This window comes from Ruminococcus sp. AF17-1AC, from assembly GCF_003461385.1.
GTDB lineage: Bacteria > Bacillota > Clostridia > Oscillospirales > Ruminococcaceae > Hominimerdicola > Hominimerdicola aceti.
In genome coordinates this window covers 57,672-110,889 of the sequence record NZ_QTWZ01000006.1, presented here as the reverse complement: position 1 = coordinate 110,889, position 53,218 = coordinate 57,672, and the positions used below count along the sequence as shown (strand labels likewise).

Sequence of the window (53,218 nt, the reverse complement as noted above, 5' to 3'; positions counted from 1 at the left end):
TTGACAAAATGGCATAAAAGTGATAAAATAAACAAGTCGCCTCGAGAGAGAGCGATAAAGAAAGAAGCGAAACGAAGGTAAAAGGTTCGGGAGAACAGAAGAGACCTGAGGAGTAGCACAAAAAGAACTTCATAAAAAGTTCACAAAGAAAAGTCTTGACAAAGCTTAGCTAATATGATATAATAGATAAGCTGATTTAAGACAGCACATTAGAAAACACAAAAAAATCGGAAGTCAAAAAACTTTTTTGAAAAAACTTCAGAAAAGGGGTTGACAAAAGATAAAAAGTGTGATATAATGTAAAAGTTGCACGACACAAAAGAGTGTAACGAAACAGCATCTTGAAAATTGAACAAAGACGAATAGTACGAAACCCTTGAGAGATTCTTTTGAGAAAAAGAATTAAAGGTCTAACATAAAGACGTAAAAGAAATGTACGTTCAGTGAAGTGAACTGAAACAGGATAACAAGAGCAGAAATGCTTTTGATATACAACTTTAATTAAGAGTTTGATCCTGGCTCAGGACGAACGCTGGCGGCACGCTTAACACATGCAAGTCGAACGAGAGAAGAGAAGCTTGCTTTTCTGATCTAGTGGCGGACGGGTGAGTAACACGTGAGCAATCTGCCTTTCAGAGGGGGATACCGATTGGAAACGATCGTTAATACCGCATAATATAATTGAACCGCATGATTTGATTATCAAAGATTTATCGCTGAAAGATGAGCTCGCGTCTGATTAGCTAGTTGGTAAGGTAACGGCTTACCAAGGCGACGATCAGTAGCCGGACTGAGAGGTTGATCGGCCACATTGGGACTGAGACACGGCCCAGACTCCTACGGGAGGCAGCAGTGGGGAATATTGCACAATGGAGGAAACTCTGATGCAGCGATGCCGCGTGAGGGAAGAAGGTTTTAGGATTGTAAACCTCTGTCTTCAGGGACGAAAAAAGACGGTACCTGAGGAGGAAGCTCCGGCTAACTACGTGCCAGCAGCCGCGGTAATACGTAGGGAGCGAGCGTTGTCCGGAATTACTGGGTGTAAAGGGAGCGTAGGCGGGATCGCAAGTCAGATGTGAAAACTATGGGCTTAACCCATAAACTGCATTTGAAACTGTGGTTCTTGAGTGAAGTAGAGGTAAGCGGAATTCCTAGTGTAGCGGTGAAATGCGTAGATATTAGGAGGAACATCAGTGGCGAAGGCGGCTTACTGGGCTTTAACTGACGCTGAGGCTCGAAAGCGTGGGGAGCAAACAGGATTAGATACCCTGGTAGTCCACGCCGTAAACGATGATTACTAGGTGTGGGGGGACTGACCCCTTCCGTGCCGCAGCAAACGCAATAAGTAATCCACCTGGGGAGTACGACCGCAAGGTTGAAACTCAAAGGAATTGACGGGGGCCCGCACAAGCAGTGGAGTATGTGGATTAATTCGAAGCAACGCGAAGAACCTTACCAGGTCTTGACATCGTATGCATAGCTCAGAGATGAGTGAAATCTCTTCGGAGACATATAGACAGGTGGTGCATGGTTGTCGTCAGCTCGTGTCGTGAGATGTTGGGTTAAGTCCCGCAACGAGCGCAACCCTTACTGTTAGTTGCTACGCAAGAGCACTCTAGCAGGACTGCCGTTGACAAAACGGAGGAAGGTGGGGATGACGTCAAATCATCATGCCCCTTATGACCTGGGCCTCACACGTACTACAATGGCTGTAAACAGAGGGATGCAAAGCCGCGAGGTGGAGCGAACCCCTAAAAGCAGTCTTAGTTCGGATTGTAGGCTGCAACCCGCCTACATGAAGTCGGAATTGCTAGTAATCGCAGATCAGCATGCTGCGGTGAATACGTTCCCGGGCCTTGTACACACCGCCCGTCACGCCATGGGAGTCGGTAACACCCGAAGCCTGTAGTCTAACCGCAAGGAGGACGCAGTCGAAGGTGGGATTGATGACTGGGGTGAAGTCGTAACAAGGTAGCCGTATCGGAAGGTGCGGCTGGATCACCTCCTTTCTATGGAGAACAGAGAAGGAAAAGAAAACTTCTCATAAAACAATTCTCCGGTCAGCAAAGGTTTAAGAAAGTAGTTTTTGTTCAATTTTGAGGATGCTGGAAACAGTATCTTTAAAACAGCACAATGGAGTACCTAGTCCCTGCATATGGGGGTGTAGCTCAGCTGGGAGAGCACCTGCTTTGCAAGCAGGGGGTCAGGAGTTCGATTCTCCTCATCTCCACCAAGGGACGAAGGAAGACGAACAGCTTGAGTGCCGTTATGTAAAGCATAATGGGCGCATAGCTCAGGTGGTTAGAGCGCACGCCTGATAAGCGTGAGGTCGGTGGTTCGAGTCCACTTGTGCCCACCAGCAAGAGAGATTTTGCAAGGAACGAAACTTGAAAATTGAATAATGAAAAGCAAAAGTAATGCAAATGAGGAAAAATGAACGACAATAACGAAAGTTAAAGTCGGGTAAAAAACCTGCAATTAGCATAAAAATTAAGAGGATTAGACATAATTCAAAAATGGTTAAGCTAAGAAGAGCGTAGGGAGAATGCCTTGGCATTAGGAGCCGACGAAGGACGTGATAAGCTGCGATAAGCTGCGGGGATCAGCAAGTATGAATTGATCCGCAGATTTCCGAATGGAGCAATCCGTATGTGTATGCACATACATCATATACTGAATCAAATAGGTATATGAGGGGAACCGCCTGAACTGAAACATCTAAGTAGGGCGAGGAAGAGAAATCAACCGAGATTCTGTGAGTAGTGGCGAGCGAAAGCGGAAGAGGCTAAACCATAGGTAGCAATACTTATGGGGTTTCGGACAGCATTTAGCATTGATAATTTCTAGTTGAAACGTGTGGGAAAACGTACCGAAGAGTGTGAGAGTCACGTAAGCGAAAGAGAGAATCAGCGAGCTGTATCCAAAGTACCGCGGGACACGTGAAACCCCGTGGGAAGATGGGGGGACCATCCTCCAAGCCTAAATACTACCTAATGACCGATAGCGAATAGTACTGTGAAGGAACGGTGAAAAGAACCCCGGGAGGGGAGTGAAAAAGAACCTGAAACCCTATGCTTACAAGCACCGAGAGCACGTCAAAGTGTGATCGGGTACCTTTTGTAGAATGGTCCGGCGAGTTATTGTATGCGGCAAGGTTAAGTGCTTAAGGCACGGAGCCGAAGCGAGAGCAAGTCTGAATAGGGCGAAAAAGTCGTATGCAATAGACCCGAAACCGAGTGACCTATCCATGTCCAGGCTGAAGTGGAGGTAAAACTCCATGGAGGGCCGAACACACGTCCGTTGAAAAGGCCGGTGATGAGGTGTGGATAGCGGAGAAATTCCAATCGAACTCGGATATAGCTGGTTCTCTCCGAAATAGCTTTAGGGCTAGCCTCGTGAAAGATTACTGGAGGTAAAGCACTGAATGGGCTAGGGGTCGAAAGATTACTGAACCCTATCAAACTAAGAATGCCAGATAATTGATTCACGGGAGTCAGACAATGTGAGATAAGTCTCATTGTCAAAAGGGAAACAGCCCAGACCCACAGCTAAGGTCCCTAAACATTGTTAAGTGGAAAAGGATGTGGGGTTGCATAAACAACCAGGATGTTGGCTTAGAAGCAGCCACTCATTAAAAGAGTGCGTAATAGCTCACTGGTCGAGTGACCCTGCGCCGAAAATTCAACGGGGCTAAACAATGTACCGAAGCTTGGGATTCTAAAGTAATTTAGAGTGGTAGGAGAGCGTCGAATAAGGGGTGAAGTCAGAGCGGAAGCGCTGGTGGACTTTATTCGAGTGAGAATGCCGGAATGAGTAGCGAGAATTATGTGAGAATCATAATGGCCGAAAATCTAAGGTTTCCTGAGGAAGGTTCGTCCGCTCAGGGTAAGCCGGGGGCTAAGGCGAGGCGGAGACGCGTAGCCGATGCACATACGGTTGAAATTCCGTAGCCACCGAAAGATTTAAGTACAGGGACGCTTTAGAAGTGATGTTGCCGGGCGATGGTTGACCCGGTCGTAAGGGATCGAAAATGAGTAGAGAAGTCATCATGGAAAGAGACAAGAAAAGCTGTATGGATATCTTAGGTGCCCGTACCGCAAACCGACACAGGTAGATAGGAAGAAGATTCTAAGGCCAACGGGAGAAGGGTTGTTAAGGAACTCGGCAAGTTGACCCCGTAACTTAGGGATAAGGGGTGCTCAAGTGATTGAGCCGCAGAGAATAGGCCCAGGCGACTGTTTAGCAAAAACACAGGTCTCTGCTAAATCGAAAGATGACGTATAGGGGCTGACACCTGCCCGGTGCCGGAAGGTTAAGAGGAGATGTGAGAGCATTGAATTGAAGCCCCGGTAAACGGCGGCCGTAACTATAACGGTCCTAAGGTAGCGAAATTCCTTGTCAGGTAAGTTCTGACCCGCACGAAAGGTGTAACGATCTGGGCACTGTCTCAACAACCCGCCCGGCGAAATTGTAGTACCGGTGAAGATGCCGGTTACCCGCGACTAGACGGAAAGACCCCATGGAGCTTTACTGTAGCCTAATATTGGATTTCGGTATTTCACGTACAGGATAGGTGGGAGACTGGGAAGCACAGGCGTCAGCTTGTGTGGAGTCGACCTTGGGATACCACTCTTGGAGTGCTGGAATTCTAACCTGCGGCTTTGAAGCAAGTCGGGGGACATTGTTAGGTGGGCAGTTTGACTGGGGCGGTCGCCTCCTAAAGAGTAACGGAGGCGCTCAAAGGTTCGCTCTGCATGGATGGAAACCATGCGTCAGAGTGTAAACGCAAAAGCGAGCCTAACTGCGAGAATGACGGTTCGAGCAGTAACGAAAGTTGGAGTTAGTGATCCGGCGGTATGTGAATGGAAATGCCGTCGCTCAACGGATAAAAGCTACCCTGGGGATAACAGGCTGATCTCCCCCAAGAGTCCACATCGACGGGGAGGTTTGGCACCTCGATGTCGGCTCATCGCATCCTGGGGCTGAATTCGGTCCCAAGGGTTTGGCTGTTCGCCAATTAAAGCGGTACGCGAGCTGGGTTCAGAACGTCGTGAGACAGTTCGGTCCCTATCTGTCGTGGGCGTAGGATATTTGCAAGGAGCTGTCCCTAGTACGAGAGGACCGGGATGGACGCACCTCTGGTGCACCAGTTGTCACGCCAGTGGCACAGCTGGGCAGCTATGTGCGGAACGGATAAACGCTGAAGGCATCTAAGCGTGAAGCCGCCCTTAAGATAAGATATCCCTTCTGTTTACAGAGTAAGACCCCTTGAAGACTACAAGGTTGATAGGCTCAAAGTGTAAGCACGGTGACGTGTTTAGCTAGCGAGTACTAATCGGTCGAGGGCTTAACCTTATTGGTTATGACTACTCCTTTTAACCAACAGCTTTTTCATTATTCAATTTTGAGGATTCGTTCCTCTTCACTTAGTCGGTGGCGTTTGAGTTGAGGTCACACCTGTTCCCATGCCGAACACAGTAGTTAAGCTCTTCTTCGCCGAAAATACTTGGATGGTAACGTCCCGGTAAGATAGGGTGCTGCCGACACCTTACTAAACAGAGAAGATAATATTCTTCTCTGTTTAGTCATATTCCTCCTTAGCTCAGTCGGTAGAGCATTCGGCTGTTAACCGAAGGGTCGTTGGTTCGAGTCCAACAGGGGGAGCCAGAGAGCTGTAGCTTTTGCTATGGCTCTTTTTTGTATATATGGTTTTGTATTGCAGTTTGTAAATGTAATGTATGGAAACAGTGCTTTCGTATGCTTACGTTAATGTAGGTGTGCGGAAGCACTGTTTGTCTAAAAAAAATCACAGCACACGTCATGAGTGCTGTGATGAGGGAGCTGTTCGATAAATGGGAAACTATTTATGGATTGTCTTTGATTTCAATTTCTACTGAATAATCAACATTTTTTGAGTTGAGGTCTGTAAGCAGAATAGTATTATTATCAAAAGGAACTATTTCAATGTTGCCTTTTCTTTTGCATTTATCAATAAGTAAAAATTTCTTTCCATTTTGGTCTGTACAAACAGCATATAACAGCTTAGGCACTTTGAGTACATAAACTAAATTCGTAATATACGGCTGTACCCATTCTTCATTTCTTTCAGAAATTCTGATACGTAATTCTTTTGATTCATCACTGATGCGTTGTTCAAAATTCTGCTGCATATATATTTTTTTGAATTTTTTGTTGTTATAATAATCCATAATCAATACATATGGCAGGAGCCACAAACCATAATCAATGAAGCCCAGAAAAGCTAACCATTTAATAGGAGAGAAGAGAAATGCAACAGCAAGAATAAACCCACCGAAAAATGGAAATCCAGATATGTGTTTTTGGCTTTTTTTGCTTTGATATAATGCGGCATATGTAACAGCTATCAAAAATGCTCCGATTATTCCAAGCGTTATAGTCATGAGCCATTCTTGCATAACATTTTTTCCTTTCTGAAAAATTCAAATAATAGTGCTGTGATTATGAACTGCCCGATAAATTGAAATATGTATCAGCGATTATACGAATTTTTTCGATGTTATATATAATAAGCCATATTTACCTCATGGCAGTCTTGCTCGTCCACCACATCGGTTTCCTCAAACCCCATTTTCTCATATATATGCTTCGCATGGTCATTACCGTAAATATATGTGGTTGTTATAACTTTTGCATCATAACGAATTCGCATAAGGTCAATAAATTTTTTTAGTGCGGCTGTGCCTTTGTGTTTATTTTGGTGGCTTATGTCTATGGCGTATTCCCACAAAAAATATTTATGCTCTTCAAAACGATTAACCAGAATAAAACCAATCAGATCATTTTCGTCAAATATATCAAAAGCCAGAACCGTATCAGGATTATCCCTGATAATCGTCTTAATTGTTTCCTTTGTTGAAAGCATCCCCTCCTGATCGGGAGCAAGTGAGATCTTCATTTCTGTAGACTTAACGAAATCAATCATAACGTACAATGCCTCTTTCTTTTATAAATCCCGATTTGTCGGGCAGTTTACCCTACTGATTATAAAACCATTATACCACAGCTAATCAGCGGTTCGTCCTTTGTTTGTTGTATTATTTCTTAGCCAGATCTTTAATAACTTCGCCTGCCACGATAAGTCCCACAACTGACGGCACAAATGCCGTTGAGCCTGGAATATCACGGCGCACTGTGCATTTTCTTGCCGTACCAGGAGGACAAATGCAGTCCTGACGGCATGAAATAGCCATATCTTCTATCGGTCTGATAGGCTGTTCCTCTGAGTAAACAACTTTAAGCGACTTTATGCCTGCCTTTTTAAGCTCTCGTCGCATGACTTTTGCAAGTGGGCAGACCTTTGTCTGATAAATGTCCGCCACACGGAATGCTGTAGGGTCAAGCTTGTTGCCTGCACCCATTGAGGATATAACAGGTACTCCTGCGACGTCTGCTCGCTTTATTATCTCCAGCTTGCCTGTAACAGTGTCAATGGCGTCGATAATGTAATCATACTGAGTAAAATCAAACTGATCCGCTGTGTCAGGCATATAAAAACACTTGTATGTGTTTACTTTTATGTCAGGACAGATGTCGTGAACACGCTCCTCCGCCACGTCGACCTTGTATTTTCCTACTGTTTTTCTTGTGGCAATTATCTGACGATTGATGTTGGTCAGACACACTTTGTCATCATCTATAAGGTCAAGCTCGCCTACACCGCTTCGTGCAAGGGCTTCAACTGCATATCCGCCTACACCGCCTATGCCGAAAATCGCAACCCTGCTGTTGCTGAGCTTTTCCATTGCTTCTTTGCCGAATAAAAGCTCGGTTCTTGAAAATTGATTTAGCATATAAACACTCCTGAATACTGTTTTATTCTTTTATGATAACATATCCAAGCCCTTTTTTCAAGTGCATTTTTGCCTGCTTTTATTAATTATCTGATAGATCCTATATGTATTATATAATATCTTTGTTACAGTTTTCGACCGCATTTTCGTTGCGTTTTTATCGAAAATGTGATATAATATTATATGTGATAATTCGCAAAAAGTAATAAAAAGGATTGGTAAAAACATGGACATTAACAAGACCCTTGCGGAAGAATTTAAGCTCAGACAGGAGCAGATAGACAACACTGTTGCACTCCTTGATGACGATAAAACTATACCGTTTATTGCACGATATAGAAAGGAGCTTACAGGCTCGTTGGACGATCAGGTGCTTAGAGAGATCGCTGACAGACTCACATATCTTAGAAATCTCGAAAAACGTAAAGGCGAGATAATTTCTTCTATAACTGAGCAGGAGAAAATGACAGACGAGATAATGTCTGCTATCGAAAATGCAAAGACCCTTGTGGAGGTGGAGGATATCTACAGACCTTTCAAGCCGAAGCGTAAAACAAGGGCTTCGGTGGCAAGAGAAAAGGGGCTTGAACCATTGGCTGAACTTATCTTGACCCAGGATAAGAAATGCGACCCGCAGGTCGAGGGGTCAAAATTTATCAACGAGGACAAGGGCGTAAAGTCTGCGGACGAAGCTTTGCAGGGTGCAATGGATATAATTGCAGAGGATATCTCTGACGACGCTGACCTTAGAAAATACATAAGAACGCTGTTTTCGCAGATAGGCGTGATAAGCTCAAAAGCGTCTGACGAGAATGCCGAGTCGGTGTATGAGAACTATTACGACTATGCCGAGGCTGTGGGAAAGATAGCAGGTCACAGAGTTTTGGCTTTGGACAGAGGCGAAAAAGAGGGCGTTCTGAAAGTATCAGTGAATGTCCCAGAGGGCGCAGGGGAGAGAGCCTGCGTTTCAAAATATGTAAAAAACAAGTCAGAGTGCGGACAGCTTGTTACGGCTGCTTGTGAGGACGGCTATAAAAGACTTATTTATCCGTCCATAGAGCGTGAGATAAGGGCGGAGCTTTCGGCAAACGCTCAGGAGGGGGCAATAAAGGTGTTCTCTTCAAATCTCAGACAGCTTCTTATGCAGCCGCCTGTTAAAGACACTGTTACCCTTGGTCTTGACCCGGGATATGCTCACGGTTGTAAGACCGCTGTAGTGGACGCTACGGGCAAGGTGCTTGACACTGCGATAATCTACATTACTCCGCCAAAGAAGGATACAGAGCGTGCTAAGCGTATTCTGACGGGCTTTATAAAGAAATATGGTGTTACGACCATCTCCATAGGAAACGGCACTGCTTCAAGAGAAACGGAGCAGTTTACAGCAGAGCTTATCAAAGAAATTCCGCAGAAAGTTTCTTACATGGTGGTGTCTGAGGCAGGCGCTTCCGTTTACTCCGCTTCCAAGCTTGCGGCTGAGGAGTTTCCTGAGTATGACGTTTCACTGCGTTCAGCAGTATCAATAGCACGCCGTTTGCAGGACCCTCTTGCAGAGCTTGTAAAGATAGACCCAAAGGCAATAGGCGTTGGACAGTATCAGCATGATATGCCAAAGGCGAGAATGGACGAGGCTTTAAAGGGCGTTGTTGAGGACTGCGTAAACTCAGTAGGCGTTGACCTTAATACGGCTTCATACTCATTGTTGTCATACATATCGGGCATAAATATGACAGTTGCAAAGAATATTGTTTCCTACCGTGAGGAAAACGGAGCTTTCACCGAAAGAAAGCAGCTTATGAAAGTTCCGAAGCTTGGCGCAAAGGCTTTTGAGCAGTGCGCAGGCTTTTTGAGAGTGCGTGGCGGAAAAAATCCGCTGGATAACACGGCTGTTCACCCTGAGTCATACAAGGCAGCACAGGCGCTTATTGACAGGTGCGGGCTGAGCCTTGCGGACATGGGTGACGTAAAGCAGATAGCTGAGAAAGTCAATGCAATGGGCATGAAGAAGCTTGCCACAGATATTGGCATTGGTGCACCGACGTTAAAGGACATAGTAGGGGAGCTTGAAAAGCCTGGTCGTGACCCTCGTGACGAGCTGCCTCCACCGCTTATGAGAAGCGGCGACATTATGGAGCTTAAAGACTTGAAGCCGGGCATGGAGCTTATGGGCACAGTGAGAAACGTTATAGACTTCGGAGCGTTCGTTGATATCGGTGTTCACGAGGACGGACTTGTACATATTTCTCAGATGTGCGACAGATATATAAAGCACCCTCTTGAGGTCGTAAAGGTCGGGGAGGTAGTTAAGGTTTGGGTACTTAACGTTGACCTGAAGAAAAAGCGTATTTCGCTTACTATGAAAAAGCCTAAGGGGTAGGGGGCTTGGCATAGGTTAGATAAGAACAAAAGGGCTGTGTGGACAGCCCTTTTGTTGTTTTACAAATATGTGATTGTAATTCAATATCGTATCACAATGCAAATTGAGTGCTTCGTATTTTACACCTATGCGTAAGTTGCAACGAACAAACGATAATGTCAGACGATTTTCTGGACCTCGTATTTTACACCTATGCGTAAGTTGCAACACGGACAAGGATAACATTATCCTGACTTCTGATCTCGTATTTTACACCTATGCGTAAGTTGCAACTTTTGAGGAAAACACAACAACAGTAACATTCACCTCGTATTTTACACCTATGCGTAAGTTGCAACTGCAAAATTGCACAAAAGTGTAACCCTGTTGCACGGATTATTATGTGCACGTTAAAACCTTACCGAGAGTATTTACCGTATTTTGTTAAAAACTTATGTACACTTTCTCGATTTTAGGACGCCGAGTCGCCCTGAAATTGTGTGAACCTTCTACTTGTTTTCGTTCACTTGGACTTCGCTTTCTTGCTTTTGCAAATCTTTTTCTATTATCTTATCAATGTTTTTAATTCCGATATTCTGACTTGCATTATAATCTGCATTACTTTCAAAATCGCATTCAAGACATCTAAATTTCGCCTGATTTGGTCTGTTATCCTTGTGGATATATCCGCATTTGCTACATCTCTGACTTGTATATTTAGGGGCGATATAGACGACATTTATCCCTACTTCTTTCGCCTTGTTTTCTATCTTTGTCTGGAGGTCATAATAAGTCCAGTCTTTTAGAAAACGATCAGATTTAGATGTAATACCCGTCAGCTTTTCCATTTGGATAGTTCCGCAGCCCTTTTTTACAGCATATTCTATCAAAGCTCTGCTGTATTTGTGGTTTGTTGTATCACGAAATCTTGCTATCTTGTCGCCTATATTTAGGGCAGGCTCAGTGCGTTTTTTTCTGCCGTGACCAATTCTTCCGTCACCGCAGTATTTTGTTTGCTCGAGCATTGAACGTCTGCGAGCTTCCACGCTTTTTCTGAATTTTTCAATTTCGCCGCCCTTGATTATGAATCGGTCACGATCGCCGAAAACCGAAGCGACTAAAGGACAGTTAACGCCTACATCAACACCAAGGATCTTTTCTTTGTCAAGTTCAGAAATGTTTTTATTGTCGAAACTATAAGACAGATTAAGCTTCCACTTCTTTTTCTTTTGGTCATATAAAAGTTTGCTGGCATTTATTTTGTATACTTCGTCAAAACAGCGTTCAAGAATAGTTTTGGTAGAATTATCTTTCACCTGCATTTTAAAACGAAAACCGTCTTTAAAACCATACTTTGCAAATTCAGCTTTTTTTAATAAAGCGAGCCTAACATAAAATTCGTTGTTTTCATATATCAGCTTTATAGAGTCTTTGTGCAGATCAAGAGGTTGGTCTGATTTGTACGAAGGAACTGATCGTTTGCCTTTCCATACCTCTTTTTTATATGTATTAAAATTTTTACATACGTCCATTGTGGTAGTGGAAAGATTACTTGAATTTAAAGCGAGTTTTGTTCTTAATTCTTTGTTTGCTTGTCCATGCACACTTGAGTAGCCAAATATGTCTTTTGCTTTAGGATATATGCCACTCGCCTTAACATAATCGCTTGAAAAATTGTTCCATTCCCAAAGAAGCTGAACAGTTTTATTCTTTGCTTCTCGTGTCTGCTTTTGCAATTCCCACAGTATTTTATTGACTTCTTCATAATCTATCCGGTTGCCTGCTTTGTCAAATTGCTCACTAATTAGATGGATTTTTACGACTTTGACCAGTAATGTCACCCCATTTCACACGATCAATATACTTTACTCTATTATTGTAACACATAAGTATATTTTTGTAAATTGGCAAAAGGGACAAATATGAGGTGTGGTTTTTGGAACAAAGTTCCTCGATTTTGGCACAACATGACAATTCTTGACGCTAGGTGCTTATTGCTGGTTTTATGGCTTGACCTTACGGTATAATTATGGTAATATAAAATCGTACACAGACTATGTTATAAAAGGACGTGAAAAAATGCGGATCGCAGTTTGTGATGATAATGCTGTTTTTCTTCAGTTTTTTAAATCTATGCTGGCAAATGAACTTGAATCAAGGTCGGTCAAGGCTGAAATAGAAACGTTTACCAAAGCTGAGAGCTTTTTTTACTGCCATGGTAAAAAGCCTTTTTCGGCTATATTTCTTGACCTTGATATGCCTGAAATGACCGGTTTTGAAGTCGCACGGCAGCTAGGTCAGAATGGTAATTGCTTCGTGATCTTTGTGACAAGTCATCAGGAGCTGGTTTATGACAGCTTTAATTTCAGACCGCTGAATTTTATATGCAAAGATCCTGACGCTGATGTTATGAAGGATAGGCTCCATATGGTAGCAGGACAGTTGACGGACGCATTGAAGCAGGAAAAGACAGTGGTTTTGGAGACCAGGGAGCAGGGAAGGATCTCTGTAAAGCTTCGGGATGTAACTTATATAGAGAGCAATAGCCACAGCATCATATATCATTTTGCAAATAATAAGGATACTATTGCAGTCAGAGATAGCATTGGCGAGATAGAAGAAGCTTATCGTAAATTTGATTTTATACGGGTGCATAAAAAATATATCGTCAATCTGAAATATGTTTTTAACATAAGCCGTTCAAATGAAACAGTGATCTTCAAAAGCGGTTCAGAGCTTCCCATGAGCCGAGGATATAAGAATGCAGTTGACGACGCTTTGACTGAATATCTGAGGAGAAAGTGATGACTATTATATTGTGGACGATATTTGAGATCTTGATAAACTTTTATCAGGGCGGTCTGGAAACATGGTTTATATATAGATTTCTTACGCCAAGATCTCATGAAAGGGCTAAGATATGGGCTGTTATATTTGCCGTTTGTGAAGGCTGTCTGGTCACTGCTTTTAATTATTTCACTGTATTTGAGGGCTTTGGAAGTGCTTTGTACTGGGCAAGTCTGCTTGTTTTTGCGTTTTGCTTTTTTAGTGACAATGCTGTAAAGAAATTTCTTTCCATATCCCTCTCGCAGGTTGCGATCTTGTTGATAACGTCATTGGAACTAAATGTTGTATCGTCATTTTTTAAAATATCCCTCAGGGAGCTTGTGGTCGAACAAAGCTTGCTTAGATTTGTGACGCTTATAATGATCCAGATCTCTATATTCATTGTATTTAGATTAATACTGATGGCCTTTAAACACACATATGATTATACGGCTTCAGATTGGGTGACGATAATTGCAGTGCTTATTATTTCGTTTTCTCTCGTTATGGTAATACATGAACTGTCCCTTTCGGCAGACGATGGCCATAGACTGTATATAAATCTGTCATATATGCTTGTCTTTGTTCTTAATATACTTATATTCTGGATAATAAATTCTTTGATAAAAAAGAATCGGAAGCTCAAGGAAATGGAGATAGTCAAACTAAGAGAGCAGTATCTTGAGCAGTTTATCGGAAACGCCGAGTCGCAATATGACGCCATGAGAAAACTAAGGCATGATATAAAAGACAAATATGAAACGGTCAATGAACTGTTGAAAGTACAAAAAATAGATGAAACGAGAAAATTTATCTCAGAAAGCTTTGACCTTATCGAGAAGTCGGAGTCCTATGTTAAAACGAAAAATAATATTGTAAATGCTATCGTTAACGCAAAGCTTACGATGGCTTCTTCCTTGGGGATAAAAATATCATGCATAACAGTTTCAGATTTTGAGGGAATAAAGGGAACTGACCTTTGCGACCTGTTGAGCAACACGTTGGAGAATGCTATAACGGCATGCAAGGAAATAGCCGACGACGCAAATAAATTTCTGTATCTGAAGATCGACCGAGAAACGGATACATATACGTTTTTGATAAAAAATTCAATAGATCATTCTGTTATGGATAGTAATCCAAGGCTTACGACCACAAAGGCTGATAAAAAACAGCATGGTCTGGGGACCTCCATAATCAGAGAGATAGCAAGAAAATATAATGGCAGATGCGATTTCTATGAGTCGGAGGGAATGTTTTGCTGTCAGGTAACATTGATGGCAGATACAACGGTCCTGAACTGATCGTTCGGGGCCGTTGCTGCATTTCGTGACAAAAACCTGCAACTCATTCCAAAAAGCTTGACATATTGCTGTTATTCTAGTAAAATTCAAATTAGGGTAAGACAAAAGCGAGGCGGTAGTTTATGGATCTTGTTGTATCGGGTATACTTAATTTTTTGACCGAGCAGGAAGCTATCGGCAAAGCAGATGAGGTACAGGATTTTTATCGGTATGGCATAGAAATAACTATCTCATCAATGTTAAACATTGTGCTTGTATTGCTTATGGGAGCATTGACAGGGCATTTGCTGGAAAGCGTAATATATTTGGCAGTGTTTATTGCTGTCAGGGTTATTACCGGAGGGTATCATGCAGATACATATTTCAGATGCAATCTGCTCATGTGTTCGACATTTATTGCCACAGCTTTTCTTAATGACAAGGTATGCGGATATATAAATATATGGGTGATCGCTGCCTTGGTTGTGTTTGAAGAGATAATAGCTTTTGTATTCTGCCCTGTGGAGAACAAAAATAAGCCTATAGAAAAAGAAAAAAAGCCAAAGTTCAAAGCGATGGGAATGATAGTTTTTCTGTTGCTTGATCTGTTTGGCGGGGCGATCATCAATAGATATCAGACGGTTGGATCTATGATCCTGTTAACAAATCTATTAATTGCAGTTTTAATAATATCAGCGAAGATCAAAGAAAAGAGGTGTGATAAGAATGAGATCATTTAAGAAATTGCTTGCCAGCCTTATTGCCAGAGCAACTAAGAGAATGGGTATAGCTGCCTGCGGATGTGCATCAATGTATGGTGGCTATCAATCTAAAGAGCCAAAAAACATTTACAAGAATTAAGCGTAAAGCTACAAGAATTACGATAAGCATTACAAAGTCTTTATCATTTCCCCTTTAAATCTTGTGATACTTGTAAATGAGGTAACATTAGCAGGAAGATAACTTCCTGCTGGTGTTACCGTTTTTTTTTATTTGTAGTGAGTTCAAGCTTTTGACAGTGAGTAAATTTGCTTTTAGGCAAAAAAAATTACGCCCTACAAAAGGATGCGCTGTACTATTCGGTTTTCAAAGAACGGGCGGAGGCTATAGAGAAAGCCACCTCACTTTCCATGACGAAAAGTTGAGGGGGCTACAACCAAGTTTTTTAATTTCCTAAAAGATTTTTGAGCTTTGCTCTGATTTTTGTCGAAGGCATAAAGAAAGAGTGTCGGAGATTGCCGTCCCCGTTCGGCTGGGGATACATGGTCAGAATGTGGGTGTCGCTTGCCGCCTTTCGGAAAGGGACTTGCTGCCAAGCCCGCTCTCAAGAAAATAGGCGGTGGCGGAATGATCCGTCACCGCCTATTGTGTTTAGGCTATTTCGATTTCGGAAGCGTCGGCTTATTTAACCTCGGATTTCTTTCTCTTTTTGCCGCTTACGCCCAGCAGAGTCAGAACGCCGCCGCTGACGTACAGAGCAGCCAGCCAACCGGTGTGGTTGCTGCTGTCACCGGTCTGAGGACACTTGGTGGAGTCGTCATTTCCTGGCTTATTGGTGTTATTATCACTGCTGCCTGTATTGTCGGTGTTGCCGCCGTCGGGGAGCTTGTCGATGGCCGTATTCTCGCTGCGCTTGGCGCCGCAAACGGTGCATTCCTCGTGCTTGATGCCGGTGACCTCCTTGGTAGCGGCCTTGTCGATCACCCACTGGAAGCTGTGTGCTGCCGTGTCGGCCTTGTCGCCGCACTCGCACTCATGCCAGTGGTTGGTGCCGTCATACTTCCACTCTGTGCCGTAGCTGTGGGTATGATTGCTGCCTGTTGCGGGGATCGGTGCGGTTTCAAGAACCTTCTTGCAGACGGTGCATTCCTTATGCTTAGCGCCGTCGGCGGTTTCGGTAGCTGCCGTGTCAACGATCCACTCACTGGCACTGTGAGCCGCAATATTGGCCTTATCGCCGCACTCGCACTCATTCCAGTGATCGGTGTCGTCATACTTCCACTCGGTGCCGTAGCTGTGGGTATGGCTTGGAGGCGCATCCTTATAGGTGGCCTCGAGCTTCACATCATTGCCGGGCATGGTGAAGGTGGTAGTCGCCTTGGTGACGTCTGCCAGAGTGACATTGCCCTCCAGCACGACCCACTTGTCAAAGACCTTGCCTGCCTCCGGTGCGTCCGCCGTAACGGTCACAACGGTGTTCTGCGCGATCTTGTCTGTGATGAGTGTTCCTGCGGCAACGGAGGCTGTGCCCTTGATGACCGTGACCGTGAACTCGGTCGCAGCGGAGTTCTTTACGAACCTTGTCTCGCCGCAGTCGGCGCGCTGGCAGGTGTAGAGAATTCCTTCGCTCTTGCCCTGTTTTGCGGGTTTGCCGCCGTCCCAGTCGTGGCTGAGCTTATTAACGACATGACCGTAGCGGATAATTTGTCCGCAGCCGGCTGTGCACTGCTGGTCGCCGCTATAGCCTGAGGTGGTGCATCCTGGCTTAACCTCATTGATCAGCTTGTAGTTATCGGCAATTTCGTGGAGGGACGGGGTAGAGACGCCCTTATGCGCGATCCTGTCGCACGATGTGCAGTACTGGTTGCCGGAATAGCCCCTCTCTGTACAGGTCGCTGTTCTTACATCTCGCAGTTCAAGGGGACCGCTATGCCTGAAGTCGCCGGTCTCGCCCTTTACGGTGCCGCCGCAAGCTGTGCAGCGGTAGTCGCCCTCATAGGCGCGGTGTCGGCAGTCGCCCGATTTGGCGTTATAGCGTTTGCCGCCATGGCTCGCGTCTGTGGTTGCCGAGTTGGCCGTGCCGTAGTAGTACAGCGGCTGCAGTGGACCGGTATGACCGGCGTTTGCAGGTGGGTAGATATCCGAACCGGCACTGATGACATGGCCGCAGTCTGCGCAGGCGGTGTCGCCGGTGTAACCCTTACGGTCGCAGACCTGCTCCTTCGCGTTGAGCAGCGTTGTGCCTCCGCTGTGGTCACAGCCTGCATAGACAGGCTCAAAGAAGAAACTGCCGCCGCCGGGGGCACCCATGGTGCTGAACTCTGGGATCGTGCAGCCCCACTCGAGGGCGGAGCCGTTGGTCACCAGCTTGAACAGGGTCTTCACCTCATTGATATTCCAATTTTTAGTAACAGGTATGATGTCATACTCATTGTATTCGCGGCGATACTCCACCTTCCAGCCGATGGCTTTCTGACCAGTTCTCTCCTCGGGATAAAGCCTGATCTTGTCGCCTGGCTTGACGATCATACGGGTTGCCCGGCCATTTTTCACCGTCACAAGGGCGGTGTCCTTTGTCCAATCGCCGTCAATTTCTTTCGTCTCTTTGTATTCGCAGACGCTGCATTCAGCTTCCATGCCGCCTCTGCCACCCTCGGTATCGGGGTTTTTGACCACATTCCAGCGGCCCCAGCTATGGGGAACCATGATGAACTCCTCGCAGCCGGGAACCTTGCACTTTTCGGGGTGGGCATAGCCGGATTCAAGGATGAGCTGCTCCACCGTCTTGGTCGAGCCGCCGATGTTGAAGGTATACTCATAGATGCTGCCGAAGCCGGTGCAGTCCCAGTTCCAGCCGTAATCATGGACATGGCTCTTCACAGGAACTATATAGTCGCAGACGGAACATCTGAGCACATCGACTCTGCCGCCGCCCACTGCGTCATAGCTAATGTCAAGCACAAAGGTATGCGGGAAGATGCGCTCCTTGGAGCCGGTGGTCATATAATGCGCTTCGTAAGAGCCTGCTTCGAACAGGCACGGGAGCTTGTGGCCGTCGCACTTCGGGTCGCCGCCCACGACACCGTCATGGGTAACTCCATGCTTATCGACCCAAGTGACATTGTATTTCGGCGTTCTCTCGCTGTCTTCCGTGGGCACACGCACACCCGCCTGCTTGTGGCTGTAGGCATGGGTGGCAGTCAGCTTTGCCTCCGCCGTTTTCATGGTGTCCGAAGGGTCGCCCTTTCTGCCGATGACGCAGTAGTAGGAGTAGTCCTCCTGGCAGGCCTGGGTGGAAACCGGCATCTTCAGTGTGGAGGTCGTCACACCCGTGTAAAACCTACCCTCCGGCAGTTTGTAGGGCGCCGCCGTAGGATTCTCATTATCCTTCCGATACCACTGATAGGTCAATTCGTCGCCCTTCAGGCTCTTTGCCGAAACAGAGAAGGTGACCGGGTTATTATCATAGAACAGCAGGTCGTTTTCCGGCTCTTCGTCATAATCGCCGCTGCTGTAGATAGAGGTCTTACACTTGACGCCCCTCGGCTGGCGGTTGATGACGATGGAGCTGCCGCTGATGTAGTCGCAGACCTTGCACACGCCCTTGGCGTCAAATTCATGGTTGGCGGCATTCAGTTTTTTATCGTCACAATAGCGGCAGGGGTGCCAGTGCTGTGTTCCGTCAGCCGCCCAGGTGGCGGAGGCTATGTGGGTATGTCCGGCGCCGGCATGCTCCGTCTTCAAATGATCCTCAAAATCAGAGTCGCTGAAGCACCAGTCGTCATGATCGCAGCCCATAGCGCTTACGGCATCTCGGCAGCAGTCCTTGCAGCGCTGATCGCAGCCGTCCTCGCAGGGATCGCTGTCGTGGAAGCACAGGCCGCAGTCCTCACAGAAGTGATCCGCATAGTCAGTGTCCATTGCGCACATTCCCTCGGAGCAGTCGGAGTTGCCCTCGCAGCACTCCTTGCACATCTCGCAGGTTTCGCAGAACTCGTCCTCGTCCTCCTTATCTGTGACCCAGCCGTCACAGCCCTGGCAGATGTGCTCGTCCCACTCGGGGCTTTCCACGCAGGTCTCGCCGTCCGGGCAGCCGCCGCCCTCGGAGTTATCTCGGCAGCACTCAAGGCACAGGCCGCAGTCCTCGCAGGACTCCTGGTTCAGCAGGCATTCCTCGCACTGTTCGCAGGATGTGTGGCAATCGATGCAGTGGATGACGCCGGTATCATCGTCGTCCACGCACTCGTCCACCGAACCGAAGCAGGCGTTACACAGCGAGCAGTGCATCGGGTCGCTGTCATCGTTTGCGCAGTCATCGCAGAAGCCGCAGGAGTCGCAGATGGTTATGGAGCAGCAGGGACCCTTATGGCATTCGCCGCACAGCTGGTCATCCTCGCCAATGTAGCACTTGGCGCAGGTGGAGCAGTGCGTGTCCTCCATGCACTCCGCGCATTTATAGCACTCCTCGCACCAGTAGGGCGTGTCGCCCAGGCACACACCGCAGTCGTTGCAATGGGTCTCAACCCAGCAATCGTAGTTGCAGTCAATGGTGCAGAACTGGCAGTCGCACAAATTCTCACCCCAGTGGTAGTGGTCGCAGTTGGGGCAATCTCCGCCGGTGTCGTAGTCATCCCAAAAGGCGTGGGCGGGAAGCTCCAGACCCGGCATCAGTGAGAGCAGCATCACAAGCGCCAACAGGACGCTGGCGACGCGCCTTCGTTTGTTCGTTTTTGTCATACTATTATTCCTCCCTCATAATTATTTTGAAGATTTTTATGCTTTTTGTGTTGCCTGATTTAAACACTGTCGATGACCGAAGCAAAGTAGTTTTCGGATACCGAACCGAAGAGAAAAGCGTCTATCAGCCCCTCACGCTTTGCCTGCCGTACCTTTTCGGTCAAATCTTCATCTGTATCATCATCCACAAAGAGAATGACACAACAGTTTTCCGTGTTCCGTTTTACCTTGTCACGGATCGCCATTCGTTCTTTGAACATCCAGGGCGAATACGCCTTGACCTCCATTAAAAGCACATCCGGTCGATGCGTTTTGCACCACTCGGCGGTTGCGTCCGGCGACTCGGAAATCACAACTTGGCAATCGTCCAATTTTTGCATCAGCATTCGCTCCATGGTGTGCGCATGGATATCGCTTTGAATGTCCAGAACGATTTTTTTCATCATTCATCACCACCTTCTAAAAGCACAATCCTAATCTTACATTATCTATTATACTGATTTTTTGGCGTTTGTCACTGGCACTTGTGCCAGTAACAGAAGAAAGATCTCGATTTTTTCAAAAATTTTTGCCTTTTGGGCGCGAAAAACCCCTTGACCGTACAGCCAAGGGGTTCAGTTTTGCTTATTCGTCTTTTAAGGTGATCACCATGAGCTTGTTTTCAATGGCGGTCGCAACCAGCGCTTCTCTGCTTTCAAAGCCGCTCTTTTCCACCATATCGTCCAGATTCCAGCGAACGCCGTTTTTGGAGATGCCCAGCTTATCGGCAATTTCCTGATAGGTAAAGCCCTTTATATAAAGGCGTAGTATGTCTAACTGCCGTGGCGAGAAGACATCGGACATCGTACCCTCCATTTCAATGGCCGGAGCGGTATCGGGGAATACCTTTTCCCCTGCCAGAGTGCGCTTTACCACGCTCATCAGCTCCTCTGTTCCGTGGTCCTTATACCACAGGCTGTCGGCAGCACCCATTTTGGCTCTTTGCAAAACTTCGGGGTCGACAAGCGAGGTTGCCACAACGATCTTGATTTGCGGAAAAGCCTTTTTGATGCGCTTTGCGGCGGCAAGACCGGAATGCTTATGCTGCGTCTGCACATCCATAAGGACGAGCTTTACGGTGGCGTCGCAGTGCTTTTCCGCTTCAAAGGCGTCACGGAAAACGCCGACAAGATGAAACTCGCCGTCTGCCGCAAGACGATCGACAAAGTGCTTTTGGATGTATAGATCATCTTCTACAAGTATGGTGTTTATCATAGGCTCATCTCCTTTGCGGGAATCGTAATCAGAAGAGCAAAGCGTGGATTGTGCGAAATATGCATTTCACCGCCGGAACTTTCAATACTGCGGCGAAGCGTTGACAGGCCGCTGCCTTCCTTTATCGGCTCTGTGGGTATTTTGCCGTTGTTGGTTATGGTAACGTCATAGCGTTCGCCGCGCTGGGCAATGCGGATATATACCTCATTCCCGTCTGCGTGCTTGATGCAGTTGGTCACGCACTCCTTGGCGGCAGCAACGGTCAGCTCCTCGGCTGCGGTATCACGGGGCAGGTAGCCGTCGATTTTTACAGCCACGCCAAGCTGCTGTGCGGTTCTTTTTACCTCGTCCATTGTGCTGACAGAGGTGACACGGTTGCTTGCCAGCATACCGATGGCATTTTGCAGCGCCTCAAGCTTTCGCTCCGTATCCTCTCCGCTGTATATGATGTCACGGATGGTCAGGAGGCTTCGCCCGATGGTATCGTGAATATAGACCTTTAGGTCAAGGCTTTCCTTCTCTTTGACATCGTTCTCCATGCGAGCGTACATCTTCCTGAGCTTTCGATTGACCTCTGCCAGTTCTTCATTTATTTCCTCTTGCTTTTGGTAGCCGTTATACAGCTCGGTTACATTGTGCGCCGTTATCTGCTGCCAGCGGTCATCGCTGTCCACGGTGATATTTTGTGTGCGAAACTGCCAGACGGTCTTGTCGGGCAGAATGTAGCAATCGTCCTTGACGGTTACGGATCTGTCCGGCACGCTCAGGGCATTTTCCATATCGCTTTTGATTTGCAGCTCGTGGCCGCAAAGGGCAAAGGAGAGCCTGCGCATACGGTTGTTGCACAGGATGATCCTGCCGTTCGGGTCGGCAAAGCAGATGCCCATAGGCAGCTTATCGGTTGCTTCCTTAATGGAGAACGGCGAGAGTTCGTTCTTTTTACGGCGGTATTCCCGCGGCAGAGCAATGGCAAAGTGAACTGCCACAAGGAAAATGGCAGCGGCAAATATCAGCCACGGTGCGTCCAGCAGAAATGCGTCCCCGATATTATCGGGATCTGCCTGAGAAACGGAGAATAGCAGCGGGATCATCACCGCCATGACCGCCAGACTCAGCAGGCTGCGCACAGGCTTATTGCTGCGAAGAAGCTGATACATAAACAGCCCGATCTCAAGGATGATCTCCACAAGCATGATAAACGGCAGCATGGTCTGCCAAAATTCAGAAAGGGAAGAAAATGCACTCATTTCCTGTCACCTTCTTTCGCTTCAAATACAAGGTGCTGGTATTCCTCGTCATCCTCTTTTTCACAGCGGATACCGTCTCCGCTTACCAAAGCGGAAAGGTCGGCTTTGCAGCACACATTCAGTGACAAGCGCAAGCCGTTTGCCTTTATGAGGCTTACCTGTATGCCTGTTAAATTCAAAATGTCGGCTTCAATAACCGATTCATAAAAATCAAATACAGCAGTCGCCGTTTTGCCGGAGAGCATAGAAAGAGACTCGTCCACATAGAGCGAGCTGCGGACGCCCAACAGCTTCAGCGTTTGGAGGGACTCATTGAAGGCACGGTGGAGTTCCGTTTCCGCTATTTTAATATCTCGGTCGGTAAGGAGCGTCAGATGCTTGCGGCGTTTAATATAGCTGCACAGCACGGCAATCTCGGCAAGGAGCGTTTTGGCACTGTCGGGATCGGTGCTTGAGATTTGGCGGTATTCCTTAGTGAGCTCTGCAATGCGGTCGATCTGCGTCTGCGTAGCGGAACGCAGGAGATCATACAGGCGGTTTTGCTCCTCCACCTTGCGGCGCTTGGCTTCACGCTTGTATTCATAACGGAGTATTTCGTTCCTGTCGGCAAGCTCGTCTGCAAGAAGCTCGGAGTCCTCCTTGATGTCACGCAAAGCCGACACATCCTCTGTCCATACGGCATAGCCGCCATCAATGGGCATGGTGTGAACGGTCAAGCCGCCCATCGTGACCGGGCTTTGCTCGGCTTTTTTAATCGTTTCCTTTGAGATAGGCGCAGTGTTTACAGCTGCATACCGAACGGTAAAGTCCTTGTCGGTGATCTCTGCCGATGTGCCGACAGAGGAGGCAAACAAGTCCACATAACGGCTGTTTGAATGTATATATCCACAGGCGATGCAAAACTCAAAGGTCAGAATATACATCACGCTTTGGAATGCGGCAATATCGCCGAACAAGTGGAGCAGCCAATCTGCACCTGCATAGTAAAGCACGCTGTAAACGATCGTCAGCAGCATAGGAACAATGGGCAGAAAGTGGAGCCTTCCTTTTTGCACACGGCATTTGAAAAACATAATTACGAGTGCGGCAAAGGCACACAGTACCTGCCAGCCTACAATGATGAAGTAGCCTATCGAGTAGCCGTTGTTTTTGTCTGTCCACACGGCGGCATCCTTCGGAAAGGTAAATACGAATTGGTGCAGGTCATTTGTGAGCACGAGCAGAAGCAATGTGCCGGAGATGATCCACAGAATCGACATTCCCTTGGGGAATTTGTATTCGTCCGGCTTTCCCAGTGACATGGCGATCAGCAGCGCCAGCATAGGCACAAACAGCATGGGCAGATAGAACAGATACCACAAGTAACGGACGGCATCCGGCTGCCAGAATATAAAATACTTTGCCGAACGGACTACCATCCATATGATGAGCAGTACTGCGGTGACCGTCATAAACCTGCACACCTGCTTTTGCACGATCCGCTGACGGACGGAGAACCCCCAGGCGGCGAACAGACCGATATAGATAAAGCTGCGCAGATAGGAAAACAGCATCGGGTAGAAGCTGCCCCTGCCCACAATTCGGAAGCAATATGCCAGTATCACGGCAAGTACAGCGATGCCGCTTGTTATGATAGTATTCTTTTTCTGTTCGGTCATAAACAGACCCCATTTCGCCTTCATTCGTTTTTGTTTATCTTTGGGTAGCAAAAAAGCCCGATATATTCGGGCTTTTCGCAGGAGACATCTTTTTTTGTCTTCACATTATGGCGTTCCCGAGGTGATTCGAACACCCGACCTACCGCTTAGGAGAAGCCCCCGAGGGGCATTTTTGACTCCCTACAAATCCCCGAAAATCCTTGATTTTACTGGCTTTTCTGGGATTTCACTGTTAGTAAATTCTCGTCCAAAACCTGCTAATTTTTCGTGGTTTTTTGCCTTCCTTTTAGCAGGGTATTAGCAAATGCAAAGAAATATGGGAAACATCATTGAGTTAATCTGTAGCCCATAAATCACAGGAAACGCATTTGAAGTTTACGCATTCTCTTATGCAAATCAATAATCTGTGTTCAAATATTATAATGGTTTTTCTTCTTGATTTCAAGATTTTTCAGGAATTACAAAAGGCAACCCTGACGGATTGCCTTTTTTGTATGACTAAATTGTTTTCGCTAAAGCCTTTAATAATGCTGCTGTTTCCGGATTTGATAACAGTTTTGTGAGCAAGGCGGCGTTTTCATCTGTACTGTTCTCAGCAGGCTTTTCTTTTTCAACTTCGCTCTCTTTTTGAACCTCTGCCATTGGGTCAAGGAGTTCAACCGAAGTTTCAAACTTGGGCATTGGAGCAGTTTTACCTTCTTCCGCATTTTTGAGACCTTTAGCGTTGTAGAACTGTTCCTCAAACTTCTGTGCGTTATATCGCCTGTCCTCGTCGATTATATGGCTGTAAACATCGGCAACCATATCCATTCGGGCGTGTCCTGAGTCGCCTTGAACCGATTTCATATCGCCGCCGTTCCATTTCAGCTTGTAGGTTATACTTGCGTGACGGAAGCTGTGAAATACCACATCGGGTAAGTCGTTGTCCTGTATCAGCTTTTTCAAAGCACGGTTGATTACCTGACCTTCCATCGGTCTGCCTGACGAATGGCAGAATACCAAGTCATAATCCAAATACTCATCACCGAAAAGCTCTTTCATTTCGTCAATCTGCTTTTTTCTCTCTAACAGCATTTGAGCTACGGTTGACGGCAAGAAGATTTTTCTCACACTTGTTTTAGTTTTTGGCGTTTTCAAAACAAGGGAGGTATTTGTATTTGACAGAGTTCTCGGAAAGACACGGATAATGTCCTTATTATCAAGCACCTCCATTACATCTCTGTTTACTCGCTGAAGCTCTTTATCTACAAAAATGGAAGCGTTGTTTTCTTTCAGGCTTTCCTCCGAAATATCAATGCAATCCCAAGTAAGACCGAGCATTTCACCCATACGGAGTGAACAGGCAAAGGATAAATTGATGGCTAATGCGAGAATATCATCATCGCACACTTCAAGAGCGTGCATAAGAGTTTCTGCTGTCCATATTTCTCGTTTCTGATGTTCCTCTTTCGGGAGCGTTGCATTGAGAACCGGGTTTCTTGTCATCAACTCCCATTTTACCGCCTGATTAAAGGCACTCCTTAAAAACTTATGGATTTCTCTTACGGTATGTACGGTCAGATACTCATTTTTAGGCTTTTTATTCTGTACCACTTTGGTCTTAACTTTCAGAAGGCTTTGATAGAATTTATCCATAAGTCTCGGAGTCAGTTCATCAAGTTTCACATCGCCGATAAGCGGAATGATGTAATTATACATAAGCCCTTTCTTTGAACGGTAGGTTGACATTGCCCAGTTATTTACTCCGTACACGGAGCAGTATTCTTCAAGCAAATCCGCAACTGTCGTAGCATTAGGAATGATGAATGTACCGCTTTGCTGTTCAAACTCAATTTGAGTTTTTCTCTTTTTAGCGTCTGCGTTTGTATCAAAGGTTTCCCATTTTTGATGTTGGTTTCCGTCATCGTCTTTGTAGGTATAAACGACGGAATATCGATTCTTTCTCTTTACAATAGAAGCCATAGTCGTTCCTCCTTATTCATTATCCAGCCATTTATCAAAGCTGGTCTTTATTATGCGGTATCCGGTTTCGAGCATTACTGCCTGAAAACACCCCTGTTTGATGAGCTTATATACGGTCTGTCGGGTAATACCCAAGATTGACTGAACTTCCTCTACGGAATAGCTCTTTTTTGTATATGTACCGCCGTTTAATTCACGAACTCTATCCTCAATCGACATATCCCTCCACCTCCTCGATTTCCTTAACTTTAGTGTATTTACTTTGCGAAGCGTACCACTTATCAAAGCTTTCTCTTTTTATTCGGCGTTTACCGTCAACCCATATAAACTCAACAATGCCATCGTTCATAAGGTCATTTGCGGTGCTTCTCGGAATGCCGAGTACCTTTGCAACAGTAAGAGGAGAGAGCGTTTTGCCGTATTTCTTACCGGGTCTTTCGCCGTTTACTTTCTCATAATGGAATTGTCCTGCATACCAATCTTCAAAGCTATCCACATCAACTCTCATTTTGCCCAGTACCAAATAGGTCTTAAATCGGCACTGATTGATGAGTCGGTATGTAGCCGTCTTTCCAAGACCGAGTATTCTCATTACGTCGGGTACAGACATTGTCTTTTTGTCCTGATATGTAAGAACTGCCTTGACGATTTTCTTATTTTCTTCAACGCTTTTCTTTGAAGCTCTGTATTCGTTGCCGACTCGGTATGTTTTGAATAAGCCGCAATTCATCAGTTTCAGTGCTTCTTCTTCGGAAATGGAAAACAACCGAGATATTTCCTTGACAGAATAGGCTTGCCACTGTGCTTCCTCCTGAAGCTTTTCATCGCTGAACAATTCTGCCAAGCGTTCATTTTCCTCTCTGAGATTAAACTGCTCCACTCGGTCATTGAACATATTAACAAATGCCATCTTCAGAACCTCCTTTCTCGCCATTGAGCCAATTTTCAAAGCTCTTTTTAGATATTCGATATTGACCTCCGACACGAACGCTATGGAATTTCTTGCTTTTAAGCAGCTCATAGACGGTAGTTCTGCTCACTTTCAAGATGTGCTGTATATCATCTACCGTGTATGCTCGTATATCAGGTTCAGTCTGCCTGAATGTATTAGGAAGTCGAGTATCGCTCTTTTCAATTTTCTTTCGCATTACCGTTTACCCCCGATTTCTTATTTGCCACTCTGACTACCATATAGCCAAGTGACTTGGCTATATGGTACTGAAAATCGGAGTTTTTGTTAATTATGCGATTGGTTTAATCGCATAATTGACAACCGGAGCTTTCGCTGTCCATATTATCAAGCCATCGGTCAAAGCTCTTCTTGGAAATTCTGTAATGTCCGCCGACCTTTACAAAATGGAAAACGCCTGAGTTGACGAGAGCATAAGCAGTGTTCTTTCCAATGCTGAGAATATCCATTATTTCTTCTACCGTATAAACTCTTTTCTCAAAGCCGGAACTATCATCAACAGCGTTGGGTAGTTTGTTCATTGCTTCAATCTTATCTTCAAACATTGTCAACACCTCCCTTAGCGTGATGATGGTTCTTTTTGAAAATCATATAGTCATAGCCGTATCCTACCTGACATTTATCGCACATCTCTTTATCTGCCTGAAAGGGGTCAAGTCTTTTTACAATGTTTTCAGGGATAGACTGAAACTCGCTTCTGCAACGAGGGCAAAGACTTAGTACAATGCCTTTACGCTCTGTCTTGGGTTTAACGGGAATACCGACTGCAAATTTCAATCCTCGCTTGATTTCGCTGATTTTATCTGCGTCGGTAATTCTTCCGACAAAATTATCAAGCTCTGTGGCTTTATCCACGGTGCGTAGCTGCTCAAGCATTACCATCGACGGCTCTTTTAAGCCACAATCCGTGTTTAGCTCAATATGAGTATTCATTGCCGTTTTCTTTTTAACAGCCGTTATAGCGGCTACAACGACCGTAGGACTGCTTTCATTTAAGCGATTTGTCTGAACCACAAGAACCGGTCTCATTCCCGATTGCACACTACCGTTTGTAACCCCCAAGTCGCAGTAATAAATATCGCCCCATCTGACATTCTTAAATTCTTTTTCTTTCATATGTAAATCCTCGCTTTCGATTATTCTGAGGTAATTCATATCCGGATTAGAATTAACCCCTTCACTTGTTTGAAATGGGAGAGCGTTTTTGGGGGGTGTTTTAGAAAAATTTCCTCAACTTTTTTATTGCACTGTTTACCGATTCCCTTACAGAAGTAAAATCGACTCCTTCTTCATCTGCGATTTTTTCAAGTGTTTTGTTGTAGAAGAAATACTTAAAAACTCTGCGTTTCTGTGTTTCGCTTAAGTAACACAAAACCTCCCGAAGTCGCTTAATATTGTCTTTCAGCATTATTTCTTCGATTGGGTCTGTATCGACTGCCAATTCCGGATGATGCACTTCAAATTCTCCGTCATTGATGTCAAATGCGTGTCCGAAAAGAAGCCTTCTCATTCTCTCTCTTGCTTCGTAGTTCTGATACTCCGTTATCACTTCGCCCTGAGCCATAGAAAGCAGAATGAACGGAGTGTACCGACGGATAACATCAGGGTATTTAACCCACAATTCTTCTTCCGCCAGTTCTGTTACAATCGCCCATTTCTCCGTGCCGGTGTAGCCGTGATATTCATACCGCAGGTTAATGAGCTTGCAGTCGTTCGCAAATAATAATTCCTGTTGTTCTAATGTAAGTTTTGTCATTGTCGTAATCTCCTTAAATTTGAATTTTTGAATTTGGTTGAAATCAAAAATTCGGAGATTACGGATACTTGGCGATATACGCCAGCCACTTATATGTCACGGTCTTGCTCCTTTCGGGAGCGACAAAAAAGCCGGACACCAAGAACATTAGGATATTTCTATCCCTTAATTCTCAGCGTCCGGCAATTTGATGACTCAAGAGCTTTCGCTCAAGGACTCGTGGCTCGGTACATCTGTCCGATATTTAATTGTTCGCTCTGTTACTACTTCTTGTTAATCTGTACTTGACTGTTCCCTTGCGTAGGGATAGGTCAACCTCTACTACTCTGTGGCAGTTCGGACATTTCAGTTCAATCACGCCTGTTGTCATTGTTACCTTGTCAAAAATACGCCAGCCACAGTTTTTGCACCTTACGATTATCTTTTGTTCCAACGATTTCATAGCTCGCTCACCTCCGGATAAACCGTAACCAAATCAAAAGGATTATCAAGATACTCCTTTTTCAAAAGTCCGAGCTGTTTCATTCGTATAGCAAGTGCTTTTTTGGAACACCCTAAAAAATCCGCAAGTGCATCAAATCTCTTATATACGCTCGGATAGTATATTTTGTTCAGACACTCAATCTTTTCTCCAAGACTGAACAGATACATTCCCTGCTTTATAAGGTTTTCGGGAAGAAGGATAGCAGCTCCAAGCGTATTTGCCTGCCATTCCTCCCAATCGGATATAGGCTTATTTCTCTCGGAATTTGCCTTGTAATAATGTACTCCGGCAGATTTCTGTGTCACACCGTAATCATTCGGGAACAACATCTTAAATATCTGATGGCTGCCCTCGTGCATTAAGGTGAAATTCTTTCTGCCTTTCAGCTTGCTGTCAAAGTTCAAGTCCTTTTCCACGAGAACGGTTTTTCCATCCAAAAAGAAAAAGGCTTCGTTATCATCATCTTCAAATACCTGAACACCCATTTCCGTAAATGAGGTCATTCCGAGAATACTACCGTCATAAGATAGGTGCTGGTATTCGACATTCAATCCGAGAACCTTCTCCAAGAGAAGCTCCGGGTCAATTCTGTATATTTGTGTGTTACGGACATCGGGAAGTGCCATATATGCCTGAACATACTTGTCGGCAATCGCTTCGATGTCAAATCTCGATAAATGTTTCAAGTTACAAAACCTCCTACCATTAGGATTTTGCTTCTACAAACCACTTTCCGTTTTCTTCGTCGAACAGAAATGTGGGCTTGCCGCAAATCTGTACCGTGTAGCGGATACCGGTTCCTCCGACTTTGGTGGAAGCCGCACGGCATTTCTGAATTACACGGTCTATCTCATATTTTTCATCATTCTCAAACTTGATGAAGTTCGGACGAGCCGTTCCATCAGGTCTATGTGTTACATTTACTTCAACATAAACTTTTCTTCTTTCGGATTCCATTTTTATTCCTCGTAATTTCTCAAAGTCAAAACTAATCTTCCCAAGTGCTTGTATCCGTCGATGTTCTTATCCGACACCCTGTACTTGGGTCGGTCATCTCCGGCAGTATTGATGTAACAGGAAAGCCTTCCTTTCTTAAAGCGTTTTTTCCGGTCAAAGAAAAGAAACATTCCCTCATATATACCGTAGTCGGTAAAATGGTTTCCGCCGTCCGCACGAAAGATAACAATATCTTCGCTGCACCCCTGCAAAAAGCAGTCGGGCATCGTAACATAAGCCGTAACCTCTTTTTCGTCAATCACATTTAGACCTCCTTAACCAACCATACCTGTCGGCATAGTGATTTCGGCTTTTTCCGGTGGTAGCCGCAAGTTCTGACACAGAACCCCATTCCTTATGCTGTCCTTTCCGAAACGCCGTCTGATTTCTTCAACACACTTTTCCATTCGCTCCAATTTGTCCTGCTTTGCGGCGTCCATAAACATATCTATTTGACGGGGCGTGTCTTGTGGAATAAGATTTATGGCTTGTACTGTCACAGAACGGATAGGGTTATTCCACCCATATCTTTTTTCAAACAACTGAAAAGCGGTCTTTGCAATAATCATCGGAGACTGTGTAGGAAGTGCAATCTTCGTCTGCCATTGCCTTGTATTGAGCGTGTTGTCTCTAATATGTATTGCGACACCTTCTGCACTCAGTCCGTGAACACGGAGCTTGTGTCCGATGTCTTGGGTTAATTCGAGAAACACGGGCCACACCTGCTCCGGTTTCTCTAAATCTGCTACTGTTGTTATACCGTGTCCTACACTTTTTATAGGAGAAACGAAGTCTTTCTTGGCAACAAGGGAAAGGTCGTTGCCGTTGGCATAGTTCCATAAAACTACTCCGTTCTTTCCTAATCTTCTGCGTAAGAACTCAGGGTCGTTATTCGCTAAATCCCCGATGGTACGAATACAATAGCTGTCAAGCACTCGCTGGGTTGCCCGTCCTACACCGAGCAGGTCAGCGGCAGGAAGTCCCCAAATCTTTTCTTTGAATGTATCCTTTGGTATAACGGTTACTGCGTCCGGTTTCTTCATATCCGAGCCGAGCTTCGCAAATATCTTATTAAAGGAAACACCCACAGAAATCGTCAAGCCGAGTTCAAACTTCATCGTTTCACGAATTTCATTTGCCACCTTTTCCGGCGAACCGAAAAGGCTTTCTGTCCCGCTAATATCCAGCCAACACTCGTCCATACCATACGGTTCAACTTGGTCGGTATATCGCTCATAAACGCTTCTCGCAAGCTTTGAGTATTTGATATACTCCTCATAATGGGGCGGCACTACAACCAAGTCCTTGCACTTCTGTTTAGCCTGCCATACTGCGTCCCCGGTTTTCACATCAAAAGCCTTTGCTTTGTAGTTCTTTGCAAGCACGATACCGTGTCGTTCCTCCACAGAGCCGCAGACAGCAATCGGATATTTCTTCAATGCGGGGTCGAGCATACATTCGACGCTGGCATAGAAGTTGTTCATATCACAATGAAGTATGCTTCGTAACATTTTTTGAACCCCCCTTGACATTTTGGGAAGTTTAGTGTAAACTATGAGTAGTTCAACTTCCTGTTTCTTATTATACGCAGTTTAAGTGTACTTGTCAAGAGTAAATGAGAAGTTAAACTGTAAATATTCTTTTAAGGAGTGAAATCAAAGATGACATTCGGTGAAAAAGTCAAAGCAGAGAGGACTAAACTCGGTCTTAATCAGGATGAATTGGCTGAAAAAATAGGCGTAACCCGACGTGTAATTTGTTCTTATGAAAATGATAAATCCCGTCCGAGAGGAACGGAAAGATACAAGAAGCTGGCAGAAGCATTAAATGTAAATGTGAATTATCTGCTGTCTGAGGATGACGCTTTCATCGCCGATGTAGAGGATAAATACGGACGCAGAGGGGCAAGACAGGCTCAGGAGTTGCTTGCAGAAGTTACCGGTCTGTTTGCCGGCGGCGAAATGGCTGACGAAGATATGCGTGAAATGGTTGACGCTATTCAGGAAGCATATCTTATTGCAAAGAAGAACAATAAAAAATACACCCCGAAGAAATACCGCAAAGACGAGTAATCCTCACAGTGAACTAAGTCCAATATATGGGACACACAATAGTTTATAATTTATTATAGGGTAAATATCCGATATACTATAATATGGGAGGTGAGCCGGATTGGGGTATTACACTACGGCTGAAATTGTGAAAATCGTCAACAAGCTCATTGACCGTTGCGGTACTCGTGACCCGTACAAGGTCGCAAAAGAGCTTGGTATCAATATTATCTACCGAGATTTTGAAAAGCAGCGTGGAGCATACAAGGTCATTCTGAAGAACCGCTTTGTTTTCCTTAAAAACGGTATGCACCCGGTCGTGGAACAGATAGTGCTATGGCACGAAATCGGACACGATGTTCTCCACAGGCAAGAAGCGGTTGCTGTCGGCGGGTTCAAAGAGTTCAACATCTTTGATATGAGAGAGAACCGTATGGAGTATGAAGCAAATATCTTCGCTTCTCAGGCTTCGCTCCCGGACGACACCATTTTGGAATACATTGAAAACGGCTATGACATTCAGCAGATTGCACGGGCAATGTGTTCCGACATAAACCTAATTGCTCTGAAAGTAGATACGCTGATTGCACAAGGCTATCAACTTCGCAAACAGGAACACCAAAACGATTTTCTTAAATACAGTAAAAAAATATAAGACCGTCAAGTCTCGAATGAGATCTGACGGTCTAATTTTTATCAGTTTTTATTATATCCGAATTGTCTTGTGCAAAGGGTATCTTTCCACCATTTTTCACGACTCAGTATGTAATTATCATCCATTCGTGCGTTATAGTTTTCTAATACTGAATACTGAAAATTTGCTTTTATATAATCAAACCCTTTGGTGTCAACAATATGTTTAAGTTCAACATTCCCACCGTGTCCATTGTCTATATAGTTAGTCCACCTTTGAAGCAACATTCCATACTGAGCAGTTGCCGAGCCAACATACATTTTTCCGTTGCTGGTATCAGTTATAAGATAAACTGCTTTTTGATTTCTCAAAGCATCAAGCCAACCGCTGCGTTTATTCCGAATAATCGTTTCCAGTTGTGAAAAACTCAATCTTATGTTCTCATAACCCGGAAATTCGTCACCATCATAAGCAGTAGAAAGAATTTCTATTACTTCCAGTTCCTCCATCATAGACTCATAGGTTCTTCCCATGCCTTAACCCTGTATGCCATCCTGTTGTCCTCCTGCAAAAAATGAGTGAGGGGATTTCCATCCCTCACCCAGTAGCCCGCAGGATGGCAGGCTGTTTTAGAAGCTATAAAATTTTCCGCAGCTTCTTCCGCAGATGGTCTAACCTCGCATAGATGGCACCAGTCGTCAAATGCACAAGCGGGGCAATCTCCTTTGTGGAATACCCCTGCATTTTCAGCAGGACGATTTTCAAGGTACGCCCGTCCACCGTGACTAATACTTGATAGAGATTTTCGCTCTCAATCTCTTCCAGTAACTCCGCAACCGTACCCACTTCCGCCTGCCGCTCCCTGCCTGCCATGTCCTCAAGATATTCCGCAACGTCATTCGTCCATCGGTAAAACCGCCTGTTGGAATTGAAGTCTGCCCTGTCCGCCATGCGTATCTGCTCAATGGTCGCTTCATCAACGCCGCACTCACGCAGCAGCTTTTTCTCCGCTTCTTTCCAGATACGCCATTTCCTGTCCTCCCGTCCGTGGTTGTATGCCATTCTTACTTCCTCCAATCAGAATTGATTGAGAGGGCAGAGAAAAGCCCCCTCATCTTCCCAAAGGAAAAAACAAGGGGGCTGAACGCCTTAAATTTTAATTTTCTATTATCTTTCTTAGTTTTATTAGGATTCTGGCTTTGCGTTTGTTTACAACGCTCTGGGTTATGCCCAACCTCGCCCCGACTTCACGCTCGGAAAGTCCGTCAAAAAAGATTGCCTGTATCAGCTCCTGTTCACTATCCGACAGCAAAGGCAGGGCGGCTTTCAGCCTGTCCACCATGACCGCATTGACAACGGTTTCTGCAATGTCCACCGCTTCATCAGTGATAAAGTCCAGAGGATTCCCCTCGCTGTCCGTAAATCCGTCGAGAGATAGCAGTCTATTCTTTGTATCTAATTTTTGCAGATAACGCCACCGTTCCTTGTCACGGTAGAAGTCTGTGTATTGCTCCCTCACGACTTCAAGCAGACAGCCTTGAATGGGGATAAACAGCTTGTCCATATAGGTCTGGTCGGATTCCCTGCAACGGCAGAACTCCGTGTAGGATAATTCCACATAGCCGCCACTTTCTCTGATATATACCTTTCTTGGTGCATATTTCACCATAAATACCTCCCATCTGAATTTTTGAAATGTAAAAAATCCAGATGGAGAGGCGGAGAACGACACCGCATATCAGAAACAGCCCTACGGCACTTTCCAACAAAAATCGACAAAAGAAAAACCGCAAAGGCTCTGTGACCTTTACGGTTATAGGAAATAGTAATTCTATTGTATGGAGATTGTACTTCTACTTTCAAGGTGAGAAGTACCGTTGCACTGGCAGAAATTTTTTTAACTGGTTTCCTGCCGTTCTCTGATATGCTATGTATTGATAAATTTTGCTTCGTATGAGCAGATAGATAACTGCCCGAAAAAAGGACATAAAAAAATCCCTCCAAATTTAAAAACAAATTCAGAGGGTAATTTAGGGTATAACAAAATAACCCACCCGAATATCGTTTTTTTTATTTGGTGAGTTTGTTCTTTCAAATACGAAACAAATGCTCATGTACGGTAAAGTATCACAAGAAAATTATGTCGAATTGACAGCCGCCTCCGCTATACCGAATAAGGAAATAAAGAGTCCTCAAATTTTGCGCTACTAAATGAAGACGAGCGGAAGTAATCTCCCGCTCGTCAGTAAACTTAACTATGCCATATCAATCCCGCTTCTTTCCCGCCACCGGCACTAAGAACAGCGCGGGCAACAGCAGGAAAGCGGTACAGACCAGCCCCCAGGGTATGGACACCTGCTGGGCTACCAGCCCCACAATAGGCCCGCCGATGATCTGCCCTAAAGAGTCCAGCTGTCCGCTGGTGGAAAAGACTGTGGCGCGCATTTTCTCATCCACATGGTCGTTCATCCAGGCGGCCAGCACAGGCTCCTTGATGGTGCGCATAAGCCCCGCCAGCAGGAACACCAACAACATGAACCAAAAGCTCCGCCCCACCGCGAAGAGAACCAGGCACAGGATATACCCGGCGCTGGTGGACATGACCACACTGGTTCGGCTGACAGTCCCTTTTTTCTCCATGCGGGCGATGAGCAACTGAGAAGCCAGAATACCTAAGCCGCTGCCGATAAGACTGATAACACCGAACCAAGTGACGCTGTTCAGCGGCCCGATAACGGGTATTACCGTGTCATCCAGAAAATGAGCGGTGGAGAGCCGGTCAAAGCCTTCACTGGCAAGTCCCCCGCATAGTGTGATTGCTAAGAGCGTCAGCAACACAGGTGCGCCTTTCACAAAGCCCAGGTTGAGCTTGAACAGGCAGACAAAGTCTTTAAGCAAGCCCTGCCGTTCCTCAATAGCAGGGGAGAAGTTGGTTTCTGGCATGATGCGACCCAACACCAGCCCCAACAACAAGCACAAACTGCCCCCCAAGATGACAGGCATTTGCAGGTTTATGTTTCCCAGCAGTGTGCCCAGCACCACGCCCAGAACGCCGCCGATTTGCCCCATTTGACTGCCCCGCAGGAACACCTTGTCTATGGGTTTGTCCTCTTCCTCCGAGGCAATCCACGCCTCCAGAGCGCCGGTGATGAAGGTATCACCGCAACCCCAGACAACCTGGGCCAGCAGAACCGTCGCGAACCACGGTAGCGCACCCTCCATCAGAAAGCCCAGGCCGTAGAGGAACATTCCAATCAGCACCGAGCGCCGACGGCTATACAAATCCGCCACCACACCGGTGGGCATCTCGAACAGAAAGCAGGAGGTCTCCTGAACCGTCCCTACCAGGACAAGCTGGAAAGCATCCAGCTGCACCACCTCCAGGTGGTACACGATGGAAAGCACTGTGGACATAGAAACCGCCAGGGAACAGACAAATCGGAACAGCAGGTAGACAGAATATGCCTTTGAATTTTTAGCAAACATGAAGTTACATTCTCCTTTCAAATCTCATTTTATATGACTTTTGCAAGCTGTTAAGCTAACTTGTGGAACATATGCCGAACCTTATCTATACGGCTATTCGGGCGGCGGGGTTGGCAAATAAATTTACCAATAGCTGGCTGGTATCCTTTTAACTCTGTCAAGCAGACTCCCTGCCCATTTGTGAAATAAGTTAAATCGTTCCTGTATTCTTGAATACATCTAGCAGGGATTTCTCCTTTCAGAATGACCTCGTCATTCTTTATCTGAGTACTTACAATATCTGCACAATACCTTGGAGCATCATGATACGCCCGTGAGAGATATTCCTGCGGTGCATAAATTTCAAAGTGGAGATATGGCTCTAATAGTTCTGTCCCTGCTTTTTTTAAAGCCTGCTCCAATACGATAGGGGAAAGCAGCCGAAAGTCTGCGGGGGTACTTACAGGACTATAATACAATCCATATTCAAAACAGATTTTACAGTCTGTCACTTTCCATCCATACAGCCCCTGCTCGCAGCCATAAAGAACCCCCTCCATAACCGCATTTTGGAACGATTGATTTAAATATCCAAGTGAAACTCTGCTTTCATACTGCACTCCGCTTCCAATAGGGAGCGGCTCTATGGACAACCCGACAGAAGCCCAGAAAGGATTTGGCGGGACTTCTATGTGGATGGTATATTCTGCTTTTCTAAGCGGTCTTTCCATATATATAACAGTAGGCTCTTTTATTTCTGCCTCCACATGATATTTTTCCTCAAGGATGGCACAAATGACTTCCATCTGCACATTCCCCAAAAAAGATAACATAATCTCATGGGTAACAGTATCAATGTCAAAATGCAAAAGAGGGTCTGTATCAGCAATCTCTGCGAGGGCATTTAACAGGGCTTCCCTTTGCTCCGGCTTTTGCGGCTCTACCGTTGTCCGAAGTAATGGCATGGGATTATCAATCCGTGTTTTGTGAGGCAGGAGTTTTTCATTTCCCAGGATATCGTTCAGTTTCAAAGTATCATCAGCTAAAATAACAATTTCTCCCGGACAGGCATGGTCAGCCGGGACGATTTCACCGTTTGTCGGAACACACATCTCTGTGATTTTTATTTTCTCTTTTTCAGATATTCTAATAACATCCCTCAAATGCAATGTTCCGCTATATATACGCACATAAACAAAACGCCGCCTTTTCTCTGAATATTCAATCTTAAAAACCTGCCCGCATAGTTCAGATTGACCTTCAGGCGTTGATGAATAAAATTTACTGGCAATTACTTCTATAAGCTGCCGAATCCCCAGATTGTTTTTAGCGCTTCCGTGATAAACGGGAAATAACGTTCCGTTTTGGAATCTCCTGTTTTCTTCCTGTTCCAGTTCTGACATTTTAAACGGTTTCCCTGACATATATTTCTCTAATAGTTCATCGTTTCCCATAATTACCGCATCCCACTGTTCCATATCGTCATTGTCCGTTACATTTATATGGGGATGCTGCCCAACCTTTTGCTTCACTATAATTTCCGAAGAAAGCTTTGCTTTCATTTCCCGATATACCATTGGCAAATCAATCCCCTCTTGGTCAATTTTATTGATGAAAAAAATTGTCGGAATCTTCATTATCTGTAGTGCATGAAACAGTATACGGGTCTGTGCCTGTATGCCATCCTTTGCAGAAACTAATAATACTGCTCCGTCTAATACGGATAAAGAACGGTATACTTCCGCCAAAAAATCCATATGGCCTGGCGTATCTATAATGTTGACTTTTACATCCTCCCACTGAAAAGATGTCACTGCTGTCTGGATAGTGATTCCCCTTTGACGCTCCAAATTCATTGTATCTGTCCTTGTTGTGCCTTCATCTACGCTCCCTAGTTCTGCAATTGCACCACTGGTATACAATAAACTTTCCGTTAATGTTGTCTTTCCTGCGTCAACGTGAGCCAGAATGCCTAAGTTAATTATTTTCATGTGATTTTCCTCCTATCAACACCCAAAAAAGGGCATAAAAATACCCAGTGATAAATACTCCTATCACTGGGTAAATAACTCCAATAGCCCCAAAACACTTATATGTTTTCGGGCATATAAAATTACATGATAAAAGTATTCTTAAACTGGGTACAAAAAACTAAGCCCCATATTAAAAGTGAAACGGGACTGCTACTTTTTGTTCCCACTATCAAATTGACAGTTTATTTAAGAATACCTTGCCGCATATTTATTAGCTCCTTGTATAATACTGAATCTAATTATACTCCTTAACCCTTTATTTGTCAAGTGTTTATGCAAAAATAATTTCCTTTTCCACAATCTCCCTCGCACAAGCCCTTATGTTATTGAGGCATCCTGTCCATTCTAAGGCGTTTTCTGCCTTTAGCTGTTCCGTTATGCCCTGTGCCTGTTTCATACCCTCTATGAGCCTTTCAAAGCGTTCCTGTGCCTGTCTGTTGATGTCGGCAAGGTAGGCGTTTAGCCTGCCGCTTGTAAGAAGATTGGTGTATGTAACTTTACGGTACTGTTTTAGATAATCTAAATGCCGTTGCCCCCAGATGCCTATTGCCTGTTCTTCTTCGGCGGGTACAGTTAAGCACGGTATCAAATAATCCCCTTGCCTTTCGTATTTGCCGCCCAGTTCCTCAAATAATGATTTTGCCATTGTCTGTTACCTCCACATTCTTTTTTATTTTGAATGTCCGCAAAATCCGTCCTACATCAATCGGATTTGATGGCAGATTCCAATGCACAATTCTTCGGCAATAATTGTGGAAATCCAATCCTTCTTGTCCTATGGAAGTAGATGCTAAAACAAATGGTCTAAATGGAGAATTGAAAGAATTTCTAACGCTCTTTTTTCTGTCTGCGTCCTTTTCTTTTCCATCTCCTTTAGTAAAGGCAACTGCAAAGTGAGAACGAATAGCAGTTGGTTTTTCCTTTGTTCCATTTGCTCTTGCCTTAAACGCATTGAATGTATCAATAGTGTATATTGTGGTTCTCACATCCATAGAACTTGCTATTGTATAGTGTAAGTTATCAACCAAATTATTGTCTGCGTCTAAACCGTTTGTAATTAAATGAGCATATTCATCAAACATAGCCTGAATGTTTCCCTGCTTGCAATAGGTAAGCAGATTTTCCCAATGTGCGTCCTCGCTTTTTTTACCACAAGCAAGCTCGACTGTGGCTGTAGACTCGGCTGTATTCATACGGTTTATAAAGATTTTTGCAATCTGACTTGGCAAATAACTTGGAAAAGTAGTTCCTCGTTTGCAGTAAGATTGATAGGTTCTGTTTATAGTTATTGCAGGAGAAGCTATATGAACTATGCTTCATATAATGGATATATAAAGAAACTGCTGGGACTTATTTTTATCCTGTCCGACGACTTTTCTATGTTCAAAGCAAAAGATAATAGAGACAGCGATTTGTTGATGTGTTTTACTTATCACACGCACAATGTCTATCTGAAAGATAGAGAAATAACTGATTTTGAATAATGTACTTGATGGCTACTCAAACGAGCAGCCATTATTTTTTTATTGACTTTTTTCAAGTAATAGTGTATTATAACAATGTGAAGTGTGCAGTTCACAATTTTAGGAGTAAAAGAGGTGATTAAAAGTGTCGAGAGTATACACCAGTTACAGTGAGGAAGAATTTGCTCTAATATCTAATGAATGCGAGCAATATGGAATGACCCCCTCTGCATTCCAAAAGTATTGTGTACTATTATACTTAGGACAAAATGCCGAGGAAATTAAAAAGATAGATATAGAAGAAATGAAACAAATTATGAATCAAGAACTTAATAACAAAAAAGTTGGAGACAAATTCATTGTAAGTGCTTTGTTACCACCGGAAAAGTGGTCAAATCTAAATCGAAGTCAAAAAATCACATTAAGCCTATATTTAAAGAACATAATAGAAAACTGTTCTGACAGATTTAGAGTATGTGATATTTTACACAATAATATCAAGCAATATGAAAGATACTAAAGTCAAGCGAAAGAAAAAATGTTATGGATTATTTGAAAACGGCAGATGAAATTGTTGATGTCTATTTTGTCACATATATAGAGTCTTGTGATAAGAATAATAATTCACATTCTACATCTTGGAGAAATAGATATATAGGTCAAGACGGTGTTATCTATATTCTTAAGAATGGAAACAGACAATTCTTTGTTTGGCATCCTGTTGACGATGATTTTAAACCAATTACTTCTTTGGGAATTATTAGTTCCCGTGATGATTATTATATTAAAAAGAACAATCTATTAGTAACAACTCAGAATTCCATTTACAAATTCAGGCTTATCAACAAGGAGGTGAACACTGATGATAAAACTTAACAAAATGGAACAAAATGAATATAACGCTTTTATTGTTGCTGTTGTTCCTTCATTATTACCCGGCACATACCACTTTAGAGACTTTTTCACAAATAGAGTTACATCTGCAAGAATCGGTCGTAAATTCTATGAAGATGTTGTCAATGGTATATATCCGCATATTTCTCTTGTTGGGACAAAGGCTTCAGAAGGTTATATTTGTTCTTGAGTAAATACCTGATTTCTCATAATGTACTTGATGGCTACTCAAACGAGCAGCCATCTTTTTAATATGCCGGAATACCGTATCCGTAGATAACAGAGCTTCCGACAGGGTATGTTTTGGTTCTGCAAGTGTCGCCTGAGTTGCCCTCAACGGTATAGACTGTACCGTTTTCGCATTTCTGAACAATACCGGTGTGGTCTGTCACACCGTCGCCCTCCCAGTCAAAGAAAATGATTGTACCGGGCGAAGGCTCATACGAACCGTCTGCCCACTGTCCTCGGTCTCTGAACCATTGTACACCGTTTACACAGCCGGCATACTTTGGAATAATACCGGCGTCGATATATCCGCACTCGTTAGCACACCAAGAGACGAAGCAGGCACACCATTCTACACGGGAGTCAAATCCGTACCAAGACCAGTAAGGCTGACCGCCTACATTACCCACCTGTGACAAGGCAACCGTTACGATTTGGTCGTCGCTGTATCCGATACCGTAAAGCACCTGAGACCATAGTTGATTGTTTTCGTCCTTTAGCAGCTCGGCAAGATACTCTTTCTGCTCCTGATTAAATCCGTACATAGCCGCCATTTCATCAACGGTCTTGTGCGATACCGTGATATACAGGAAAGTTTCTGTTACTGTGGTTTCGGTCTGTACGATGTTGCCGTGTCCGTCGTCGCTTTCTTCGATTTCGGTATGGGTTTTCGTTTCCGTTCGGGAAGAAATATCGTTCATTTCCCAAAAAATATCCGACAGTAGCTGCTTCTTGGTTTCATCAACCGTAGCAACCTCCATCGGATTGTCGGGGTCGGTATTCACTTTAACAGAATAGACCGCAAGAACATCTTTCCAAACAGCTCTGCTTCCGCTCATTTCAAGCACATCATAGCTTACAGAGTTCTTTTCCTGTTCCAATCGGTCATCATATTCCTGATTGATTTCCTGAACGACTGTCTGCATTGACATTCCCGTGCCGGAATCCTCTCCCGAAAAGAAGATACCGAACACAGAACCTGCAATCAAGGCTACAAGACATAGCACAATAATTACTACCACCGCAACCCAACCGCCGGCAGCGATAGCGGCAATAAGACCTTTTACCGCCGCTATGATTGCTTTTACTGCGGCAATGGTGGCTTTGGCTGCGGCTTTAATCGTAGCGGCTGTTGCTTTGGCTGTGGCTTTTGCCGCCTGTGCCGCTTTCTGCGAAGCCTTAACTGTCGCCTGAGCTGTTTTCTGTGCCGCTTTTGCCGCTTGCTGACTGGTTTTTATCGCAGTCTTTGCAGTCTGCTCAGCCGTCTTAACCGATTTCTGTGCGGTCTTTGTTGCTTCTTTTCCGGCAAACTTAATGGTTTTCTTTCCGGAGGAAGTGGCAGACTGCTTTATGGTCTTTTCCGCCTTATCGACAGTCTTAATCGCAGAGCTTGTGTTTTGCGAAGCCTGTTTTCTCAAAGACTGCTCGGCTCGCTGCTGCTTGAAACGCTGAATACCGTCCTTTGCGGTGCGGATATTCTCTTTTGTGGTTTCAAGTCCCTTTCGTCCCGCCTTGTCAAACGCATAGGCACCATCGTGAAACACCTCGTCAATACCGCTTTCCAGTTTATCGGAAGCGTATTCCTCGGCAGAACTGCTGTTGGCATTTACCGACCGCTCCGCCTTTTCTTTTGTTGCGATATACGCCTGCTTCATTCGTTGGGTTGCGACGGCAGCCTTATCTATTGTTCGTATCGTACCTTTTGCATTGTCTTTCGTTTTAATATCAGCCATACAATCCCTCCTTCCTATGCAGGCTGAACTACCTGTTGTATTATTCGTTTATTAGCTTCGCCACTACAACAAGTCTGCCGTTTGTCCGGGAATACTCACAGGTGGAAAGGGTCAGGAGCTTGTCGCCGTATTCGGCGGTTATGCCGGTTTCGTAAAGCGACAGTTTCTTGCACTTCTCAACATAGGCAGTGAAATCCTCGGCGGTGTCCGCATTGACGAACTGATAATATTTGAAGCTGTCGGGACTATCCGTATATACTACGGTTTTGAACACGGCAATTACTTCATAGGTCTGTCTATCGGTCAGCGTATCAAAGGATACTGTTTTGTGCTTTTCCCAAAAGCTCTTGTCCTTGAATTTCATAAGACCGGCGAACATAGAGCCGTCGTTCATATGATGACCGTAGATAATGATATTGTCGCTTGGCAGTTCCATATCGCAGTTTTCCTGAACATAAGGACAGCCGTAGTCGGTGTATGCCTTATCAAAGCCGTGCTTCAGATAGAAGTTCGGGTTGTCCTTTGACTGCATAACGGGATAATTGATTTTTGTGTCCTCAACCTTAATCCAGCCGACCATATCGTTATTTTGCAGATAAAGCTCCTGATACTCCGGGATAAAGGTCTTTTCTTCGGAGTAGTTCATCAGCTCTGTGGTTTCTTCAGGCTCGGTCTCCACAACCTCAATCAGATTGTCGTACATCTCAGCCTGCTTTGCAGAGTCGCAATAGTGCTTGATGAGAAAACCTGAACTGACGGCAAATACAATGCTGAAAGCACAGATTATGGCAATATAGATTTTGTTTTTCATAGGTGTTTCCTTTCTCATTTACAGAATAGGGCAAGGGTTATGCACCCTCGCCCGGTTTGGTTGTCATCAGCTTATACAGCTTCGTATTCTTCGGGAACTTATTTGCAAACGGCACAAGCGAACTGCCGACCTTAATCAATCCGTGTCCTGCGTCAACATTCGTGATATACGAAAGCTGGAGGTCAGAAATGTTAAGGAGCTTTGCAAGCTCAATTCTGTCGGTTGACGCCTGATTGAGCATAATCAAAAACTCGCTGTTTGCAAGCATAGTTCTCGCTGTATGGCTCTGCAAAAGGTCGTCCACATTCTGTGTAATGCCGGTGGCATAAGCGCCGTACTTTCTTACACGCTTCCAAAGCGTAAACAGGAAGTTTGCAGAATACTCGTGCTGGAACAGGAGGTAGATTTCATCAATGAAGATAAAGGTCTGCTTACCTTTAGCACGGTTCTGTGTAATACGGTTCAGAATAGAGTCGAGGACGACAAGCATACCGATAGGCATAAGCTGCTTGCCGAGGTCAAGAATGTCATAACAGATAAGTCGGTTATCCGTATCAACATTGGTTGGCTTTGCAAAGGTATTCAAAGAACCGTGAGTAAACAGCTCGATAGCAAGGGCGATTTCCTTTGCTTCCGGCTCGTCCTGTTTCAAAAGCTCCGCACGAAAATCCTGCAAGGTAGGAACAGTACCGGTATATCCTCTCTGCTGATAGTCTCGGTAAACACTTGCCGTACAACGGTCGATGATAGATTTCTGCTTTGCTCCGAGGTTTGTACCGCCGATAAGCTGTTCGCAAAGGGACATAATGAACTCGGATTTCAGGATAACCGGGTTTGCTCCGTCGCCGTATTCCTTGTTCATATCCATCGCATTGATATGGCTCGGAGAAGTAGCGGAAATATTGATTATTTCGCCGCCGAGAGCTTTTACAAGCTGCGAATACTCTCGCTCAGGGTCTATGATAATAACATCTGCATTGGAGGAAAGAATGATATTTTCAATTTCACCCTTTGCCGCAAAGGATTTTCCGCCGCCGGATACGCCGAGAATAAAAGAGTTGCCGTTGAGTAGCTGTCTGCGGTCGGCAATAATCATATTTTTACTGATGACATTCTGACCGTAGTAAATGCCGTTTTCGTGGTAAATGTCCTGAACCCTGAAGGGAATAAAGACCGCAAGGCTTTCTGTGGTAAGGGTTCTGAATGCGTCAATCTTGCGTGTTCCAAAGGGCATAGCCGTATTCAGTCCGTCCATCTGCTGATACTTGAGAACGGCAAACTGGCACAAATGCTTTCTTGCCGTAGTAAGCAGAGCTTCGGTGTCGTTATCAAGCTGTTCTTTGGAGTCCGCAGTATGAACCATAGTGAGTACAGCGAACATCATTCGCTGATCACGAGTGGTAAGGTCATCAAGGAACTCCTTCATTTCCTTTTTCTGCTGTTCCATATCATACGGAACGGTAGCGGAAAAGTTATTGTTCTGATTCTGCTTTCTCTGCCAGTTGGTTATATTCGTCTCAACCCCAAGCAGTCTGCTCTCTGCTTCTCGCACCGCTTCATCGGTAGGAACAGGTACGATGTCAATGGACATCATCAGGTTGCGGTTCAGGTCGGTAAGCTCGGCTACCATACTGTCCTTGATATAGGAAGCGTACTCACGAAGAAAAAGGACTCTCCCGTAACGGTTTCCCATTTTGAAGTAGTCCTTTTCAAATTCCATTGTATCGGGGCAAACATAATCCTTGAAATCGTGTCCCTTCTTTCTCGTTTCCTTAATATTGAAGTGGTAGGCGGTTTCCTCCCCGACACGGAAGAAATCGTGGACAATTCTCAGTCTCTCATCGGTTTCAAGCTCCACACATTTGCTTCCGAGTCTTGCAAAGTGGGCAATCAGGTCAGCACCGACACGGGCAAAATAGGTTCGTGCGTCCTCCACGCTCTTTTTATTGATGGAGATAGTAACATATTTATCCTGAACGATGGCATTTGCCCCGGTTGCCTTGTCGAGAAGCATTTTGTTATATTCCTCTCGGTAAACATCAAGCTCATCGCCGGTTTCGGGGATAAGAATGGTTTTCTCAAAGTCAAGACGGTTAAGCCGTCTGTTGTTGATAGTCAGCTTTGTAGTAGCTCCGCTGTCAAGAGAGTTGAGAAGCTCGGAGTATTCAAGGAACATTGCTTCCTTATCCTCACGGCTCGCTACGGCATAGTTAATATCCGTGAACTTGAAGCTTTTGGAATACTTGTCCTTGCCTACACGGAAAATGCCGTCATCATAAATAGCGGTAATGGGAATACAATCCTGTACGCCCTTTGGTACTACGAACTTTTCTTTGTCCTGCTTTAACAGGTTTGTAAGAGTTTTAATCATTGTTCTTATAAGCCTCCTTCTGTTTTTGTTCGATTGTCGGTTTCATCAATTCGTAATAGGTGTTGGTGGAATGAAAGACCAGCTTTTTCGGCATAAGGAACTCGGACTTTATCCACGCCCATATAAATTTCTCAGCCGTCATTCCGTTGTATTTCACAAAGCCGAGAGCCGCAAAAGGGGCAGCTCCCAAAATGCACACCCACGATACAGTTTCTGTTCCGAGGTACGGTTTTAGGAGGAAGTAAAGTCCTACCGCTACCGCACAGGCGAGGACAGAAAAAATGAACTGTCTGAGCGACAGTCCAAAAAACATTGACTCTGTGTAATTTCGTATCTCTCGGTTAATTTTGACTTCCATCAAAAGCTCCTTTCTCTGCGATATGCTTGTTTTGCGTGACGGATTTCATCAGAGCAGACGCAGGTGTCCGCAAGGCAAATCACATTGCCGTTTTTCTTTCCTCCGTAATACACACAATATTTGCAGTCGCAGTCGGCAGGCGTATAGCCCTGCCATCTATCGTTATTATTCTTGTTTTTCTTCATCAGAGAACCTCCCGTTATAAGCCCATCATTTCACGGATAATTCGGTCGCTCATCTTAACCGCACCGACAAGCACAAGCATATTGAATACCAGTTCGCCGATATATGCCCATACCTGAGTAACGGCTGCTGCGTCAGGGTTCACTACCGGCGGCGTAGAAGCAAATAGGGAGAAGATGATACAAGCAAGTACAATTACTGCTCCCTCAAGCAAAACGGCACAGTAGCTCTTTATAAAGCTCTTACCCACATTCTGCGACGGTTCTCCGGCAAATGTGGAAAGCGGTATCGGAGCGAGAGCAGTGTACATATACAGCTTGAAAAATCGTCCGTACACCGTCATTATCATAATGAACGACAAGACCGTGATAAACAGTCCGCCGATAAGAGTAACCGCCCACAATGGGATACTTTCAAAAAATCCGCAGCTTTCAATGGTTGTTACCATTTCAGCAGGTAAAGTTGTTTGATTGGGCGTACCGAATCCCGCAGATGTCATAATGGTTGAAATCGTACCTTGTACGATGTCGAACAGGGCAAGCATAAGCTCCAGCCCGTAGGTAATCACACCTTTGGCAATGGCAAAGCGGATAAACAGCTTTAATGCGTGTTCCGGTTTCTTTACATCGGTAAAACTTCCGCAGGTGCGAACCACACCGACAACAAAAAACAGAACAAGCAGGGCAAGACCGATAGCCTGAACTGCTCCGTTGATATTCACCATTACCGACCAAATACTGCCGCCTTTGAACTGTTGCGGCGAAGTGGTTAGCAACTGCCATATTTCCGAAAGCTTGCTGTTCCAAGTTTCAAGGGCATTTTCGAGGTTCTGAACTACCCAGTTATCACTCATCTGTTTGCACCTCCTTTAAGATTAGGGGCATACCTGAAATGCCAGGTATGCCCCGTTTGATAACTGTGTTCTCTTAACCGGTAATAAGGGTAAGGATTTCCTTTGCAAAGGTAATGATGATACCGCCTGCAAGAGTCAGGAAACCGTTGGCTCTCTGAGACGGGTCGTGAGACTTCAAAGAGAGACCGACCTGAACGATACCGAAGCCAAGCAGGATAAGACCGATGGCACGGATAAGACCGAAGATGAAATCGGACAGATTGTTGACTACGGTAATCGGGTCGCTGGCGGCAAAAGCGGTAACGCTCATACCGCAAACAAGAGTTGCTGCTGCGATTACGGCGCAGTAAGCACGGAAGCCTTTCTGAACCTTTCCGGTCATAGGCAGCTTCTGAGTAGTTTTCTTTTCGTTGTTCTTCTTAAAAATGTTCATTGTGTTTTCCTCCGTTAAAATAAGTTTTTATTCACTTCAAAATCCTCATCGGACAGAAGTTCGTAATTGGTTTCTCCGTAGCTTTCCTCCGGAAGTTCTTCCGGGTCAATAGAAAGAACGGAAATTGATGAGTGCTTGATGGTCACTTCGCCGTGTTTATATGCAGAAGCCTTTCCATCGGTTGTAAGTGCCACATTCGGGTGCTTCAAGATGTCGTACTTGAAGTCCATAACGGGGCGTTCTCCACGAATAAACAGAATTGCATATTGGTTATCAAGCATACGAACCTCATCAGGAGTAAGAAGCTCTCGACCGCTAATCTGATAATTTGTGGAGTAGTTGCCGCTTCGACCGGTACTTTTTCCGAAAGTGTTGGTATCAATGGTTTCCTTGCCGAGAAGCTCGGACACATATTTGTGGGTGCTTTGCTCGTTGCCGCCGAGATATAAAAACTCGTCGCAGTTACCTACAATGCTTTCCCATTGCTTTTCAAACAAGGCTTTAAGCTGTGCCAAGTTCTGCAAGATAATACTTACCGATACCCCACGGGAACGCATAACCGAAAGAATTTTGTCGAAGTCATCAGGGAGTGAAACATTCGCAAACTCGTCCATCAAAAAATGAACGGGAACGGGAAGCGAGCCGCCGTGAATATGGTCGGCAGCATAAAACAACTGCTGAAAAAGCTGTGTGTAAAGGATAGATACCAAGAAGTTAAAGCTGGAATCGTTATCCGGTATCAAAGCGAACAGAGCGACCTTTTTCTCTCCGAGTGACGGGAGGTCAAGCTCGTCTGTGGTGGTTAAAGAAGCAAGACTTTCAAGGTTGAACTTTTCCAGTCTTGCCGCAAGGGTTATCTGTATGGACTTTAAGGTTTTCGCCGCACCTGAATGATAGGAACGGTAATACTTCAAAGCAATGTGGTCGGGATTCGACATCTCCAATTCCGCAAACAGTTCATCAAGAGGAGAAGGTCTTGTGTCCTCCTCGTCCTCAATCGCACCGGCTCTGAGCATTTCCATTATCATTGCAAAGTTCTGTTCATCTTCGGGTGCTTCATAATGAAGATAAAATACAAGTGCAAGCAAAAGCATTGAAGCCGAGGTATCCCAAAAGGGGTCTTGTGATTGACTTCCTTTCGGAGTGGTACTCTTAAAAAGGTTCGTCACGAGCTTTTGCACATCGTTGTCATTCTGCAAATAGACAAACGGGTTATAGCAATGGCTTTTCTCCATTGAAATCAAATCGAGAACACGGACTTCAAAGCCTTTGCTTTCAAGCAGCTTTCCGGTATCTCGGAGAATTTCGCCCTTTGGGTCAAGAATGACAAATGATGTGTTGCACTGCATAAGATTCGGCTTGCAGTAAAACCTTGTCTTACCGGCTCCCGAACCGCCGCACACAAGGGTGTTTAAGTTTCTTCGGTGTTTCTTCGCATTGAGTCCGATACAGACATTTTGCGTCATCAGCTTATTTGCAGAAGCCGGAGACTGTCTGTATTTTTTGTTTACGGCTCTTGCATTGCCCCATTTTGCAGAACCGTGTTCTTCACGCCTTCGGTAATTCTTCTGTGTTGAGAAGTAAATCCCAATACCCATTGCATAGCAGAGAAGCAAAACGAGGACAGTTTTTAGGCTGTCCTCGCATAGCTCAATATGAAATGGTTCGTTGAACGCTGTTAATAGGCTCGGCAGTATTTCCGGCAATCCTCCTTTTACAGAGGGTGCAATCAGAAGTGCCAGCCATACGACCGGGATAATACCGATGACGGAAAGAATAATAGCAGACTGCCTCTCGTTATCTCGATTCACAGGAGCGTTCCTTTTCGATAACTTTGAACTTTTTCTTTGGGGCAGTTCCGACCTTGATGATAAGGTCGTCCACCGCATCGGTAGATTTGCCCTCGTTCATCAAATCTGTTTTCTCGTCGTTGAGAGAACGGATAATAATGCCGTGTTCATAATCGTCCAATGCGATATGATACATTTCTTCCTTCGCCATAGTCTCACCTTATCTTTCGTAGTCTTTGCTTTGTTCCTGCTTTTTCTTGTAAAGCTCATCGGAAACACGGGAGTGAATATCCGCCATTGCGTTTCTCGTTTTGGAAAGCTCATAGCGAATGTCCTTCGGCTCTTTGCCGGCGAGCTTTTCAGGGATACGGTTGATAGCAAAATTCTGTGTATCGACGCCGTACTTTTTGCAAAGCATATAGCCGATACATACTGCCTGAAAGCCCATATCCGCTCTGCTGTAACTGTCGCTGTTGATAGAGAGCTGTGCGTGGCCAAGCTCCTGTGCTACGCACTGAGCGACCGCTACGCTGTCTCCCACATCACGCTTTACATACAAGGTCTGTTCCTCGTTGTTATAAAACGCCGCCATATTGGGATACGGAAGCTCATTTGTTGCTTCCACTTCAACCGGGGAAGAATCCAGCATAACGGTAATGAGTGCTTTCGGGTCACGGTTGACAGTCGGTGCAGGCGGTCTTTTGCCGTTGGTCTGCGAAACATCAAAGACCTTTTTCACATTGTAGGAAATGCCGGTCGTACCGTCTTTCTTTGCATACTCGACAGGTTCAAGAATGGAAATGCTTTTCGCACCTTTCTGAATTTTCACATTATCTTTGCTCCAGTCATCAAAGTTTTTAAGCTGGCTTGCTTCGGGAAGCTGCTTGAAAATCAGAAGTGCGTTGACCGCAGAGTATCTGTCAAGACGGCTCTGCGTATCAAGGAAGGCTTTGAACTTTTCCGGGTCGGAAACAATCGCCTTTGCGGTGTCGTCCGCCATCTGATATACGGCTTCTTTTTCAGCCTTCATCTTCTCGGCATATTCCTCTTTGGAAAGTCGTTTGCTCTGCTGTCCTGCCTTAGCAGGGGTAAAATTGTTTGTCATTGTGATTACCTCTCTTTCACATTTTTGCTTTTAGGTTTCGGCTGCTGGTGTACGGTCTGTGCCGGGGCGTTCTTGACTTCCGGCTTTGATACCTCCGGCTCTTTGCGTTCTGCTTCTTTCTGCTGCTTGGACTGTGCCTTATATCGGTCAAGCTTTGCTTTTACCGACGGCTTTCTCTGTCTGTCGCTTACAGTACCCTTATCAGTTTGCATATCTACCGGCTCGGAGTCGTGCCTTGACGGAGGGTTTTTGTCCGTTTTGGCGACTGTGGGGTTTGACTGGGAATACCCCTCTTTCTGAATAGGTTTTCTGACGGCTTCCTCAGTGATGATTTCGTTTTTGGTTTTCGTCGGCTTGTCTTTCTCCAAAGCTTCACGCTTTTCGACAGCCTTCTGAGACTCGGTGACAATCGCAGCCTTATCAACTTTACCGAGTTCAAATCTCTCAACGATTCTCTGAATTTTGGAAGCGTCCTCTGCACGGGCAATAATATCAATCGGGACATTATCGCCCTTTGTGTTTTTATCCCTGAGTACGCAGTAGAGAACGCCGTAGCGTTTTGCCTGCTCGGTAAACTTCTTCAAGTCCTTGTTGGGGATAGAAAACACCTTCAGCTCCTTGCCCGACTTAATCATATTAGTAAGTCGAGCCTTGCCTTTTGTTTTCTGTTCCTGTTTGAGAACAGAGACTAAAAGAACGGCAATATTCTTTGCTGCCGCTCCGCTTAATTTTGCGGCTACTTCAAAGCCTTCAAGCGATAGCCTGACGACCTGTTCTGCCGCATCACCTCCGTTTGTCATTACGGTTCTGCTCCTTTCGTTCTTGTTTTTCTTCGTAAACTCTTACCGTTTCAAGGTTGGCTTCAATAACCTTTGACCTTTCGGCTATGTCATCACAAAGACCGACCTCTTTGCGGAGAGTCCACAGCTTGCTCGTGATTGCCGTAATCTGCTCTTTGACATTTGATAGCTCATCGTCACTCAAATTTCTTCTTAACTGTTTTCGCAGGTGCGTTCTATCGTCAGTCAAGGATTTGATTTGCGACAACACGGACTCTTTATATGAGAAAAGCTGCTCGTCGGTAGAAATGTTCTCCCGTCCAAGCAGCCTTGTCTCCTGAGTGATTTTGTCGAGCTTCAGCAAATCTTCTTTCAAAAGATAGTGAAGCCTTGCGGTATTCTGTTTTTTGTACTTCGGCAGATAACCCAGCTTATAGCAGTAATGCAGATACAGCCCATACAGTCCGCCGACCTTTTTGACTTTGTGTTCTCTTGTGGGCATTCGGTACTGCCTGACTCTTACCGTTTCCTTTGCAAAAGGAACGATAAGAACCTTTTGATTTTCCGTCAGCCTACGCTTGATTGCGTCCTCGGTATAATTCTCTCCGAGTGATTTAAGTCGTATCGGCTTCTTGTATCCTTTCGGGACAATCGTCCAATACTTTCGACTGTCGCTGAGACAATGTTCATAGCCCATCTGAGTCAGGATATAATCAAAGGTCTTTAAGTTGGTGCTGTGTGCAATCGCTTCATCAATGGCGTCACGGGTCATTGAATATCGGCTTGGCATACCGGCTTGTTCCTGCTTGTAGTAATAAGAGGATTGCTTACTGCGGTTTGGGTTCGGATTGTAATACAGTCCGTACTTTTCACAAAGGCAGTCGGCAACCAAACGAAACTTGAACCACGCTTTTTCGTCGCCCCATAACCGCTTGCCGTCCACAAAGGAAACGGAGTTTATTACATAATGACAGTGCAGGTGTTTCGTGTTCAGATGAGTAGTAACCACCACCTGAAATCTTTTGCCCCACACTTCGTTTGCAAATTCCATTCCGATTTTCTGTGCAAGCTCCGGGGATATGTCCTGTTCCTTAAAGCTCAGGTATCCGTGATAGGCTTGAATGCCGTCGTCTTTGCCGTATGCTTTTTTTACAGATATAAACTGGTCTCTTGCGGTCGCAGGGTTGCAGTTGATACCCTCTACGAAAAACTCACGCTCGGTTTTTTCTTCGTCCTTTGCATAGCTGAGAACATCACGGAGAGCCTGATACTGTTCCTCGGTGTAAATGTCTGCCGCCGTCTTTTCGGGATTGGCGGCATAGTCGATTACCTGACCGAGCCTTGATGTGACCGACCACAATTTACTTACTGCCATTTCATATCGCTCTTATCGGGTCTTAAAAAAGTACGCTCCACATCAGCCTGAAACTTGTGCCAACGCTCGGCTTCCTTTTTGAGCTGCGGTGCGTCCACAAATCCGAGGGTGTTTGCTTTCGCCGCAAGCTGATTGATGTTGTTGCCGATAGCGGAAAGCTCACGCATAACATCGTAAAATCTTTCATCGGGCTTTTCTCTCGGCTCGTATCCTCTGAGAAGCAAACGGATAAGTCCGCCTTCGGAAAGACACGCCCGCTTTGCTTTTTTCTGCAAATCCTGAGCTTCTGCCTTGTTCATCAGAATGTGCTTTTCAATGTTTCTCTTGCTCATTTTTATCGCTGTCCTTTCTGTAAATATAGTGTCTGTCCCGGTTTATCTGAAACAGGCACATTGTTGTTACTCCGAAAAAGCCGCCGATGAGTAACCCGGCGGCGACCAATACTATCTCCCGCAAAGCTTATGCTCCTTTCTTGCTTGGGGTATTAGGGGCAACCCCTAACGAGTGTACCGTTTTGGACATTCCTGTCCATAAATGGTCTGCTCGCTAAGATTATGCAGACACTCAGGGTTGCCCCATAG

General features: G+C 45.1%; 53 protein-coding genes, 3 tRNA genes and 3 rRNA genes. 16 read left to right on the top strand and 43 right to left on the bottom strand.

The features are described 5' to 3' along the window. Positions 1 to 497: 497 nt before the first annotated feature. The 6 genes from DWW81_RS06150 (at position 498) to DWW81_RS06125 (ending at position 5,667) form a co-directional block, all read left to right on the top strand. Positions 498 to 2,009 (top strand): 16S ribosomal RNA (locus DWW81_RS06150). Between the two features lie 148 nt (positions 2,010 to 2,157). Beyond that, a tRNA-Ala gene (locus DWW81_RS06145) sits at positions 2,158 to 2,233 on the top strand. A gap of 49 nt (positions 2,234 to 2,282) precedes the next feature. Further along, positions 2,283 to 2,359, top strand: a tRNA-Ile gene (locus DWW81_RS06140). Between the two features lie 159 nt (positions 2,360 to 2,518). Further along, positions 2,519 to 5,355, top strand: a 23S ribosomal RNA gene (locus DWW81_RS06135). Positions 5,356 to 5,429: 74 nt separating this feature from the next. Continuing rightward, a 5S ribosomal RNA gene (gene rrf / locus DWW81_RS06130) occupies positions 5,430 to 5,546 on the top strand. Together the 16S, 23S and 5S rRNA genes with 3 tRNA genes alongside form the textbook arrangement of a ribosomal RNA operon. 45 nt (positions 5,547 to 5,591) lie before the next feature. Then, positions 5,592 to 5,667: transfer RNA gene (locus DWW81_RS06125), tRNA-Asn, on the top strand. Between the two features lie 197 nt (positions 5,668 to 5,864). Here the strand turns inward: DWW81_RS06125 and DWW81_RS06120 are convergent. The 3 genes from DWW81_RS06120 to DWW81_RS06110 form a co-directional block, all read right to left on the bottom strand. After that, complete coding sequence (locus tag DWW81_RS06120) at positions 5,865 to 6,437, bottom strand: hypothetical protein (RefSeq protein ID WP_117896552.1); 573 nt, start codon at positions 6,435 to 6,437, stop codon at positions 5,865 to 5,867. Positions 6,438 to 6,538: 101 nt separating this feature from the next. Then, on the bottom strand, positions 6,539 to 6,964 hold the full coding sequence (locus DWW81_RS06115; protein WP_117896551.1) for a GNAT family N-acetyltransferase: 426 nt from the start codon (positions 6,962 to 6,964) through the stop codon (positions 6,539 to 6,541). Positions 6,965 to 7,076: 112 nt separating this feature from the next. Next, positions 7,077 to 7,832 (bottom strand): tRNA threonylcarbamoyladenosine dehydratase, encoded by a 756-nt coding sequence (locus DWW81_RS06110; protein WP_022287125.1) that lies wholly within the window; start codon positions 7,830 to 7,832, stop codon positions 7,077 to 7,079. Positions 7,833 to 8,058: 226 nt separating this feature from the next. Here DWW81_RS06110 and DWW81_RS06105 point away from each other — a divergent pair, with 226 nt between their 5' ends. After that, on the top strand, positions 8,059 to 10,209 hold the full coding sequence (locus tag DWW81_RS06105) for a Tex family protein (RefSeq protein WP_117896550.1): 2,151 nt from the start codon (positions 8,059 to 8,061) through the stop codon (positions 10,207 to 10,209). A gap of 488 nt (positions 10,210 to 10,697) precedes the next feature. On the opposite strand, the gene DWW81_RS06100 is transcribed toward DWW81_RS06105, so the two are convergent. Next, on the bottom strand, positions 10,698 to 12,029 hold the full coding sequence (locus DWW81_RS06100; RefSeq protein WP_242989546.1) for an RNA-guided endonuclease TnpB family protein: 1,332 nt from the start codon (positions 12,027 to 12,029) through the stop codon (positions 10,698 to 10,700). 238 nt (positions 12,030 to 12,267) lie between these two features. On the opposite strand from DWW81_RS06100, the gene DWW81_RS06095 reads away from it, so the two are divergent. Further along, entirely contained in the window at positions 12,268 to 12,993 is a 726-nt protein-coding gene (locus tag DWW81_RS06095) for a LytTR family DNA-binding domain-containing protein (protein WP_117945376.1), read from the top strand. Between the two features lie 166 nt (positions 12,994 to 13,159). Here DWW81_RS06095 and DWW81_RS13230 read toward each other — a convergent pair whose 3' ends face one another. Then, entirely contained in the window at positions 13,160 to 13,417 is a 258-nt protein-coding gene (locus DWW81_RS13230) for a hypothetical protein (protein WP_181982681.1), read from the bottom strand. A gap of 19 nt (positions 13,418 to 13,436) precedes the next feature. Here DWW81_RS13230 and DWW81_RS06090 point away from each other — a divergent pair, with 19 nt between their 5' ends. From DWW81_RS06090 to DWW81_RS13690, 3 genes are all read left to right on the top strand, one after another. Further along, positions 13,437 to 14,318: a sensor histidine kinase gene (locus DWW81_RS06090; protein WP_181982680.1), complete on the top strand. Its 882-nt coding sequence runs from the start codon at positions 13,437 to 13,439 to the stop codon at positions 14,316 to 14,318. 122 nt (positions 14,319 to 14,440) lie between these two features. Next, a complete protein-coding gene (locus DWW81_RS06085; protein ID WP_117896547.1) occupies positions 14,441 to 15,037 on the top strand; it encodes an accessory gene regulator B family protein in 597 nt (198 codons plus the stop codon). Beyond that, a complete protein-coding gene (locus DWW81_RS13690; RefSeq protein WP_278307814.1) occupies positions 15,024 to 15,158 on the top strand; it encodes a hypothetical protein in 135 nt (44 codons plus the stop codon). The genes DWW81_RS06085 and DWW81_RS13690 overlap by 14 nt, the downstream gene beginning before the upstream one ends. 540 nt (positions 15,159 to 15,698) lie before the next feature. On the opposite strand, the gene DWW81_RS13225 is transcribed toward DWW81_RS13690, so the two are convergent. The 17 genes from DWW81_RS13225 to DWW81_RS06000 all read right to left on the bottom strand — a co-directional run bounded on the left by DWW81_RS13225 (position 15,699) and on the right by DWW81_RS06000 (position 31,592). Further along, entirely contained in the window at positions 15,699 to 19,754 is a 4,056-nt protein-coding gene (locus DWW81_RS13225; protein ID WP_181982679.1) for a hypothetical protein, read from the bottom strand. Between the two features lie 59 nt (positions 19,755 to 19,813). Beyond that, positions 19,814 to 20,200, bottom strand: coding sequence for a hypothetical protein (locus DWW81_RS06075; RefSeq protein WP_117896546.1), 387 nt, complete (start codon positions 20,198 to 20,200; stop codon positions 19,814 to 19,816). Positions 20,201 to 20,378: 178 nt separating this feature from the next. Continuing rightward, positions 20,379 to 21,008 carry a response regulator transcription factor gene (locus tag DWW81_RS06070; protein WP_117877879.1) on the bottom strand — a complete coding sequence of 210 codons (630 nt, stop codon included), beginning with the start codon at positions 21,006 to 21,008 and terminating at the stop codon, positions 20,379 to 20,381. Continuing rightward, a complete protein-coding gene (locus DWW81_RS06065; protein ID WP_117896545.1) occupies positions 21,005 to 22,255 on the bottom strand; it encodes an ATP-binding protein in 1,251 nt (416 codons plus the stop codon). The genes DWW81_RS06070 and DWW81_RS06065 overlap by 4 nt, the downstream gene beginning before the upstream one ends. Beyond that, positions 22,252 to 23,913 (bottom strand): hypothetical protein, encoded by a 1,662-nt coding sequence (locus DWW81_RS06060; protein ID WP_117896544.1) that lies wholly within the window; start codon positions 23,911 to 23,913, stop codon positions 22,252 to 22,254. Before DWW81_RS06060 ends, DWW81_RS06065 begins: the two co-directional genes overlap by 4 nt. A 498-nt stretch (positions 23,914 to 24,411) precedes the next feature. After that, positions 24,412 to 25,875: a site-specific integrase gene (locus tag DWW81_RS06055; protein WP_015573044.1), complete on the bottom strand. Its 1,464-nt coding sequence runs from the start codon at positions 25,873 to 25,875 to the stop codon at positions 24,412 to 24,414. A 12-nt stretch (positions 25,876 to 25,887) separates the two neighbouring features. After that, a complete protein-coding gene (locus DWW81_RS06050) occupies positions 25,888 to 26,094 on the bottom strand; it encodes a helix-turn-helix domain-containing protein (protein ID WP_015573045.1) in 207 nt (68 codons plus the stop codon). Further along, the gene (locus DWW81_RS13745; protein WP_347562001.1) at positions 26,084 to 26,383 is read right to left on the bottom strand and encodes a helix-turn-helix domain-containing protein; all 300 of its coding nucleotides are present in this window, start codon (positions 26,381 to 26,383) and stop codon (positions 26,084 to 26,086) included. Before DWW81_RS13745 ends, DWW81_RS06050 begins: the two co-directional genes overlap by 11 nt. A gap of 388 nt (positions 26,384 to 26,771) precedes the next feature. Further along, positions 26,772 to 27,023 carry a helix-turn-helix domain-containing protein gene (locus tag DWW81_RS06040; RefSeq protein ID WP_015573047.1) on the bottom strand — a complete coding sequence of 84 codons (252 nt, stop codon included), beginning with the start codon at positions 27,021 to 27,023 and terminating at the stop codon, positions 26,772 to 26,774. Between the two features lie 106 nt (positions 27,024 to 27,129). Continuing rightward, the gene (locus tag DWW81_RS06035) at positions 27,130 to 27,390 is read right to left on the bottom strand and encodes a helix-turn-helix domain-containing protein (RefSeq protein WP_015573048.1); all 261 of its coding nucleotides are present in this window, start codon (positions 27,388 to 27,390) and stop codon (positions 27,130 to 27,132) included. Next, positions 27,383 to 27,961, bottom strand: coding sequence for a type II toxin-antitoxin system PemK/MazF family toxin (locus DWW81_RS06030; protein ID WP_024721675.1), 579 nt, complete (start codon positions 27,959 to 27,961; stop codon positions 27,383 to 27,385). Before DWW81_RS06030 ends, DWW81_RS06035 begins: the two co-directional genes overlap by 8 nt. A gap of 100 nt (positions 27,962 to 28,061) precedes the next feature. After that, positions 28,062 to 28,601 (bottom strand): sigma-70 family RNA polymerase sigma factor, encoded by a 540-nt coding sequence (locus DWW81_RS06025; RefSeq protein WP_015573050.1) that lies wholly within the window; start codon positions 28,599 to 28,601, stop codon positions 28,062 to 28,064. A gap of 244 nt (positions 28,602 to 28,845) precedes the next feature. Then, entirely contained in the window at positions 28,846 to 29,043 is a 198-nt protein-coding gene (locus DWW81_RS06020; protein ID WP_074124429.1) for a hypothetical protein, read from the bottom strand. Next, positions 29,040 to 29,771, bottom strand: coding sequence for an ImmA/IrrE family metallo-endopeptidase (locus DWW81_RS06015; protein ID WP_024721676.1), 732 nt, complete (start codon positions 29,769 to 29,771; stop codon positions 29,040 to 29,042). The genes DWW81_RS06020 and DWW81_RS06015 overlap by 4 nt, the downstream gene beginning before the upstream one ends. A 19-nt stretch (positions 29,772 to 29,790) precedes the next feature. Then, a complete protein-coding gene (locus DWW81_RS06010; RefSeq protein WP_003525178.1) occupies positions 29,791 to 30,042 on the bottom strand; it encodes a hypothetical protein in 252 nt (83 codons plus the stop codon). Between the two features lie 2 nt (positions 30,043 to 30,044). Then, complete coding sequence (locus DWW81_RS06005) at positions 30,045 to 30,344, bottom strand: hypothetical protein (RefSeq protein WP_024721677.1); 300 nt, start codon at positions 30,342 to 30,344, stop codon at positions 30,045 to 30,047. 12 nt (positions 30,345 to 30,356) lie between these two features. After that, positions 30,357 to 31,592 carry a DNA polymerase IV gene (locus DWW81_RS06000; RefSeq protein ID WP_015573051.1) on the bottom strand — a complete coding sequence of 412 codons (1,236 nt, stop codon included), beginning with the start codon at positions 31,590 to 31,592 and terminating at the stop codon, positions 30,357 to 30,359. Between the two features lie 150 nt (positions 31,593 to 31,742). Between DWW81_RS06000 and DWW81_RS05995 the strand changes: the two genes are divergently transcribed. Together DWW81_RS05995 and DWW81_RS05990 are read left to right on the top strand one after the other, a co-directional pair. Continuing rightward, entirely contained in the window at positions 31,743 to 32,153 is a 411-nt protein-coding gene (locus tag DWW81_RS05995) for a helix-turn-helix transcriptional regulator (protein WP_015573052.1), read from the top strand. Between the two features lie 100 nt (positions 32,154 to 32,253). Next, a complete protein-coding gene (locus tag DWW81_RS05990) occupies positions 32,254 to 32,787 on the top strand; it encodes an ImmA/IrrE family metallo-endopeptidase (protein WP_024721678.1) in 534 nt (177 codons plus the stop codon). Positions 32,788 to 32,828: 41 nt separating this feature from the next. Here DWW81_RS05990 and DWW81_RS05985 read toward each other — a convergent pair whose 3' ends face one another. From DWW81_RS05985 to DWW81_RS13220, 7 genes are all read right to left on the bottom strand, one after another. Next, positions 32,829 to 33,299 (bottom strand): GIY-YIG nuclease family protein, encoded by a 471-nt coding sequence (locus DWW81_RS05985; protein WP_024721679.1) that lies wholly within the window; start codon positions 33,297 to 33,299, stop codon positions 32,829 to 32,831. Between the two features lie 103 nt (positions 33,300 to 33,402). Then, a complete protein-coding gene (locus DWW81_RS05980; RefSeq protein ID WP_117896543.1) occupies positions 33,403 to 33,828 on the bottom strand; it encodes a sigma-70 family RNA polymerase sigma factor in 426 nt (141 codons plus the stop codon). A 94-nt stretch (positions 33,829 to 33,922) separates the two neighbouring features. Beyond that, on the bottom strand, positions 33,923 to 34,432 hold the full coding sequence (locus DWW81_RS05975) for a sigma-70 family RNA polymerase sigma factor (protein ID WP_105116765.1): 510 nt from the start codon (positions 34,430 to 34,432) through the stop codon (positions 33,923 to 33,925). Positions 34,433 to 35,031: 599 nt separating this feature from the next. Continuing rightward, complete coding sequence (gene tet(40) / locus DWW81_RS05965; RefSeq protein ID WP_117896542.1) at positions 35,032 to 36,252, bottom strand: tetracycline efflux MFS transporter Tet(40); 1,221 nt, start codon at positions 36,250 to 36,252, stop codon at positions 35,032 to 35,034. Between the two features lie 50 nt (positions 36,253 to 36,302). Next, positions 36,303 to 38,222, bottom strand: a complete 1,920-nt coding sequence (gene tet(O) / locus DWW81_RS05960) for a tetracycline resistance ribosomal protection protein Tet(O) (RefSeq protein ID WP_109215033.1) — start codon at positions 38,220 to 38,222, stop codon at positions 36,303 to 36,305. Positions 38,223 to 38,535: 313 nt separating this feature from the next. Beyond that, the gene (locus DWW81_RS05955; RefSeq protein ID WP_001129922.1) at positions 38,536 to 38,910 is read right to left on the bottom strand and encodes a TnpV protein; all 375 of its coding nucleotides are present in this window, start codon (positions 38,908 to 38,910) and stop codon (positions 38,536 to 38,538) included. Then, complete coding sequence (locus DWW81_RS13220; protein ID WP_181984645.1) at positions 38,891 to 39,457, bottom strand: hypothetical protein; 567 nt, start codon at positions 39,455 to 39,457, stop codon at positions 38,891 to 38,893. Before DWW81_RS13220 ends, DWW81_RS05955 begins: the two co-directional genes overlap by 20 nt. Before the next feature lie 415 nt (positions 39,458 to 39,872). Here DWW81_RS13220 and DWW81_RS05945 point away from each other — a divergent pair, with 415 nt between their 5' ends. The 3 genes from DWW81_RS05945 to DWW81_RS05935 are packed head-to-tail and all read left to right on the top strand — an operon-like array spanning position 39,873 to position 40,811. Then, positions 39,873 to 40,247, top strand: a complete 375-nt coding sequence (locus DWW81_RS05945) for a hypothetical protein (protein WP_102364679.1) — start codon at positions 39,873 to 39,875, stop codon at positions 40,245 to 40,247. A gap of 23 nt (positions 40,248 to 40,270) precedes the next feature. Beyond that, positions 40,271 to 40,603 (top strand): hypothetical protein, encoded by a 333-nt coding sequence (locus DWW81_RS05940; RefSeq protein ID WP_015573057.1) that lies wholly within the window; start codon positions 40,271 to 40,273, stop codon positions 40,601 to 40,603. Further along, entirely contained in the window at positions 40,590 to 40,811 is a 222-nt protein-coding gene (locus DWW81_RS05935; RefSeq protein ID WP_015573058.1) for a hypothetical protein, read from the top strand. Before DWW81_RS05940 ends, DWW81_RS05935 begins: the two co-directional genes overlap by 14 nt. A 58-nt stretch (positions 40,812 to 40,869) precedes the next feature. On the opposite strand, the gene DWW81_RS05930 is transcribed toward DWW81_RS05935, so the two are convergent. The 14 genes from DWW81_RS05930 to DWW81_RS05865 all read right to left on the bottom strand — a co-directional run bounded on the left by DWW81_RS05930 (position 40,870) and on the right by DWW81_RS05865 (position 53,078). Beyond that, positions 40,870 to 42,579, bottom strand: coding sequence for a CHAP domain-containing protein (locus DWW81_RS05930; protein WP_015573059.1), 1,710 nt, complete (start codon positions 42,577 to 42,579; stop codon positions 40,870 to 40,872). A gap of 40 nt (positions 42,580 to 42,619) precedes the next feature. Continuing rightward, entirely contained in the window at positions 42,620 to 43,390 is a 771-nt protein-coding gene (gene srtB / locus DWW81_RS05925) for a class B sortase (RefSeq protein WP_015573060.1), read from the bottom strand. A gap of 37 nt (positions 43,391 to 43,427) precedes the next feature. After that, complete coding sequence (locus DWW81_RS05920; RefSeq protein ID WP_015573061.1) at positions 43,428 to 45,761, bottom strand: VirB4-like conjugal transfer ATPase, CD1110 family; 2,334 nt, start codon at positions 45,759 to 45,761, stop codon at positions 43,428 to 43,430. Beyond that, positions 45,754 to 46,119 (bottom strand): PrgI family protein, encoded by a 366-nt coding sequence (locus DWW81_RS05915; RefSeq protein ID WP_015573062.1) that lies wholly within the window; start codon positions 46,117 to 46,119, stop codon positions 45,754 to 45,756. Before DWW81_RS05915 ends, DWW81_RS05920 begins: the two co-directional genes overlap by 8 nt. Beyond that, positions 46,119 to 46,304, bottom strand: coding sequence for a hypothetical protein (locus DWW81_RS05910; protein ID WP_015573063.1), 186 nt, complete (start codon positions 46,302 to 46,304; stop codon positions 46,119 to 46,121). The genes DWW81_RS05915 and DWW81_RS05910 overlap by 1 nt, the downstream gene beginning before the upstream one ends. A gap of 14 nt (positions 46,305 to 46,318) precedes the next feature. After that, positions 46,319 to 47,155: a hypothetical protein gene (locus DWW81_RS05905; RefSeq protein ID WP_003525214.1), complete on the bottom strand. Its 837-nt coding sequence runs from the start codon at positions 47,153 to 47,155 to the stop codon at positions 46,319 to 46,321. A gap of 73 nt (positions 47,156 to 47,228) precedes the next feature. After that, on the bottom strand, positions 47,229 to 47,588 hold the full coding sequence (locus DWW81_RS05900) for a glutamyl-tRNA amidotransferase subunit A (RefSeq protein ID WP_014635894.1): 360 nt from the start codon (positions 47,586 to 47,588) through the stop codon (positions 47,229 to 47,231). A 14-nt stretch (positions 47,589 to 47,602) separates the two neighbouring features. Further along, positions 47,603 to 49,399 carry a VirD4-like conjugal transfer protein, CD1115 family gene (locus DWW81_RS05895; RefSeq protein WP_117896541.1) on the bottom strand — a complete coding sequence of 599 codons (1,797 nt, stop codon included), beginning with the start codon at positions 49,397 to 49,399 and terminating at the stop codon, positions 47,603 to 47,605. After that, on the bottom strand, positions 49,386 to 49,589 hold the full coding sequence (locus DWW81_RS05890; RefSeq protein ID WP_002606285.1) for a hypothetical protein: 204 nt from the start codon (positions 49,587 to 49,589) through the stop codon (positions 49,386 to 49,388). Before DWW81_RS05890 ends, DWW81_RS05895 begins: the two co-directional genes overlap by 14 nt. Positions 49,590 to 49,598: 9 nt before the next feature. Next, positions 49,599 to 50,483: an LtrC-like protein gene (locus DWW81_RS05885; RefSeq protein ID WP_117896540.1), complete on the bottom strand. Its 885-nt coding sequence runs from the start codon at positions 50,481 to 50,483 to the stop codon at positions 49,599 to 49,601. A 5-nt stretch (positions 50,484 to 50,488) separates the two neighbouring features. Then, a complete protein-coding gene (locus tag DWW81_RS05880) occupies positions 50,489 to 51,283 on the bottom strand; it encodes a PcfB family protein (RefSeq protein ID WP_003525219.1) in 795 nt (264 codons plus the stop codon). Next, complete coding sequence (locus tag DWW81_RS05875; protein WP_024721688.1) at positions 51,267 to 52,637, bottom strand: relaxase/mobilization nuclease domain-containing protein; 1,371 nt, start codon at positions 52,635 to 52,637, stop codon at positions 51,267 to 51,269. The genes DWW81_RS05880 and DWW81_RS05875 overlap by 17 nt, the downstream gene beginning before the upstream one ends. Continuing rightward, positions 52,628 to 52,969: a plasmid mobilization relaxosome protein MobC gene (gene mobC, locus DWW81_RS05870; RefSeq protein ID WP_024721689.1), complete on the bottom strand. Its 342-nt coding sequence runs from the start codon at positions 52,967 to 52,969 to the stop codon at positions 52,628 to 52,630. Before mobC ends, DWW81_RS05875 begins: the two co-directional genes overlap by 10 nt. Then, the gene (locus tag DWW81_RS05865; protein ID WP_242989553.1) at positions 52,950 to 53,078 is read right to left on the bottom strand and encodes a DUF3789 domain-containing protein; all 129 of its coding nucleotides are present in this window, start codon (positions 53,076 to 53,078) and stop codon (positions 52,950 to 52,952) included. The genes mobC and DWW81_RS05865 overlap by 20 nt, the downstream gene beginning before the upstream one ends. Between the last annotated feature and the right edge of the window lie 140 nt (positions 53,079 to 53,218).

Bases quoted from the DNA above. Each gene is read 5' to 3' on its own strand.
- DWW81_RS06120 (WP_117896552.1), bottom strand. From the start codon at position 6,437: ATGCAAGAATGGCTCATGACTATAACGCTTGGAATAATCGGAGCATTT.
- DWW81_RS06115 (WP_117896551.1), bottom strand. From the start codon at position 6,964: ATGATTGATTTCGTTAAGTCTACAGAAATGAAGATCTCACTTGCTCCC.
- DWW81_RS06110 (WP_022287125.1), bottom strand. From the start codon at position 7,832: ATGCTAAATCAATTTTCAAGAACCGAGCTTTTATTCGGCAAAGAAGCA.
- DWW81_RS06105 (WP_117896550.1), top strand. From the start codon at position 8,059: ATGGACATTAACAAGACCCTTGCGGAAGAATTTAAGCTCAGACAGGAG.
- DWW81_RS06095 (WP_117945376.1), top strand. From the start codon at position 12,268: ATGCGGATCGCAGTTTGTGATGATAATGCTGTTTTTCTTCAGTTTTTT.
- DWW81_RS13230 (WP_181982681.1), bottom strand. From the start codon at position 13,417: ATGAATATAGAGATCTGGATCATTATAAGCGTCACAAATCTAAGCAAG.
- DWW81_RS06090 (WP_181982680.1), top strand. From the start codon at position 13,437: ATGGCCTTTAAACACACATATGATTATACGGCTTCAGATTGGGTGACG.
- DWW81_RS06085 (WP_117896547.1), top strand. From the start codon at position 14,441: ATGGATCTTGTTGTATCGGGTATACTTAATTTTTTGACCGAGCAGGAA.
- DWW81_RS13690 (WP_278307814.1), top strand. From the start codon at position 15,024: ATGAGATCATTTAAGAAATTGCTTGCCAGCCTTATTGCCAGAGCAACT.
- DWW81_RS13225 (WP_181982679.1), bottom strand. From the start codon at position 19,754: ATGACAAAAACGAACAAACGAAGGCGCGTCGCCAGCGTCCTGTTGGCG.
- DWW81_RS06075 (WP_117896546.1), bottom strand. From the start codon at position 20,200: ATGATGAAAAAAATCGTTCTGGACATTCAAAGCGATATCCATGCGCAC.
- DWW81_RS06070 (WP_117877879.1), bottom strand. From the start codon at position 21,008: ATGATAAACACCATACTTGTAGAAGATGATCTATACATCCAAAAGCAC.
- DWW81_RS06065 (WP_117896545.1), bottom strand. From the start codon at position 22,255: ATGAGTGCATTTTCTTCCCTTTCTGAATTTTGGCAGACCATGCTGCCG.
- DWW81_RS06060 (WP_117896544.1), bottom strand. From the start codon at position 23,913: ATGACCGAACAGAAAAAGAATACTATCATAACAAGCGGCATCGCTGTA.
- DWW81_RS06055 (WP_015573044.1), bottom strand. From the start codon at position 25,875: ATGGCTTCTATTGTAAAGAGAAAGAATCGATATTCCGTCGTTTATACC.
- DWW81_RS06050 (WP_015573045.1), bottom strand. From the start codon at position 26,094: ATGTCGATTGAGGATAGAGTTCGTGAATTAAACGGCGGTACATATACA.
- DWW81_RS13745 (WP_347562001.1), bottom strand. From the start codon at position 26,383: ATGAGAGTTGATGTGGATAGCTTTGAAGATTGGTATGCAGGACAATTC.
- DWW81_RS06040 (WP_015573047.1), bottom strand. From the start codon at position 27,023: ATGCGAAAGAAAATTGAAAAGAGCGATACTCGACTTCCTAATACATTC.
- DWW81_RS06035 (WP_015573048.1), bottom strand. From the start codon at position 27,390: ATGTTTGAAGATAAGATTGAAGCAATGAACAAACTACCCAACGCTGTT.
- DWW81_RS06030 (WP_024721675.1), bottom strand. From the start codon at position 27,961: ATGAAAGAAAAAGAATTTAAGAATGTCAGATGGGGCGATATTTATTAC.
- DWW81_RS06025 (WP_015573050.1), bottom strand. From the start codon at position 28,601: ATGACAAAACTTACATTAGAACAACAGGAATTATTATTTGCGAACGAC.
- DWW81_RS06020 (WP_074124429.1), bottom strand. From the start codon at position 29,043: ATGAAATCGTTGGAACAAAAGATAATCGTAAGGTGCAAAAACTGTGGC.
- DWW81_RS06010 (WP_003525178.1), bottom strand. From the start codon at position 30,042: ATGGAATCCGAAAGAAGAAAAGTTTATGTTGAAGTAAATGTAACACAT.
- DWW81_RS06000 (WP_015573051.1), bottom strand. From the start codon at position 31,592: ATGTTACGAAGCATACTTCATTGTGATATGAACAACTTCTATGCCAGC.
- DWW81_RS05995 (WP_015573052.1), top strand. From the start codon at position 31,743: ATGACATTCGGTGAAAAAGTCAAAGCAGAGAGGACTAAACTCGGTCTT.
- DWW81_RS05985 (WP_024721679.1), bottom strand. From the start codon at position 33,299: ATGGGAAGAACCTATGAGTCTATGATGGAGGAACTGGAAGTAATAGAA.
- DWW81_RS05980 (WP_117896543.1), bottom strand. From the start codon at position 33,828: ATGGCATACAACCACGGACGGGAGGACAGGAAATGGCGTATCTGGAAA.
- DWW81_RS05955 (WP_001129922.1), bottom strand. From the start codon at position 38,910: ATGGCAAAATCATTATTTGAGGAACTGGGCGGCAAATACGAAAGGCAA.
- DWW81_RS13220 (WP_181984645.1), bottom strand. From the start codon at position 39,457: ATGAATACAGCCGAGTCTACAGCCACAGTCGAGCTTGCTTGTGGTAAA.
- DWW81_RS05940 (WP_015573057.1), top strand. From the start codon at position 40,271: ATGGATTATTTGAAAACGGCAGATGAAATTGTTGATGTCTATTTTGTC.
- DWW81_RS05935 (WP_015573058.1), top strand. From the start codon at position 40,590: ATGATAAAACTTAACAAAATGGAACAAAATGAATATAACGCTTTTATT.
- DWW81_RS05930 (WP_015573059.1), bottom strand. From the start codon at position 42,579: ATGGCTGATATTAAAACGAAAGACAATGCAAAAGGTACGATACGAACA.
- srtB (WP_015573060.1), bottom strand. From the start codon at position 43,390: ATGAAAAACAAAATCTATATTGCCATAATCTGTGCTTTCAGCATTGTA.
- DWW81_RS05920 (WP_015573061.1), bottom strand. From the start codon at position 45,761: ATGATTAAAACTCTTACAAACCTGTTAAAGCAGGACAAAGAAAAGTTC.
- DWW81_RS05915 (WP_015573062.1), bottom strand. From the start codon at position 46,119: ATGGAAGTCAAAATTAACCGAGAGATACGAAATTACACAGAGTCAATG.
- DWW81_RS05910 (WP_015573063.1), bottom strand. From the start codon at position 46,304: ATGAAGAAAAACAAGAATAATAACGATAGATGGCAGGGCTATACGCCT.
- DWW81_RS05905 (WP_003525214.1), bottom strand. From the start codon at position 47,155: ATGAGTGATAACTGGGTAGTTCAGAACCTCGAAAATGCCCTTGAAACT.
- DWW81_RS05900 (WP_014635894.1), bottom strand. From the start codon at position 47,588: ATGAACATTTTTAAGAAGAACAACGAAAAGAAAACTACTCAGAAGCTG.
- DWW81_RS05890 (WP_002606285.1), bottom strand. From the start codon at position 49,589: ATGGCGAAGGAAGAAATGTATCATATCGCATTGGACGATTATGAACAC.
- DWW81_RS05885 (WP_117896540.1), bottom strand. From the start codon at position 50,483: ATGACAAACAATTTTACCCCTGCTAAGGCAGGACAGCAGAGCAAACGA.
- DWW81_RS05880 (WP_003525219.1), bottom strand. From the start codon at position 51,283: ATGACAAACGGAGGTGATGCGGCAGAACAGGTCGTCAGGCTATCGCTT.
- DWW81_RS05875 (WP_024721688.1), bottom strand. From the start codon at position 52,637: ATGGCAGTAAGTAAATTGTGGTCGGTCACATCAAGGCTCGGTCAGGTA.
- mobC (WP_024721689.1), bottom strand. From the start codon at position 52,969: ATGAGCAAGAGAAACATTGAAAAGCACATTCTGATGAACAAGGCAGAA.